Here is a 57,671-nt window from a genome sequence, read left to right on the forward strand (position 1 = left end):
AAGTTCAATTTTGATTTCAGAGGATTATATTCTGATATTTTGGAAGACTGGCTATCTGTAGAATCTAAAGAAATTGTTGGTGGAAACTTTGAAAAGATAAAACCTTTTATAAAATGAAGAAAAATTTACTTTTCTTAATGGTTGATCAAATGCATGGTCAAGTTCTAGATAAAGGGAACCCATGTATTACACCAAATCTCGATAGGTTATCCAAAAGCGGAGTTAAGTTTAATAGAGCTCATACAGCAAATCCTGTATGTTCACCAGCTCGAGCTAGTATTATGACAGGTCTCTTGCCTCATAATCATGGAGTTACTACTGTTACTCATACTGTAGATGAAGATCAATCTAACTTAAGAACTGATAAAGAACATTGGGCTCAGAGGCTTCAAGAAGATGGGTATAAAACAGCTTATTTTGGTAAATGGCATGTTGAAAGATCAAGAAAGTTAGAAGATTTTGGCTGGGATGATTACTCTTTTATTGATGGATTATCTGATGAATATATAAATGCAAATAAAATACATAAAGAAAGCATCATAGAAGAACTACCGCACTTATATATAGATAATCCACCAGGATACGATAATACACCATTTTATGGGATTTCAGATATTGATACAGATAAAAGAGTTTTAGGACTAGTTTCCAATGGAGCAAAAGAATACTTAAACCAAGCAGATACCGATAAACCATGGGCTTGCTTTGTTTCTGTTATAGAACCACATGATCCGTTTATTTCTACTAAAAAATACTATGATATGTACGAAAATATTGAGTTAAGGCTTCCTAAGTCATTCAATGACGAATTATTGGATAAACCTAATATCTATAGAAGAGGACAAAAAGTTTTTGAAAATATGACAAAGCAGGATCATATAGAATGCATAAGAAATTACTATGCTATGGTAACTGAGATTGATCATGAATATGGAAAAATTATTGATTTACTTGAAGAAAAGGGTGAGCTAGAAAATACTATTATTATTTTTACTTCAGATCACGGAGAAGCGCTAGCATCACATGGAATTTATGCTAAAAACTTAGCCGCATTTGAAGAAATATATCGAATACCAATGATTATTTCTGGTCCAGGAATAAAGGAAAATAAGGAATCAGATGACTTGGTCTCAAGCATGGATTTATGTCCAACAATATTAGATTTATTTGATCAAAAAGAAATTTCTAATATTGATTCTAACTCTTTTAAGGATATTCTTTGTACTGAAGAAGTGAACACAATCCAAAAAAGCTTTGCAGAATATGATGGCACAAGACTTCAGCTAAAGCAAAGAGTGCTTTGGTATAAAAATCTAAAATATATATTTAATGGTTTTGATTATGATGAACTTTATGATTTAGATTCAGACCCTAATGAAATGAAAAATTTAATTGATTCAGATCATCATAAAAATGAAAGACAAATGATGATTAAGTTATATTGGGAAGAATTAAAGAAGAATGGTGACCATAGTATATATAATTTAGATAACAACCCCATTATGAAAATAATAGAAATAGGTCCAAATGCTTAAGAAAGTTTTGATTACAGGAGCCAATGGTTATGTAGCTTCAAGAATTATTTCTCATTTAGAAAAAAATTTTGAGCTAACATTGGTTGATATTGATTTCAATAAAAAATTTAATTCAAAAACAATTAAATTTGATTTACTAAATGCTTCAATTGAAGAATTAAATAAAATAACAAAAAATCAAGATGCTATTATTCACCTAGCCTATGTAAGAAGAGATAAATTAAGAGACCCAGAAGACTTAAACGAAGAAATGGATTCTTTTGATACAGAGTATAAGAATGTATTAATGGCAAACAAAATATATAGATCCGCATTTATAAATAAAGTTTCAAGAGTAATAGTTGCTTCATCTAATCATGCTGCAGATTGGTATGAGCATCATGAAATTCATTCAAATATTAGAGACATAGTATCAAATAATTTGATCCCATATTCTGATAATTTCTATGGGTGGGCTAAGGCTTCTTACGAATTATTATCTATCCCTTATGCTTCAGGAAAATTTGGAAGAAAATTAGAATTTGTTCATGTCAGAATAGGATTTCCTAGAGAAATAACCCCTGAGTTGTCAAATAATAAGTTTATTCCAGGTGAAAATGGAATTGGGATACCAAATATTAAAAGACATTTAGGTGCGTATGTTAGTCAAAGAGACTTATCGCAACTTTTTGAAAAATCATTAACTCAAAAAGAAATTATTGGTGATATTGATAATGTGCCTTTTTTGGTTGTCTATGGAGTTAGTAATAATACAAGAAGATTTTGGTCTCTAGAATCCGCAAGAAAAGGTATTGGGTACAACCCTGAAGATGATTCAGAGTATAAATTCTCAGAAGTTATAGACGTATTTAGAAATGATCCAAAATGGGAAGGCAGACTAGGATAAATTAGTCTTCTGTTACTTCAGTGGTACTGCCGCTAACAGTAATAGTAATATGAGACATCGTTGTATTTTCTTTTGCTCCATGCCAATGATTTTCTCCGGCATTAATTAAGACCATGTCTCCCTTGATAACATTTAGTTCAACTTCTTCATTACATACCATTCCCTCTCCTTCAGTAATTATCAAAATCTGATCACCTGAATGAATATGAAATTTAGTTCTTGTTGACTCAGGAAAATTTACTATAGCAAAATTAAAATTATCACTATCTTCATGTTCTAAAATTGACTGAGAATAAACTGTATCTGTAAATAAAGATTCGTTTCTAGGTAATTTTGGAATATCATCAAATGTTACCTTTTTCATATATATCTCCCTATTTTTTTGATTATAAGCTTAAGATAATATTTAATTGCAATTAAAACAATTTTATATTCAAAATAAATCAATCAATACTATGAAAAGAAAAATCAAATCTAATTACGGATCTTGGGAGTCTGAAATAAGTCCTCAAAAAATAGTAGAAGGAGGATTAATATTTAGCGAAATTAGAACTAATGACTCAAATATTTATTTTTTAGAAGGAAGACCCTCTGAATCAGGAAGGTACGTCATAGTCAGACAAAATCCTGATGGATCTACAGAGGATATGTTTTCAAAAAATTATAATTCTAGAAATGCTGTTCATGAGTACGGAGGAGGATCATTTGCAGTTGGTAAAGAAGATATTTATTTTTCTAATTGGGAAGATCAAAGAATTTATTCAATAAAAGGAAAAGATATTACTCCAATTACAGAAGAGTCTGATAATCCAAGAGCTTTAAGGTACGCCGACTTAACATTATCTAATGATGAAAAATGGTTATTTTGTGTAAGAGAAACTCATTTTGAAAATAAAGAAGCTAAAAATGAGCTTGTTGCTGTTTCAACAGAAGAACAACTAACAGTGGTTATATCTTCAGGAAGAGATTTTTATTCATCTCCAAGACAAAACCCCTTAAGTAATGAAATTTGTTGGTTGGAATGGGATCACCCAAATATGCCTTGGGACGGAAGTGAATTATTTGTAGGAGATTTTGAGTCAAAACCTAATATTGAAAAAAAACTAATTGATGGTTCAAAAAATATAAGCATCATACAACCTGATTGGAGTCAATCTGGAGAATTAATATATATTAGTGATGAATCTGGTTGGTGGAATTTATACAAATATATAGAGGGTAAAAAATCTAATATTCTTAATGAAGAATTGGATCATGGAGGTCCATCTTGGCAATTTGGTTATAGCACTTATTTTATTAAAGATGATTTCATATATCTCAGAGGAAAATCAAAAAAATCAAATAAAGGCTTAATTAGAAAAATCAATTTTTCAGGAGAAATAATTGACGAAATAAAAGTTAATCATACTGCAATAAGTTATATTTCTAATATAAATAACAATGTAATTTATATCGGATCTACACCTAATTCTAATAGCGAGTTAGTATCCTTAAGTCTAATTGAAAAAAATATAAAAACTCTTAAAGAATCTAATCCTGTAACATTTGACTCAGAAGATATTTCAATTGCTGAAGAAATATCATTCCCAACTACCTATAATGAAAAAGCATATGCATACTTTTATAAACCTCAAAATAAAAATTATGAAGGTTTAGAGGAAGAAAAACCTCCTTTGATTGTTATTAGCCATGGAGGTCCTACTAGCGCGACCAATGATGCCTTAAGTTTATCTATTCAATATTGGACTAATAGAGGTTTTGCAGTTGTAGATGTAAACTACAGAGGTTCTACAGGATATGGGAGGGCTTTCAGAGATTCTCTAAAAGGAAATTGGGGAATATATGACACAGATGATTGCATTGCTGCTGCAGACTTTCTTTCGGAAAATGGTTTAGTTGATTCATCAAGAGTTGCGATTAAGGGAGGTTCAGCTGGTGGTTATACAACAATAAATGCTCTAACATTCCATGATAGATTTGCTGTAGGAGCAACTTATTATGGAATAGCAGATTTATCTGTTTTTATTGATGATACACATAAATTTGAGTCTAGATACTTAGATACGCTTATAGGTAAGTATCCAGAAGAAAAGGAAAAATATTATGATAGATCAGCAATTAACTTTACAGATCAGCTTTCATGTCCAATGATAATTTTTCAAGGTACAGAAGATAAAATTGTTCCACCTTCACAAGCTGAGATTATGGCTAAGGGGCTGCAAGATAAGAAAATACCATTCTCATTAATTATGTATGAAGGAGAACAGCACGGATTTAGACAATCTAAAAATATTATTTCATCTCTAGAATCAGAATTATATTTTTACAGTAAAGTTTTAGGTTTCAAACCCTTCGATAAATTAAATTCTATAAAGATAGAAAATTCTGAAAATTTATAAATGATAATCCTTATTCCACCCAGTGAAGGAAAATCCGATAATAACTCAACTAATACTAAATTCAAGGAAACGAATTTTATTTTTGAAAATGAAGTAAAAACTATTCAAAAGAAACTTCAAAATCTAAGTAATGCAGAATTAGAAAAAACATATGGAGTTAATCTTGAAAAGGCAAAAAAACTTAACTCATTAAACTTGAATGCTATGGAAAATAATTGTTCATACTCAATAGAACGATACACTGGAGTTGTTTACAACCAAATTGACTGGAAAAATTTATCTGATGAGTCACAGTCATATTTTGAAAAAAATATACGAATATTTAGTGGCTTATTTGGAATAGTTGCACCCAAAACACTTATACCTGATTACAAACTAAAAATGAGTAGCTTATCCCTAACTAAATTTTGGCACCCTATTCTTACAAAATACTTAAGCAAGGAGGATATAATCATTGATTTACTACCTCAAATTCATAGTAAATCATACTCACATGAAAATATCTTTAGGATAGATTTCAAAATAATTAAAGATGGAAAATTAAATTCTGCTGGTCATATGGGTAAAGTAGTAAAGGGACAATTCATAAAATTTTTATGTCAAATACAAGCTAAAGGTTTAGATGAATTAGATAAATTTACATTTGATAATTATAAGTGGGATGGAAAGAATTTTATAAAAACTATCACTTAAATTTAGGCGCCCTTTTCTCCAAGAAAGCCTTTACTCCTTCTAAATTATCATAGGAACCTTGTAATTCTTTTTGAATTGATGATTCTAGCAGGTAAGTTTCATTAAATGATTTATGTTGAATTTCTCTCATTATTTTTTTTGAATGCATCAAGGATTGAGATGATTGTTTTATTATTTTTTTTGCCCAGTTATCTGTTTCTTTTTCAAGATTTTCATCCATAACAACTTTATTTGCAAGACCAATTTTTAAGCATTCATCTGCAGAAATTCTTTCATTTTCAATTGCTATTTGATAAGCCCTTTTATAGCCGAGAATATTATAAAGCAACCAATGGGAACCACCATCTGGTATTAAGCCAATATTACTAAATGGCTGAAGCAAATAAGACTTTTCAGACATTATAGTTAAATCGCAAGCCATTGAGTAAGCACTTGCAATTCCAGCTGCAGCTCCTCTGACTGAAGAAATTACTGGCTTTGGCATAGTGATTATGTTGTCAAATATCGGAAGATATCCCTTATTCAAAGCCTCTTCAGTATCTTTCCATTTTTTTCTATCACCCGAACTTAAGTCTGCTCCCGAAGAAAAAGCCCTTCCTTCACCACGAAGAATCATACATTTTATTGATTCATCTTTCTTAATTTGTTCTGTTACTGAAGTTAATTCCATAAGCATTGTATAGTTCATAGCATTTAGTTTTTCAGGTCTATTTAATGAAACTTTTGCTACTTGATTTTCTAAAGAATAGTTTATGGTTTCGAACTTTTGCATTACTCTAATCTTAATATTTTTTTATAATTATATAAAACATAATTGAAATAATGCTCTCAAAAAAATTAATTAGCTTAATAGAAAAGAATATTACAATTATCGATGATTCAAGAGAAATACCATCTGAAATTATTGATGAATTAGTAAATGAAAACTATTTTAGGCTTCTTTTACCTAAAACCTATGGAGGTTTAGAAATAAACTTTTTGGAGTACCTAGAAGTTGTTTCTGAATTTGCTTCTTATGATGCAAGTTTAGCTTGGTGCATTAATCAGAGTAATGTTTTAGCAACAAATGCAGCTTTTATGGATAAAGTTTTAGCTGAAAAGATTTTTAGTAATAAAAATACCATAATTTCAAATGGTCCACCTGAATTTTTTGAAGTAGAAGATAAATCTGATGGTATTTTAGTATCAGGTAAATGGTCTTTTAGTAGTGGAATAAAAAATTCAAATTGGGTTTTAGCCATTTATACAGATAAAAATAAAGAAAATAAAAATATCATGATGCCAGTTAATGAAGTTGTCATGGAAGATGTTTGGAATGTAAGTGGCTTGAGAGGTACAGGTAGTTTTAGCTTTTCAGTAAAAGATAAATTTATAAAGAATGAAAATATTTTTTATGATAGAAAAAATCTAATAGAAAAAGGGCCAATATATAAAATTCCTAGAGACTTAAAATTTGCATCAGGCTTTTCAACTATTGCATTATCATTAGCTAATTCTTCAATAAATTTCGCCCTAAGTTATTCAAAAGATAAAAATAGTGTATCTAAAGACAAACTTTCAGATGAGCAGGTTTTCATTAGAGAAATTGGAATAATAAAGGGTCTATATAAATCATCAAAATCATTCTTAGACTCTTCTGTAAAAACAATTTGGGAAAAAGCATGTAATGGAGTTCATCTGGATGATGAGTCACTAGCGGAATTAAGATTATCGTCAACTCATGCTATTAGAACTTCAGAAGAAATAGTAAAAAGAGCTTATACATTACTAGGATCTTCATCGATTTTTAAGTTCAATGACATTCAAAGATACTTTCAAGATATTTTAGCTATTAGTCAGCAGGTTCAAGGTAGAATGTCACATTATGAAACAGTTGGCAGTTATTATATAAATTCTAAACTAAAGAAAATGGTTTGATTTATGGCGATCCCGAGCAGATTCGAACTGCCGATCTCCTCCTTGACAGGGAGGCGTGTTAGGCCACTACACCACGGGACCACATCATAATAAGTCTTAATTTTAGCAGATGAATTACGAATTTAAGGTTGAAAAAGTTGAAAAAATAGTTGAAATCTTTTTGAACTAGGTTTATTTGATTAGCCTTAGATGTATTTGAATAATTAGTCTGATTGATTCATAATTAGTGTATGAAAAAAATACTAATCTTTACTTTAATACTTATAGTTTCATGTTCACAAGCTGAGTCTATTCTTGAAAAAGAAGATTCTGAATCTGATTCAGCAAACTCCTCAAATGAACCAATAGCTTCAACAAATGATAAATTGAAATAAATAAAAGAAAGATTAGCTAAATTAGAATCTACCATTGAAAATAATACTTTAGCTTTATCTACCATTGAAAATAATACTTTAGCTTTAGAGAACCTATCAAAAGCTATATCTTCTTCAGGTGCAATATCAGTCGAAAACAATTCTCCTTTAGCTCTAGAAATAGATAAGTCTGATGAAGAAGATTATGGTAAATCTCCTAATAATCCTGTTAAGTCAGGCAAACCAATGAAAATTAATCTTATGGAGGATTTGTTGCTTTCGTGGGGTGAGGAAAAAATATCACATAATATATATGCAAATCCTGACGCTACAATTGAATTTGAGGGTATCGATGAAATAACAATTGATTGGAAAAAATATTCTTCCACTTTGTTTTTTAATAATTATGGTTATTTTGGTGGTGGAAATTTAAAACTTCCGGATACATTTCCTTTACAACCCAATTTCCTTGCTCTAATGAATAATAATATTTTGGAGTTCACTCATACTATTGATTGTGATGCTGGAGGATGTGATTCAATCAAAAAAATGCTTCACGGACAAACTTTTGAATTTGAGTATATCTTTAAGTGAAATAATTTAGATTGCTAACTCTGACATCATGTATTTGAATAATTAGTCTGATTGATACATAATTTCTCTATGACTAATAATATAAGTCAATTTTTAAAAATTTAAGGAGTTTATAAATATGAGTACAAAAACCTTAGGGTGGATTTTCACTATTTTTCCTATTCTTGGAATTCTTTCATGGCTAACAGCAGGTGTACCAAGTAGTCCCCCTGGTGAATTTGAAGGAGGGTACGCAGCTTTTGCAGCGGAGATTGGAAGTGTTTCAGAGAGAATACATGTAAATTTAGGTGTTGCTGCAATTGTATACTCAGTACTTATGGGTGCTTTTTTAGGACTTAGAGGTAAAATCCTAGATAATGGAAAATCAAACTTTGCATTTTTAGCTGGAATTCTTATTGCCATAGGTTTTGCTGCAACAATAGCAGAAAATGGGGCCTATTCAGCTGCTGCAAGTCTATCAAACGAAGATTTAGTTCCTGAAGCTATTTCTATGCTAACTTTAGCTAATACTGCTGGCGGATATGGAACAGCAATATTAGCATTAGGTATTGGTCTTTTAGGTTATAGTCTCTATAAGAGTAAAACAATTCATCCAATTAGCTCATGTGCTTTTATACTAGTAGGAATATATGGAGTAATTGGTAGCATTTTATTTTATGACGAAGGATTAATAGCTGCTTATTATTTTGGACTTACACTAACAAGCATAGCTACTGGAATAGAACTAATTAGAACAGCTAAAGATTAAGCAAGTTATTCAAGGGCTGAAAAATAACAGCCCTTGAATTAATATCGACTTTTTATACTCAAAAATTTATTACTATATTCTCTAGAAGGTTATAGTTTGGAGGAGATTAAAATGGTGAAAATCTATACTTTTAGCTAAATCTGACATCATATATTTGAATAATTAGTCTGATTGATTTGATTTTCTTAACTCTGCGATGATAGTAAGAATATTAATTAATGTTGTTAATAACCAAAAGGGTATCAATATGAATGAACCCCAACCAATATGCTCATCACCACCATCCTGCAAAGACTCAATCATTTCTGATGAATTAGTTACAAAAATTAATATATAAGCTATTGTTGGAAGGGCGAGTAATGCTGCACCTCTTTTCCCTTTCAGAAAGTATGCAAGAGCAATTAACGCCCCTATGGGAAGCACAACAATTAGAAAACCTATTCCTTCAACTGCAAAAGCTATATAAATATGAAAGATAACAATTATTGCATTAGCAATTGCTGCATTACGTATGTCTGAAAGAAATCTTAGAATTGACATATTTTATTCCTTATAAAATGATTTTACTTTATTTTACATAAAACAAATCTAATTTGAATAGTTAGTCTGAATAATACATTATTTCCATATGAAAAAATTAAACAATAAATTAATATTCGCTATATAAAGTTTATATAAAGTAAAAAACTAGTAAGGAAGAAAAATGAGCTTAAAAAGAATAGGTAGCATAAAATACACCACAACACTTAGGGTATTGCCTGCACAAGACGGAAAACCAAGGTTAGAGGTAACTGGATTCGGTGGTTCAGGGGATCTTAATGGAAACAAAGTTATTGACTCTTCATCAACTTATAATGCATGGCTTAGAAGTGATGGAAATTGGCAAGGAGAATGTCCGAATTCTGGAATTATATTTGTTGAAGATGGTATGGTCACATTTTCAGCAACAGGAATAGGAAGCCCTACAGAAGATGGAGGAAACTCATGGAAAGGGGTTACATATTTTGAAACATCCGCACCGAGTTTAGCTCAACTTAATGGAAAATGCATTGTTTACAATTGGGATGTTGACGCACAGGGCGTTGCTGTATGGGAATTATTTGAATATTCATAATTTTTTTTATGAAATAAATTACAAATGTATCATTGTGGCAGGAATTTGAATAATTAGTCTGATTGATACATAATTTCCGTATGAAAAAATTTAACTATAAATTAATATTCGCTATATATAGTTTAATTCAAGTAAAAAACTAGAAAGGAAGAAAATGAAATTAGTAGGAACATTCGAAGTAACAAAAGGCTACGAACATTGGAAAAAAGCTTTTTTGGCTCATGAATCAAAAAGACAAGAATGGGGAATAAGTACTGTTTTTACAGGTATGGAAGCTGAGAACAATAATAAAGTTCATGTTTGCATTGAAGTTGAATCAATGGATAAGTTACAAGAGTTTATGCAGATTCCAGATAATGCAAAAGTTATCGAAGAAGCTGGAGTAAAACTAGAAACTCAAGTAATGATTCCCATAATTGAATAATTACTCTGATTGATTCATAATTTCTATATGAAATCTAATTGATATTCCCAGCATCTTTTTCAATTTGGTTCCAAAAATCATCATAATCCAGCTGTGAATATGGATGATAGGCTGGTTCACCGTTAGTAATAAATTCTTCTGCTGTAATAGTTATTTCTGTAGCATTATTAAGATAATATTCTAAAAAATCATATGTTAATTTATCTGCTACATCATGATTTACATATAAAACTCTTTGCCACATAAATGGTAACCCTGAATCAGGATTAGATGTATTTTTATAATTTACTTCTTTACAATCCATTGGGTTCCCATTCATATCCCAATTATGTGTAAGATCAATTGCCTTGACCATTGGATTTACTTTTGCACTATCTATAAATCCAAAACCTCCGAATAGTTGATTTACAGCAGATATTATTTCAGTATCATTTTGCTTTTCTACTATTCGTCTTAGATTTTTTGATTGCATATCTCCTGTATGCATATCTCTTACGAAATAATCAGAAATTATAGAATCTAATTTATGCCCAAAAAATTGAATTTGTGAAGATGATAATCTTTGCTCTATCTGATTCCAACTATAAAAATTCGATCCTTCAATCCATATCTGAGATAATTTTTTTCGAGTTAAGCATTCTAGATTGTTATTTCTATTTACTATAAATGCAATACCAAAATAACTTATAGGTATCTGAGTATAATTTATACCTTCTGCATCCAGTTGATTAAATTCTCTATCATGCCACTTAGATGAGGCCATTGCTATTTGAATTTCACCATCTAAGAACTTTTCAAATGCTTTATCTTGACCTGTTTGAGTTATCTCAATGTCGTTATCATTTAAGTTTTTATAAGTATAGTTTTTTAGGGCTTGATTTATATAAGGATAGACCGAATCAGATCCCTCGATTCTTAAGTTGTTTCTATTTAGAAAAGTATTATTTGGAAATGCTTCTTTAGCCTCTTTTATTTCTTTTTCTGATGAAATAATTAGTGGCATTTCCTCTGAGCTTTTTTCAATATTTGGAGTTTCATATTGGATTCTAAGATTATTCAAGCTCATTTGTAAGAGTAAATTTTCTTCCTTGAGGTTATCATTCTTTTCTATTAATTCATTAAGCTGATTTTTTGTTATTAGAAGCTCATCACTAAGGTTATTTAGATTTTCATTGAGATTAGATTCATTTTGAATATATGATTCAATCATTTTTTCATGTTGAGAAAAAGTTTCTGATAGATCAGATATATCATCTTTATTTGAATTTATGGATTCGTTGGAGCTAGTACTACTAATGTCAATTTCTGAGCTTTCTTCAGTTGAGCAGGCAAGTAAAAATATAAAAGTAAGAATTAGTAGATATTTTTTCATTTAGAATTTAGATTGATACATAAATAATATAATTAATTTATGAAACTTGAAAGATTACATTATCTTGATGCTCTAAGAGCATTTGCTATGTACTTAGGCATAGTTCTTCATGTTTGTATACCTATACTACCATGGTACGAAGATTATGAAATGAAGGAAATTTATAGCATTATTTTATTGTTAATCCATGGATTTAGAATGCCGCTATTCATGCTTCTTAGTGGATTCTTTGCACAAATGATAATAAATAGGTATGGATTAATCAAATTTATAGATAACAGATTAAGAAGAATAGGATTGCCATACTTAGTATTTGTTCCATTAATTACTATTCTATTTATATTTACATTTTTCTTAGGAAATATTTTTGTTAATTGGGATTCAGTAAATCTTACGAATGAGATAAAAGAATTAGAAGATAATGACGAGTTTAGTCATGGACATCTATGGTTTATGTATTTTTTAATAATTTTCACTTTTCTTTATTCCTTTCTAATTTATATATCTAAAAAGACTAATATAAGAATAAATATAAATTATTCATTATTGGCAATGATGCCAATGATTCTAATTTTTTTAATTTTTCAACCAGAAGAAATAATATCTAGGCCAGCAACTGATGTAAGTTTTTTTCCCCACTGGTCAATATTAGGATATTATTTTGGATTTTTTTTATTTGGAGCATTATTTTTTAAGCTTGAAAATAACGGATTAAGCTTAATAAGAAGCTTTTCAGAAAAACAGAAATTATTTTATTGGATACCTGTTGTTTCCTTTATAGTTTGCCTAATTATTTCAGAAAACAAAGTTTATTTGTTAGGAGAAATATTTAATTTTATTTATACTTGGAGTTCAATATTTGTTTTGGTTCTTATTGCCTATAAACTCATAAATCGTCATCATAATAAGATAAGATATTTATCTGACGCTTCGTACTATATATACATAATTCATATTCCTTTTGTAATTTTATTTCAAGGAATATTTTCTCGCTTAGAAATCTATCACTTTATAAAATTTTTACTGATTATATCTTTTGTGACAATTTTTTCTTTAATTAGTTATCATTATTTTGTTAGAAATACATTTATAGGAACTCTACTAAATGGTAAAAAATCAAATGAGCAAATAAGTGCTTATGAAAAAGAAATTTAATCTGAGAAGTATTTTAGTTAAGGGTTTAGTTCTATTTTTATTCGCTATAATATCAATCATGATAAGAAGATATACCTAAACAATTTTATTTAATGAGGAAAAAATGAATAATAACGGCGTGCATTTTATGATGCCAACTGTGTTTAATGACTCAGGCAAAATAGATCTAGAATCAATGATGAATATAACCAAATTTGCAAAAGATTCGGGATGCGCGGGAATTGTTCTATTAGGGGTTATGGGTGAGGCCCATAGGCTATCTGAAGAAGAAAGAAATTTCCTTATAAAAGAAATTTCTAACTCATCAAAAAAATTATCATTAATACTCACAATAGGAGTAAGTGCGGAAAGTGGGTATTTAGTATCAAAATATTCAGAAACTGCTTCAAACGCCGGGGCAGAGCAGGTAATGGTAGCTCCACCAATAATGAAGAAACCAAATGAAAAGGTTTTATATCGTTATTATGAAGAGGTAAATAATTCAATTGATGATAATACGAAAATTGTTATCCAGGATCTTCCCGATCAATCAGGAGTTTACATGTCACCTGAGTTCATGGTTAATTTAGATAAGAGTTTAGAAAAAGTTAATTCTATAAAACTTGAGGATCCACCTACTCCTTCTAAAATATCTAAAATTGTAAAAATTAAATCTAAAGACTTAAAAATTTTCGGAGGTCTCGGAGGCTTATTCTTCTTAGAAGAGCTTCTTAGAGGGGCTTCTGGAACTATGACAGGATTTGCTTTTACAGAAATTTTAGTTCAAATATATAACCTATATAATTCAAAAAAAATAGACGAAGCAAAAAAAATATTTTATGAGTGGTTGCCTTTGATTAGATATGAAAATACCGCAGGTATATCTCTATCAATAAGAAAAGAGATCTTAAAAAGAAGAAATATAACTAAATTTTCTAACTTAAGGTACCCAACTCCAGCTATGGATGAAGATGACAAAAAAGAGTTAGATTTTATACTAAATGACTACATCTAGTTCTAAGAATTATAATTACAACCAATACCTCTAAATCCTATTTCTACAGTTCCGTCAGACTTAACTAGAACAGGCGTAATTCTATCGCCACCAGAAAGTTTCTCAACCTCTTCCCAGTATTCGGGAGATTTAGATACATCAATTTCTTTGAAATCAAGCCCTTGATCTACAAGCTCTTCTCTTAATAAGTCACAGTATCCGCATGTAGGATGACTATACATAATTGATTTTTCTACTTTATCCATTTATCTATCTTGTTAGAATTCGTTATTATATCTATTGATTATTTATAATATAAAACTTATCATAAAATTATACAAAAAGTTTTATACCCGCTTTGCGAGCTGACCTAAATCGTGGAGAGGGTTTTTTATTTTAAAGATAACTGGAGAAATAAATGGTTATAGCTGATAGAAATTCATTGTCATTTGATGACAAAAAGTGGTTCAATAAAATAGAAAATGTAGTGGATGTCCCTAATCTTCTAGAGATACAAACAGAATCCTTCGAATGGCTTAAAGGAGCAGGAATTAAAGAACTGATCGAAGAAATTTCTCCAATTGAAGACTTTTCTGGAGGTCGTTTCGAAGTTAGGCTAATTGATCACGAAATTAGAGAGCCAGAATTTAACGAAGAACAATGCAGAGAAAAAGAAATAACCTTTCAAGCACCGTTGTATATAACTGTTCAACTGATAATAAAAGAAACTCAGGAAATAAAAGAGCAAGTTTTGTTTTTTGGCCACTTACCTCAAATGACTAAAACAGGAACTTTTATTATAAATGGAGCCGAAAGAGTCATTGTCTCTCAATTAGTAAGATCACCAGGTGCATATTTCACTACAGAAACAGATCCGGCGACAGGTAGAAGTCTTTGTTCGGCAAAACTTATACCCTACAGAGGAGCTTGGATTGAACTAGAAACATCAAATAAAGATATTATTTCAGTAAAAGTCGATAGGAAAAGAAAAGCAAATATTACTACTTTGCTAAGAGCAATTGGTTGGGATACTGATCAGAAAATCCTCAATGAATTTAAGAACGTTGACGTTGATAATAATCATAAATTTATAAAGTCCACTCTAGCAAGAGAGGGGAAAAATATAACCCAAGATGAAGCATTAATTGAATTTTATAAAAGACTCCGACCTGGAGAACCACCAAGCGTTGAAAATGCTAAAAATCTTATTGATGGAATGTTTTTCGACCCAAAGAAATATGATTTAGGGAAAGTAGGAAGACATAAATTAAGCTCTAAATTGCTAAATACTAAATTTGATATTTCTGCACCTGCAGATGAAAGAACTCTCACCAAAGAAGATATTGTAGAAATAATTAAAAGATTAATTCAAATCAATAATGGAGAAGCAAAGAAAGATGACATTGATCATCTTGGTAATAGAAGAGTGAGAGGTGTAGGAGAACTAATTCAAAATCAAATAAGAGTTGGTTTAGTTCGAATGGAACGTGTTGTGAAAGAAAGAATGTCAACTCAAATTGATCCAGCAACCACTACACCAGCAGCATTAATTAATATTAGACCAATTGTATCAGCACTTAGAGAATTTTTTGGAGCTTCTCAGCTTTCTCAGTTTATGGATCAAACAAACCCCCTTGCAGAGCTAACTCATAAAAGGAGATTGTCAGCTCTTGGACCAGGTGGCTTATCAAGAGATAGAGCTGGATTTGATGTTAGAGACGTACATCATTCTCACTATGGGAGAATCTGTCCTATAGAAACACCCGAAGGTCCAAATATCGGATTGCTAGGTTCATTATCAACCTTTGGAAGAATTAATCCTTTTGGATTTATAGAGACTCCTTACAGAAAAGTTCTAAATGAATGTGAAAGTAACTCAGATGATATTATTGGAAGAATTCCAGTTGAAGATGTTTTAGATGATAAAGGTAAAGTTTTATGTGAATCAGGCAAGGCTATAACAAAAAGTGCATATGAAGATATTTCAAAAATGTCTAAAACAAAGATAAAAGTTATACCCTTTCCTTCTTCTGATGGAAATGATGTTGATTATATGACTGCAGATGTAGAGGAAGATCATAATATTGGTCAAGCTACTACTCAAGTTGATTCAAAGGGTCAAATCATTTCAACTCAGGTGGAAGTTAGAGAAGGTGAAGGTTTTGCCCATGAACCTCCTGAAAATGTAGATTATATGGACGTATCACCTATGCAAATTGTTTCTGTTTCTACAGCACTTATTCCTTTTTTGGAACATGATGACGCAAACAGGGCGCTTATGGGATCTAATATGCAAAGACAAGCAGTGCCATGCATAAACCCTCAATCACCTTTAGTAGGTACAGGGATGGAAAGAAGAGTAGCTATAGACTCAGGCCAAGTAATTGAATCAAGAGCAGAAGGATTAGTTACTAGTGTAACCGCAGAAAATATAATTGTAACTGATGAAGATGGTAATGACTTCCACCATGAACTATATAAATATAGAAGATCTAATCAAGGAACATGCATAAATCAAATTCCTGTAGTTAGAAAAGGTCAGAAAGTAGAGCTCAATCAACCATTAGCTGATTCAACCTCGACTGATGGAGCAGAGCTTGCCCTTGGACAAAATCTAACAGTCGCTTTCATGAGCTGGGAAGGACTAAATTATGAAGACTCTATTGTACTAAACGAAGAATTAGTAAGAAATGATAGATTTACTTCTGTTCACATTGAAAAACATGAAATTGAAGCTAGAGATACCAAGTTAGGACCTGAGGAAATCACAAGAGATATACCTAATGTTGGTGAAGAAGCCCTAACTAATTTAGACCAAGATGGAATCATAAGAATTGGTGCAAGAGTTAATCAAGGCGACATTCTTGTCGGTAAGATTACACCAAAAGGTGAAACTGAACTAACAGCTGAAGAAAAGCTTTTAAGGGCTATTTTTGGAGAAAAGGCAAGAGATGTAAAAGATAGCTCACTAAGAGTACCTCATGGACAGCATGGTAAGGTTACTGATGTGAAAATCTTAACTAAGGAAAATGGAGATCAATTGCTTCCGGGAGTCCAAAAAATAGTAAGGGTTTGGATAGCGCATACAAGGAAAATAACTCAAGGTGACAAAATGGCAGGCAGGCATGGAAATAAAGGGGTTGTTTCAAGAGTTCTTCCGAGAGAAGATATGCCATATCTAGAAGATGGTACGCCGATTGATATCATTCTTAATCCTATTGGAGTACCAAGTAGAATGAATTTAGGGCAAATAATGGAAACACACTTAGGGTGGGCTGCTGAAATACTTGGCTTTAAGGCTAGAACCCCTGTTTTTGATGGAGCTACTGATGTAATAATCGAGGATCATCTTGCAAGAGCCTGGTTCATAACTGCATCGAATGCTGTTGATAAAACTAATCTTGATAATAAAGAGGTAGATTGGCAAGTGGTTGATGAATGGCTTGAAGAAAGAGGTTATCAAAGAGAAAAACTTTGGAGTGATGCAGCATCAAATCAAGGGTCAGCAAGAGATGCTTGTCTTTCAATATGGCTCAAGGAATATACAGATGAAAAAGCTGATGATCTAAAACCAACTGGACTAATGCAAAAAGCTCTAGAAATCTCAAGGGAAAAAGATTTGTCGGCACCAATATTTGGTAAACAAAAAGTTTATGATGGTAAAACCGGTATACCTTTCAAAAGTCAAATTACAGTTGGAAGAGTTTACATGATGAAGCTCATACACTTAGTTGAAGATAAAATCCATGCAAGATCTACTGGGCCATATTCATTAATTACTCAGCAACCTCTTGGTGGTAAGGCCCAGTTTGGAGGACAAAGATTTGGAGAGATGGAAGTATGGGCACTTGAAGCATATTCAGCTGCTTATACATTACAAGAGATGCTAACAATTAAATCTGATGATGTTGTTGGAAGAGTAAAGACATATGAAGCAATAGTCAAAGGTGAGCAAGTAATCCAACCTGGAGTACCAGAATCTTTCCATGTTTTACTAAAAGAGCTACAAGGTCTAGGCCTTTCAATTGAATTGTTAAATAAAAGTATGTCTGAAGAATTACCGCTAGGTTCAGCAGCTCCAACTGGTGAAATAGACTGGAATGATATGTTAGATATTTCTGATTTGGATGATGATTCAAACGAAGATATGAACCTTTCCTCTGATTCAGATGAAGAATCAGATATAACAGATAAAGAAAGCGAAATAGCAAATAGTAATGAAGAAGTAATTGATGATGCTGAAATTTCATTAGAGACTAAGTTTGAAGAAGAAATTGAAGATTCGGAAGACACGGAAGACACGGAAGACAAATAAAAAAAAACTAATTTATAATTTTAGATTTATAACAGGAGAAAAAAATGACAACTAAATCATCCTCAGATTTTAATTCAATAAGGATCTCACTTGCATCACCTGATCAAATTAAGGCCTGGTCTTATGGAGAAGTTACAAAGCCAGAAACCATTAATTATAGAACCCTAAGACCAGAAAAAGATGGTTTGTTTTGTGAAAAAATCTTTGGTCCAACGAAAGACTGGGAATGTTACTGTGGTAAATATAAAAAAATACGTTATAAAGGCGTGATTTGTGACAGATGTGGAGTTGAAGTAACAAGAGCAAAGGTTAGAAGAGAAAGAATGGGTCACATAAAACTAGCTGCACCTGTTGCTCATATTTGGTTTTCAAAAAGCACTCCTTCAAGACTAGGCTTGTTATTAGATGTTTCTCCCAAAAATCTAGAAAGAGTCCTTTATTTTGCACAATATATAGTTACAGAAATTAATGACAATGAAAAATTAGACGCAATAAATTTTTTCAAGCAAGATTCAGAACAGAAGATAGGTGAAATAAAGTCAAGGCTTGCAAATATATTAGAATCGAAAGAATATCTGGAGGAATTAGAAAGACTTGAAATTAAAGTAAAAAAATCTGATGCGAAAAAACCTGAAAAACTAGAAGAACTTATAAAAAATACTTATGAAGAAATTATTAATGATGAAGAAACAAAAACTGAAGAAACCATTCAAGACCTTGAGTCTCTTGAGGTAATGCAACTTCTTACTGAAGCTAAATATAGAGAGTATAGAGATAAATTTGGTCCAGTTTTTGTTGCTGAAATGGGAGCTGAAGCTATACTAAAAATTCTCAAAGAATTTGATCTTGATAAAGCTACAGCTGAATTAATCGAAGAAATAAGACAGACCTCTGGTCAGAGAAGAAAAAAAGCAATCAAAAGACTAAGAGTGATTGAAAGCTTCAAGCAAAGTGGTAACAAGCCAGAGTGGATGATACTAACAATATTGCCGGTTCTTCCTCCCGAGCTTCATCCTATGGTTCAGCTTGATGGAGGTAGATTCGCTACTTCAGATTTAAATGATCTTTACCGAAGAGTTATAAACAGAAATAATAGATTAAAGCATCTTTTAGACCTTCAAGCTCCTGAAATAATAATTAGAAATGAAAAAAGAATGCTACAAGAAGCTGTTGATGCCTTGGTAGATAATGGAAGAAGAGGCAGGCCAATTCTTGGTTCTCACAACCATAAACTAAAATCTCTTACAGATTTGTTAAGAGGTAAACAAGGAAGATTTAGGCAAAATCTACTTGGAAAAAGAGTAGATTATTCGGGAAGATCCGTAATTATATCTGGACCACAATTAAAATTAGACGAATGCGGTCTTCCAAAGAAAATGGCCCTAGAGTTATTTAAACCTTTTGTTATGAACTCCCTAGTTGTCAAAGGTTATGCTCATAATATTAAATCAGCTAAAAGACTCGCAGAAAAATCCCAGCCTGAAATTTGGGATATTTTAGAAGAAGTTATAAAAGATCATCCTGTTTTACTTAACAGAGCGCCAACACTTCATAGGTTAGGAATTCAAGCCTTTCAACCAGTTTTAGTTGAAGGATCTGCAATACAATTACATCCTTTAGTTTGCACAGCTTTTAATGCTGATTTTGATGGCGACCAAATGGCGGTACATGTTCCTCTTTCAAGAGAATCTGTTCTGGAAGCAAAAAAAATAATGCTATCAACAAATAATATGCTTGCCCCTAGGTCTGGAGAGCCAATCGTAGCTCCAAACTTAGATATGGTCTTGGGTATATACTATCTAACGGGAGTTGATAATCAATCAGATGATAATAAAAAAATGAGTTTCAACTCCAAAGAGTCTGCAATTTTTGCATATGAAACTGAAACTCTTGGACTCAGAGATACAATTGTTGTAAAAATTAATGATGAGTTTATTGAAACAACGATTGGTAGGATACTTTGGAATAATATCATTCCTGAAGAATTAGGTTTTAGAAACATTCAGTTCACCAAATCAACTATAGAGGATTTAGTATCTGAGTGCTATGGAATCTTGGGAAAAGATGTTACTACATTAGTTCTTGATGATATTAAGGACATTGGTTTTAAGTTCGCAACGCAATCAGGCACAACTATAGCTATAAAAGATATTGTTACACCTCCTCAAAAGCAATCTTTACTTTCTTCTGCAGATCAGAAGATTCGAAGGTTAGATGAACAATACATGGAGGGTATGATAACTGAGACTGAGAGATATCAAAGTTCAATTAGTGTTTGGGAAGATGTATCGAAAAAAATGGAAACTGCAGTTTCTGACTCACTCCCCAATTATGCAGGAATCTATTCCATGGCAGATTCTGGTGCTAAAGGTAACTTAGCCCAAATAAAACAAATGGCAGGTATGAGAGGCCTTATGTCAGATCCCAAAGGTAGAATTATTGAACTTCCAATCAGGTCTTCATTTGCTGAAGGACTTAGTGTTATGGAATATTTTATTTCTACACATGGAGCAAGAAAAGGTTTGGCAGATACTGCGCTTAGAACTGCTGATTCAGGTTACCTTACAAGAAGACTTGCTGATGTTGCTCAAGATCTCATTATTAACAAAGAAGAAGACGAAGGAGCTGTTGGTATAAAAATAACAAAAGATACAGACGGAATGGGAAGTACTTTATCTGACAGAATAGTTAGTAGGTTCCCATCAATACCTGTAACTCATCCAGAAACCGGAGAGGTTATCTGTGACACAGATACAATAATTAGTCCCCAAATAGCTAAAGATATTGAAACAGCCGGAATCGAAGAAGTTTGGTGCTACTCTCCATTATCATCTAATGCTAAAAAAGGAATTTCTCAAAAAAGCTATGGAGCATCATTAGCAACTGGAAAAACGGCAATGATGGGCGAAGCAGTTGGTATTATTGCCGCTCAATCTATTGGGGAGCCGGGTACACAGCTAACAATGAGAACATTCCATACTGGTGGTATTGCTGGATCTGACATTACTTCTGGTCTTCCAAGAGTAATAGAACTATTTGAAGCCAGAATACCTAAAGGTGTTTCAATCCTGTCAGAAATATCTGGAATAGTAAAACTTGGAAATGTTGGAGATTTGAGGGTAGTTAGAGTTGCAAATACAGAAAAAAATTCTATAACTACTCAAATACCAGATACTCACAGGGCTATAGTTAAGTCAGGGCAAAGAATAGGTGTAGGAGAATCTATAACTTCCATAAAAAAATCTTTGGTATCAAAACTAAAGAATGATGAAAATTTCGAGCAGCTATCACAAGATATTGTTGCTCCCTATGAAGGGCTTGTAACAGTAACTAAAGGTGAAATAACTATTACTTGGGAAGATGAGAATGAAAGAGAATATGCAATACCTGCAGCATCAGAGCTATTGGTATCTGATGGACAAAAAATTATAGCGGGTGACCCAATAACCTCTGGTCCCAAAAATCCTCATGAAATATTAAGAATCCAAGGAGTGGAAGAAGTACAAGCTTATCTTGTCTCTGAAGTTCAAACAGTTTATAGATCTCAGGGAGTTCATATTCATGATAAACATATTGAAGTTATTCTTAGGCAGATGCTAAGAAAAATTAGAATTGAAAACGCTGGTGATACTGGTTTACTTCCTGGAGAATTAATAGATAAGTTTGACTTTGATGAGTTAAATGCAAAAATGTTAGAAGAAAATAAGGAGCCTGCTGAAGCGATACCTGTATTACTTGGAGTAACCAGAGCTTCTCTAGTTACAGATTCATTTTTAGCTGCAGCTAGTTTCCAAGAAACTGCGAGGGTACTAACTGAAGCTGCTGTAAATGGTTCAGTTGATCAACTGTCTGGATTAAAAGAAAATGTTATTATTGGAAGGCTAATACCTGCTAGAATGGATCAATCTCCCGAAGGTTTAGAGCTTTTAGGAATTGACAAAGATAATTCAATGCTGGAAGGTGATAGCCTTACTGGAATGACTGAAGCTCCAGCTACATTTGAAGAGGCATTAGCTGCTATAGCTAACGATGATTCTGAGGAATCTATAGAAAATTTAGTTTCAGAAACAACAGATAATGTTTCATCGGATAATAAAAATCAGACAGATTTATCTGAAGAACTAGATCTTGGTGAAATTGACCTTGGTGAAGTTGACCTTGATGAAGTTGACCTTGATGAAGATATAGATGAAAACCTAGATAAGAAATAGCCTATTGGGCGGTTAGCTCAGCTGGCTAGAGCGCGTCGTTGACATCGACGAGGTCACAGGTTCAAGTCCTGTATCGCCCACCAGTATCCAGTAAAATATTTATTTATAAATTTATGATTAAAGATTATGACATCTAACACATTAGAAATTTTTCAATCAGATAATATTACTATCTTAAATAAATTAGAATCAAATTCTATAGATCTTATATACATAGATCCCCCATTCAATACCGGCAAAGTACAATCAAGAACTAGGATAAAAACAAAAAGATCCTTAAATGGAGATAGGATTGGATTTAAAGGCTATTCATACAAAACTGAAATTCTAGGTGAACAAAATTATAAAGATATTTTTGATGACTATATAGGTTTTTTAGAAAAAAGAATTTTAGAATCGAAGCGTATATTAAAAAGAGAAGGTAGTTTTTTTTTACATTTAGACTATAGAGAAATTCATTATGCAAAAATTCTATGCGATAAAATTTTTGGAAGAGAATCGTTTGTAAATGAAATTATCTGGTCTTACGATTATGGAGCAAGAAGTAAAAAAAAATGGTCAACAAAGCATGATAATATTCTTTGGTATGCAATGAATCCTAAAAAATATACATTTAATTATGATTCTATTGACAGAATACCATATATGGCACCAGGTTTAGTGGGACCAGAAAAAGCAGCAAAAGGTAAGCCACCTACTGATTCTTGGTGGCAAACAATAGTTAGTCCAAATAGTAGAGAAAAAACAGGCTACCCTACACAAAAACCCATTGCAATTATGAATAGAATAATAAAAGTCCACTCTAATGAAAATGATAAGATTTTGGATTTTTTTGCTGGATCAGGCTCTACAGGTGAGGCGGCTATAGAAAATAATAGAAATGCGATTCTTATTGATAATAACCCTCAAGCAATTTCAACTATGAAAAATAGATTTAAGAATCATAAAAATGTAATATTTTATGAAAATTTATGATTTATTTATTCTTTTATTTGAAAATATTTTTTAATTCATCCATAATTTTTATATGAAAGACATTTCTTCCCCTTGTATCAAACATTGCACTTATGATTATAGTAATAGTTTTTGTACTGGGTGCCTAAGATCTAAAGAAGAAATTTCTAAATGGATCTATCTTAGTGAAGAATCAAGATTAGAAATAATGAAATTAATCCCAACAAGAAGAAATAGGCTTGATAATTTATGATTTGGATAAAAAAAATCAAGAATTTCTTTAGAGATAAATCGAGAGATAATTTATGTAAACATTTAAGAACTATAGGCGTAGATGTATCTTTTGCTGAAAGAGGTATCCCAGAAGAAAAACTTTTTAATCCATGGCATAGAAGAAGTTTAGGTGTAATTAATATTAATTCAGATTATCTAATAAGTTACATAAATATTATAAAAAGAGACAGAGGTAAAAATACTCCTCCAAGATGGTGGTATTATTTTGCAATTCCATCAAAAACATCTAAAGATAAAAAAAATTATATTGAAGTGAAATCCAAAAAAAATAAATCCTTTTTTGGTATTGGTAAAGAAAAAAGTTTTGAGTGGCTATCAAATAATAATGGAGAATATCTAGCAAAAAAGTTTACTAATGATTCGGAGATTAATTCTCTTGTAAGTTTAGGAAATATAAGAGTACAAAGTTTGCATGAAAAATTTTCTGGCTACAGCATTGAGCTTGAATTTATTGGAAAAGCCATAAAAAATAGTACACTAGATATTAATCATTGGAATGCATTAAATAAAATAGCAAGACTATTTATTGAAAATAGAATTGATTAGATAATAAATAAATAACAAAAATAAAATTAAATAATGGAGTCTATATTGAATTCAAAGACAGGAAATATTATTAATTCTGTATCACTTATTCTTATGGGGATATGGGGATTTATTGAAGTTTCCTCACCTACTGCATTTATACCCTCTATATTTGGAATCCTCATATTTATTTGCTACCTTCTATCCAGAAAAAATCATAAACTAAACATAATTTTTTCTCATATAGCTATAATCTTGACTGTATTGATTTTAGTTGCGCTTGCTGGAACAAGACTTACTACATCAATTGAAGAAGGAGGTTGGGGTTTATTAAGATTAATTGTGATGCTTGGAACATGCTCATTTTCAATTGTTGTATTTATATATAGTTTTATTCAAGCAAGAAAAAACAAATAGTAGTGATGTATAAAGCTTATATTCTCGCTATTTTATATGGATTTTTAGTAGGTGGCTTTTTTGGATTATGGCTAGGACTTGGAGTTTTTATAGGTGTAATTATTGGTATACTAACTGCTGCATTAACGATTTACTCAGAAAAAATTAGAAAGAAAAATAAAGAATAATAAATATTCAGATATAATTTAAGAGAATACATTATCTTATTTATATTTTCTAATAAAATATAAAATAAACAAAATCAGAATATTAATTATGATAAAAAAAGAAGTTTCCAACTCAGTATTAAGTATATTTCTTTCTTATATTGGAGCTATTATAATTGGAGCTATTATGGGAATAGCTCTATGTAAATTAGTTTGAGAAATAATTTTTATTTAGGTACTTGAGATCTAGAATAATACTATATTTTATAATGTCAGTTTTTGTATTTGCTTTTTTCATTGAGCGAATCATTTTCTAATAAGTTGTTAAGTTAACTAAAAATTCATAAATTCATAACTTTGGTCTCTAAGAACTTTTTGATACTTTTTGATAAAGTTCTTAGAGACCTCATTTTATTTTGGGGTTTTGTTTACCCTAAAGATAAATATAGATATCCAGCGTAAATGGAATAATAATTAGTTATAAATAGAGGCAAAAAATGAAAAATAAAAAAATAGTTGGAGCAATGGTAGCAGTTGCAACTCCTTTTAATGATGATTTTTCTGTAGATTATAGTTCTTTTGAAAAGAATATAAAATTTATGATAAGAAGAGGTTTGAGTGAAGGTAATGCTACTTTATTGATTGGTGGAGCCGGAGGTGAGCACCCTGCTTTGAATGTAGATGAAAGGATAAAACTAATGGAAGTAGCAGTTAATTCTGCTGAAAATAAAATTCCTGTTCTTACATCAATTCAGCATACTGATTGGAGAGAAATAAATAAAATGGCTAGGTCTGCTGAAGAATTAGGTATTTTTGGATGCCAGCTTGGTCCTACTTATTACTATATGCCCACTAGAAATGATGTGCTAGACCTATTTAACAGCGTTTCCGACCACTCTAGAGTCAACCTAATGATTTATCATACTTGGTGGGATGGATTTGTTATGGATTTTGAATTATTAGATAAGTTAATAGAAATACCTAATGTTAATTCAATCAAATGGAGTCATGGTGCTATTGATAAATTTAGAGAAGGACTAACTAGATACTCGAAAGATGTATCTATGATTGATAATTCTGGTAATCATGTTTTAAGTCATATCTATGGAGCATCAGGCTTCATTACTCACCTAAGTAGTTTTTGGCCCGAATACCCAAATTCAATTTGGGAAGCCCTAGAATCAAATAATTATGAAAAAGCTAGAGATTTACTGCTGGGATTTAAGTTTGAATGGATTAATTGGGTAAGAAAGGTAGTCCAGCAAACTGGTGGTGAAGGGCCTTTTATTAAGGTTGCAATGGAACTAGTTGGACTTAAAGCTGGGCCACCAAGACCTCCATCTAGAATACCATCACAAGAACTAATAAATGAGTTAGATAAAATATTATCAAAATATAAGGTTCCAAGAGAAAATTAATATAGTTAATGGATAATATGACAACAGAAAATATTGAAGAATATAGGCATAAACTTAGACATTCAGCTGCTCATTTATTAGCAGAAGCTGTATTAAAAAGACACCCAGAAGCTAAATTGGCCATAGGACCTCCAATAAATGATGGTTTCTTTTATGACTTTGATATAGATAAAACTTTTTCTCCTCAAGATTTAGCAACCATAGAAAGAGATATGAAAAGATCTATAAAAAGGAATACTAAATTTGAGAGAAGAGAAATATCTAAAAATGAAGCGTTAGATATATATAAAAATAATCCCTATAAATTAGAGATCATTAATTCTATGCCTGAGGATGAAGTTATAACTGAATACAGTCATTCTGACGGGAAATTTATAGATTTATGCGAAGGGGGACACGCAGATAAAACTGGAGATATCAAGGCTATAAAACTTTTATCTACTGCTGGTGCATACTGGAGAGGTGATGAGAAAAACAAAATGCTTCAGAGAATTTATGGAACAGCCTGGGAATCAGAGGAGCTACAAAAAGATTATCTAGATAAAAGACAAAAAGCCTTAGAAAGTGATCATAGAAAATTAGGAGTTTCTCTTGATTTATTTTTTCTTGATCCGATAAGTCCCGCAAATCCATTTTTTTTGCCTAATGGAGCATTTGTTTACAATAAATTGATAGAATTTGTAAGAAATCTCTATGAGAAATATGATTATAAAGAAGTTATAACCCCTCAATTATTTTCAACAGATCTTTGGAAACAATCTGGTCATTATGATTTCTATTTAGATAATATGTATATGATGGAGATTGATGATAATGAAGTAGGGATAAAGCCTATGAATTGTCCTGCTCATGCTGTGATTTATAGATCTACATTAAGATCCTATAGAGATCTACCTCTCAGGTTGGCAGATTTTGGTAGATTACACCGATACGAAAGATCAGGAGTAACACATGGATTAACAAGAGTAAGGTCATTTTCACAAGATGATGCTCATATATTTTGTTCTAGGGAAGATGCAGGAAATGAAATCAAAAAATTTCTTGAGATGCTAAGAGAATCATACACAGCTTTTGGATTTGAAGAACCCCGCCTTACTCTTTCACTAAGGCCAGAAAAGAGAGCTGGGGATGATGAAATTTGGGATTTGGCTGAACAGCAATTAAGAGAAGTACTTAGTGAATTTGATGAAAATTTCGAAGAGATTGAGGGAGAAGGAGCCTTTTATGGGCCGAAAATAGATATTTTTATTCCAGACGTTATGGGAAGAGAATGGCAACTAGGAACAGCTCAAATGGATTTCTCATTACCAGAAAGATTTAATTTAGAATTTATAAATAGTAAAGGTGAAAAAGAAAGGCCCGTTGTAATACATAGGGCTATGCTTGGATCAATAGAAAGATTTATTGGTATATTACTTGAACATACCAGTGGAGATCTTCCATTTTGGCTAGCGCCTAATCAAGTAAATATAATCCCTATATCCGAAAAGCATTTAAGTTATGCAAATAAGTTATGTAACGAATTATTAGAAAGAAAATTTAGAGTTTTGGTTGATGATTCTAACGAAAGATTAGGTCAAAAGATAAGAAATAGTGAACTTAAAAAAATTCCTGTGATGATTATAGTTGGAGATAAGGAAATAGAAACAAAATCAGGATCAGTCAGAACAAGGAAATATGGAGATTTAGGAAGTTTAGATAAAAATAAGCTTATAGAAAAGCTCTTAACTTTTTAAAAATTCACTTGTGATAAGTATTTAACTTTGATAACTTCAAAATAAATTATAAAATTATTTTAATTTCAAAATTAAAGGATTATTATGGCTGACAGTGACATATCTCTAAATAGAGGTCTTCAAGGGATATATCTCGATAGAACTAATACGACTTTCATTGATGGAAAAGAAGGTGTCTTGGAGTACAGCGGCTATAATATTCATGACTTAGCTGAAAATTCTACATTTGAAGAAACTTCTTATCTTCTAATGTATGGTAATCTTCCAAACACAACTCAATTGGAAGAATTTGACAAATCTTTAAAATCATACAGGAAATTGCCTCAAAAAACTTACGATATTATTGATATTGTAAAAGATTCTCACCCCATGGATGTATTAAGAACTGCAATATCTTCTTTATCTTCATTTGATGAAGATAGGGATGATTTTTCTGAAGAAGCAACAATCAGAAAAGGAATAAAATTAACCTCTCAGGTACCTATTATAGTCATGGCTCATAATAGAATGAGAAAAGGCTTAGATCCTATTGAATCTTCGGATAATTTATCACATGCCGCCAATTTTCTTTATATGCTTCAAGGTGAAGAGCCAAGTGAGGATACTGCAAGATTGATGGATATAGATTTTGTTGTTCATGCAGACCATGGATGTAATGCATCTGCATTTACCACTAGAGTTGTCACAGGAACAAAAGCAGATTTTTATGGTTCTATCACTGCTGGAATTGCGGCTCTATCTGGGCCTTCCCATGGAGGAGCAGCTGAGGGTGTTATGGAATTAGTAAAAGATGTTGGAACCGCTGATAATGCAGAAAATCATGTTAAAAATCTCTTAGCTAGCAGAGAAAGAGTAATGGGGTTTGGCCATAGAGTTTATAAAGCAGCAGATCCCAGAGCAAAACATTTGAAAGAGGGAGTAAAGAATCTTAGTGAAGAAAAAGGCGAAACTGAATGGTACGATATATTATTAGCTGTTCAAGAAGCAATGACTCCGTATGCTAGAAGAGGAATTCATGCAAATGTAGATTTTTTTGCGGGTGCAGTTTATTATCTTTTGGGTATTCCTAAGGATCTTTTTATACCAATATTTGCAGTTGGTAGAATTCCTGGATGGACAATACAAATTCTGGAACAAATGCGCCATAACATACTTATTCGGCCTTTACTTCAATATACTGGTGAAAGATCAAAAGAGTACATACACATTGATAAAAGGGATTAGTTAGTTATAACTGATAATTTTGTTATAGAAAAAGTCATTAATCATGGCCGAATTTCTTCTAAAGATTTTATAGATTTATGCCTTTACGGAGAAGAAGGTTACTATACTTATCAAAGAAAAAGTAGGAATGTTTACTTTAAAGACTATGCTACCTCTCCTTTGACGCATCCTCTTTTTGGATATTTACTATCTAACCTGATTTCAAATCTAATTGATACTTTCGATAATAAAGAAATAATTAAGATTTCAGAATTTGGTGCAGGTAACGGAACTTTAGCATATGACATAAAAAAATCTCTTGCGTCATTTGGATATAAGAATTTTTCATATGAAGCTTTTGATCGCTCAATCACAGATTCTGTGGAAAAAGTTGATAGATTCGACCCCAAAAAAATAAAAAAAGCTAATCGAATAATAATTTCTAATGAGCTATTTGATGCATTGCCTCATCATATTTTTGAAATAAAAAACAAAAAAATCTTTGAAAAATATGTTGAGTTCAAGAATAATAAACTCATAGAAATATTAGATGAACCTTCTAGTAATTGCAGTTGCATTATTAATAGAATAAATAGATTAAGCAAACCAATAGATAATTGTGTGGGAGAAGTATTTTGTTCAAAAAATTCTATATTTCAATCATTTAAGTCCTTGTGTGAACGAGCTTATATAATATCCATAGATTATGGTTTGAATGAAAAAGATTTGTTTTATAACGGGAAAAAAAAATCTAATGTGAGTGTTATTCACAATCATAGTTTTTATGATAATTATTTTTATAAGCCAGGATACTCAGATATAACCTTTCAGGTAGATATTAATGAGTTACTAAATAACTTCGAAAATATTAATTTTAAAATTAATTATCTTGGGAATCAAAGGGAGTTTTTATTTAACTTAGGTATCGGAGAAATATTAGGGAAACTAAGTTCTTTATCAACTGCTAATGAAGAAATAAACTACAACAGATATGCAATAAATCAATTAATCAAACCAAATGGAATGGGTAATTATTTTGTTACTATTCATTCTAATTTTAATTCTAATTTTAATTTCTTAGATATAAAATATAACAATAAGTTTCTTGAAAAAATCCCATTGATTGAAGAATATCCACAAAGATTTGAATTGCCAGGTGTATATAAAAAAAATACTATTATAAAAGAAGACTGGATATAAATGCTAAAAACAATTTTTCATGACAAGCACGAATTAAGTAATGCAAAAATGGTCGATTTTGAAGGCTGGAATATGCCCATTAGTTATCCATCAGGAATAATTAAAGAAGCAGGCTTCGTTAGAAAAAACTCAGGTTTTTTTGATGTATCTCATATGGGAAGGATAGAAATTTTAGGAGAAGATCGAAATGACTTTATTGAAAAAATATTTCCTATTGATTTAGATTCTCTAGAATTAGGTTCAGCTAAATATACATTATTAATTAATGAAAATAATGAAATTCTAGATGATCTAATTATTTATAATCTTATTGACCGATTTCTAATAGTTATAAATGCTTCAAATACAAATAAAGATTTAGAATGGATCTACTCTAAAATTAAAGGAGATGTCAGAATAAATAACATTACATTAGAATCTGGAATGTTAGCTATTCAGGGTCCCGAGGTAATAAAAAAAATAAGTTCAATTAGTAATTCAATAAAAAACTTAGGTAGATATAAATTTAAGAATATTTCTATTAATGAAAAGAATATATTTGTGGCTAGAACTGGTTACACGGGAGAAGATGGCTTTGAAATAATATTTGATAATTCATCTTCTGACTTTGTATGGGATCTTATGAACAAATTAGATATCCCTCCATGCGGACTTGGTGCAAGAGATTTATTGAGAATAGAAGCAGGATTACATTTATATGGACATGAAATCCAAGAAGATTATAACCCCATTGATATAGGCCTAGAAAGATTACTTGAAACTAAAAATAAAAGCTATGTTAGCTACGAATATATAAATAGTACAGAAATAAAAAATGGAGAAAAGTCCATTGCAGGTTTTTTTGTATTAGATAGAGGCATACCAAGAGAAGGTAATGAAATATTTTATGAAGAAAATATAATTGGAAATATTACCTCTGGAACATATTCACCTACATTAAATAGTTCAATTGCAATAGGAATGATAAATCAGGACTTCAATATTATTAGCAATAAGGTTAGAATTAAAGTAAGAGATAAATTTTTAGAAGCAGAGATTACAAAACTTCCTTTTTACAGGAGAAAGAAAAAATGAGTGAAATTCCTAAATCATTGAAATATTCCAAAGACCATGAATGGATAATTTTAGAAGGTAATATAGCAACAATTGGAATAACTCAACATGCTGCAGAATCCTTAGGTGATATTGTTTATGTTGATATAAATAGTATTGATAAAGAGCTAAAACAATTCGATAAGTTTGGAGAAATTGAATCTGTAAAAGCAGTCTCTGATTTATATGTCCCCATTTCTGGCAAAGTAATTGAAACAAATGCTGAATTAGAATCCAACCCTGAATTTGTTAATGATGATTGCTACGATAAAGGTTGGATTATAAAAGTCCAAATAGAGGATTCAAATGAGTTAAAGAATCTTTTGGATTCAACAGAATACGAAAAAATAATATAATGACTAGCTCACCCTATATACCCTCAACAGATAAAGATAGAGATGAAATGATTAATGCTATTGGTGTTAAGAATTTTGATGAACTTTTATCGGATATTCCAAAAAATTTCCTATTCCCAAAATTAAGACTAAAAAGCAAACTGTCAGAACCAGAGCTAGTCGAATATTTCACAAAAATAGCAAATAATAATGTTGCTTCCAAAATAAAATCGAGCTTTCTAGGAGGAGGATCCTACAATCACTATATTCCTTCTACAGTTAAATCTATGATTCAAAGAGGAGAATTCCTAACAGCTTATACTCCATATCAACCTGAAGCTTCACAAGGTACCTTACAAGTTGGTTTTGAATTTCAAACTATGGTTGCACAACTATTTGATATGGATGTATGTAACGCCGGAATGTATGATGGCCCAACTGCATTAGCAGAAGCCGCTCTAATGGCTTGCAGAATTAAGAGAAATAATAAAATAGCTGTACATGAAAGCGTTTCAAATAAGCATTTAGAAGTATTGAATTCTTATTCTAAATGGCAAAATATTGAAATAATCAACCTAGAGGAAAAAAATATTTCAAAACAAGAAAATTTAGCATGCCTTCTTGTTCAATCTCCTAGTAAATATGGAGAAATAATCGATGTTCAAAGTCTATCTAATTTGATTCATGAAAAAGAAGGGCTATTGATACAGCACACTTACCCTACTTCTTTAGGACTAATAAAACCACCTGGTGAACTTGATGTAGACATTGCAACTGCAGAAGGTCAATCTCTTGGGGTTTCTTTGTCTTGTGGAGGACCTTACATAGGTCTCTTGACATGTAAGAAAGAATTTATAAGGCAATTGCCTGGAAGAATAATAGGACAAACTTTAGATAAAAATGGAAAAATTTCTTATGCTCTTACTCTTCAAACAAGAGAACAACATATAAGAAGAGAAAATGCAACATCAAACATTTGTACAAGCACTCAACTTATTGGATTAATGGTTGCTGTGTACCTTTCTACTATGGGGCCAGATGGAATAAAACATATTGCAGAAACTTGTTATCATAGAGCCCACTATATGGCGAATAAAATTGATCAAATTGAAGGATTTAAAGTGACTTCAACAAACTTTTTTAATGAATTTGTTATTGAATCAAAATTTTCTATAAAAAAAATAAATGCTTTGCTACTAAAAAATGGTATTGAAGGAGGCATAGATATTTCAAATAGAAATAAAAATCTGATGATGGTTGCCGTTACAGAATTAAACACTCCTTCTCATATTGACGAAGTAATTAATGAATTAGGAGCTTTCATTGAAAAATAAAAATTTACCGTTATTGATGAATCAATCAAAAAAAGGTAGGAAGGCAATATCTCTGCCAGATATAGGAGTTGAAAAATCCTCATTACCAAAGACTAACTTTTTGAGAAAAAACATTACTCTTCCTGAAGTAGGACAATTAGATCTTATAAGATACTTTACTAATTTATCCTCGATGAATTTTTCAATAGATACAAATTTTTATCCCTTGGGATCCTGCACGATGAAGTATAATCCTAAGATCAATGAACAGCTATCTTCCATCCAAGGTTTTTCAAATGCACATCCTAATCAAATAGATGAAAACATCCAAGGCTGTCTAGAAATAATGTATGATCTTCAAAACGAGCTTGGAGAAATAACTGGACTTCCTGGTGTATCTTTGGCCCCATTAGCAGGAGCTCAAGGAGAATATGCAGGCTTACTCATAGCAAGAGAATTTCACAAGCATAATGGAGATCATGAGAAAAACATAGCACTAATTCCAGATTCTGCGCATGGTACTAATCCTGCATCAGCGTCCATGGCTGGGTTAGAGGCTGTTACCATCAAAACAACTCTTGAAGGAGATATAGACTTATCTGATCTAAAAACTAAAGTTAATGATAAAACTGCTGTTTTAATGCTTACTCTTCCTTCAACACTAGGACTCTTTGAACCAAATATAATTGAAATAACAGAAATCATTCATGATAATGGAGGTTTAGTTTATGCTGATGGAGCAAACCTTAATGCCCTATTAGGTATAACCAAATTTGGAGAATTAGGGATCGATATATGTCACTCAAATCTACATAAAACATTTTCTACGCCTCATGGAGGTGGTGGCCCAGGAGCTGGACCAGTAATGGTTACAAAAAAACTTGAATCGTTTTTACCTTATCCTCATGTGAAAAATAATAATAATAACTTTGAAACATATTCACCAAAAAACTCTATTGGAAGATTGAACGGTTTCTTAGGGTCATTTGGAATTATTTTGAGAGCTTATTCTTATATAAGAAGCTTAGGATCAGAAGGTTTAAAAGAAATTTCTGAAAATGCAATAATTAATGCAAATTATATTCAAGAAAAGCTCAAAGGGCACTATGAATTGACTTCATCAAGGTCTTGTATGCACGAAACAGTATTGTCGGCTATTAAACAAAAAGAAAATGGTGTCAAGGCATTAGATATTGCTAAGAAATTGTTAGATGAAGGCTTTCATGCACCAACTATGTATTTCCCACTAATAGTTGAAGAGGCTCTTATGATAGAACCTACAGAAAGTGAATCTAAAGAAACTATTGATCAATTTATAAATTGTATGATTGAGATTAGTGAACTTTCTAAAATTCATCCTGAAGAAATAATTAATGCTCCTATAAATTTACCAGTTGAAAGGTTAGATGAAGCTCTAGCAGCAAGAAATCCTATATTATCTTGGAAGCAATAGAGTGGAAAAATATTGGATAAAAATAAAAAAACTAAATTTTTATTCTATTAAGGTTAGAGCAAATACAGAATGGAAGTTTATGGAGTTTATCAGTGATGATGGAATCTCTGGAATTTCAGAAATAACTGATACTCAACTTAATTCACCTGTTTCAAAATTAGTCGCAGATTTTTCAAACAGACTAAGAGATGAGAAATTAACAAGTGAAGAAGATTTACTAAGATATCTCATAAAAGAAAATAAAAGCTCTAGTACAGACATCATAACAGCTACAGCTTTAAGTGGAATAAGATCTGCTTTTTTAGACATGTTTTCAAAAAGGATGGATCTAAGGCTATTAGAGTATTTGTCTATAAATAGCGAATTAAATAATAATTTTTCTGAAGAAGTAAAACTGTACGCAAATATAAATAGATCTCTTTTACCAAATGACACAGGACCTGTTGATAGATCCCCTGAAAGCTTCTCAAAAAGGGCAGTTGAAATTCAAGATAAAGGATTTGATACCATTAAGTGTGCTCCTTTCGATGAATGTATCTATCCGTTTAATAATGAAGGATTGCCAAATGAATCAATTATTGGATTAGATAGAATTTCAGAAATATCAAATTCTATTTCCAAAGATACTAAATTATTTGTTGATTGCCATTCCAGATTTGATTTGGAATCAAGCTATCATATTCATGATGAGCTAAAAGATAGGAATGTTAGTTGGTTTGAAGAGCCAATGGATCCTGAAAAGTTTCCTGAAGAAACAAAAAAAATCAGAAATTATTCAAAAATTGATTTGGCAGGAGCTGAAATGGCTTACGGTTCTGATTTAATGAGCAAGCTAATTAATGAAGAGGTTTTGGATATAGTAATGCCTGATGTTAAGTTTTGCGGAGGGCCAATTGAGGTTATAAAGTTGTTTTCATCTATACCCAATCCTAGGCAAGCTATATCGATGCATTGTCCATCTGGTCCAATTTCGCTTCTCACATCTGCACATATAACTTCAGTTATAAATTCAAATATACCGCTGGAACATGCTGTAGAAGAAGTTGTTTGGAGAAAAGATCTAATTTACCCTAATGAAAAAATAATAAATGGTCATATTCAAATTCCTAAAGAAAAAGGAATAGGTGCAATACTGAATTTAGAAATGATAATTAAGAATGGTAAAGTTTGGGAAGAATAAAAATATTTATATATTAAGCTTTTTCTTTCTTATTCTAGACGAAATAAACAGGTAAATAATTCCACCAAAAAAAATAAATTGTATTATCAAAAACGCATATGAAAAATCACTATTACCAATAGTTCTATTTCTCTCAAAAATTTCTATTTGCTCAGAGATAATTGTTTTTTTCTGTCCATCATTTATTTCAAAATCTAATAACCAAAAACCTTTTTTTTCTAATCTTAAGATTGACTGATAATTACCTTCCATAATTGAAGTAGATAAAGCTGGAGAAAATTGTTTCTTCTCGTCAAATAGCGGTGTTGCAAAAACATCAATTTTTAAGTCTTTAACTGGATTTTTTGTTCCTTTTTCTAAAACTTCTATAGAAAAAATCTGTTGACCAACAACTGGCCTAATAGGAGATAGAAATATATTAACTGTATAATCATCTATGTTTTGTGTAAGAAAGTCTCCATACTGTGAATATCCTTCTCCTTGAGCTAAGATTTTTGATGGCAAAAGAGAATATAGGGAGACCAAAGAAATAAATATAGCTAAAAACAAATTAAGTTCTATCTTCATAATTAAATGATACATTATGAAGATAAAATATTGTAAAAGTTATCTCCTAATTCTTCCAGAAATATCTCCATTTGAAACGGCTTGAATTTCTTCAATAGTAGCAAGATTATAATCACCGTGAAAAGTATGAGCTAAAGCGGAAGCAGCAACAGCAAAATTCAATGTTTCTTGATTAGATAAATCATTCATAATACCATATATTAATCCTGCAGAAAAAGCATCTCCAGCTCCAACTCTGTCAACTATTTGTATTTCATATTTTTTAGATCTGACAATATTACCTTTTGAGTAAAAAATACCTGCCCAGTCATTATGATCTGCAGAAAAACTTTCTCTTAATGAAAGACCTACATGCTTGAAATCATATTTTCTAGCCATACTCTCTATCATCTCCTCATAAGAAGTTTGATTTTCATCTTTTGTTTTTTCTCCTAACATTATTTCTGGGTCTTTTTTACCTCCAATTAATATATCTACTTTATCCATAAGAGGAATCATTGTCTTTTGAGCTTCTTCAGGGGTCCATAAGTTAGAGCGATAATTTAGATCACAAGATATCATTATTTTTCTCTTAGTAGCTTCATTTATTGCAACTTCAGTTAATTTTTTAGCACTATTTGATAAAGAAGGAGTAATTCCAGAAAAATGAAACAGCTTACAATCATTAAATATTTCTTCCCAATTAAAAAAGTCTGGCTTTATACTGGAGAAAGAAGAATCTTTTCTGTCATAGACTATATTTGAAGCTCTCATTGAAGCTCCATTTTCTAAATAATATACAGCTAATCTTTCGCCAGATTTTATTATATAGTCGGTATTAACTCCAAATTGCCTTACATGATTTATACATGCATGACCGATAGGATTATCAGGTACAGAAGTAATAAAAAAAGTATTTTCATTAAAATGAGCAAGAGAAACAGCTACATTACATTCAGATCCAGCATAAGTGATTTCAAAGTTTTTCGATTGCGAAAATCTTTCCTTGTTGATCGTAGTTAGCCTGAGTAAAATTTCTCCAAATGTAACTATTTTATTCATTTCTTTAAAAAAACCCTTTTTATTTCTGTATTTATTCAAATATACAATTATGATTTGAAAAATAAAATACATATTCTTTCATAAAAAAAATTTGTCAATAAATTTAGAAAAACGAATAAGCCCAGATAAGAAGGGAATAACTTTAGCATTTATATTGTCAATACTTTGGTCAGGTAACCCTATATCTATAAAAGTTGGACTAGAAGATGCACCTCCCTTAAGGCTTGGATGGATGAGATTTGTACTTGGAGGAATAGTAGCAATATTATGGTCTTTATATAACAAGGAGACTGTAAAGTTCAAAAAAAGTGATGTTATCCCATTGATTGGAACAGGATTATTATTTTCAGTACAGTTAGGATTTATGAATATTGGTCAAAATTATACCTCAGGGGGTCATGGTGTAATTATGATTACAACCTTTCCATTGTGGGCATCGATTTTTTCTCATTTATTTATTCCAAACGATAAATTAACTAGATTTAAGATTTTTGGAATGATTATTGCTTATATAGGGGTAATAATTCTTTTTTGGGAGTCAATTTCAAACTCAAGTAATAATTATCTAATTGGAGATCTTCTAATGTTAACTTCGGCAATGTTACTTGGGGCAAGACAAATTTATATTTCACAAATATCACAAGGCTTAAATCAGGCAGAAATTAAGATTTTATATACCCAAGCCTTCGTTGGAACCTTTACTTTTTTTATTTTTTCTCAACTATTTGAAAATTCAAATTTCTCGATTTCATATAACCTTGTAATTGCCCTACTCTATCAAGGAGTTATTATTGCAGGTTTCGGATTTATAGGACAAACATGGCTTATGAAAAAATATTTGCCTTCAAGAATATTGATTATTAATATTTCTCAACCTGTTTTCGGTGTTATATTAGCTTGGGTCGTTTTAGGTGAAATTCCTGGATTTGAACTTGTTTTTGCAACTATCTTTGTTTTATCAGGTTCTTATTTAGCTTTTAAAAATAGACAGTAATGTAGAAATATTATGATCAGATTATCTAAAATATAAATATGAAAGAGATTTCTAAAAAAATTAAGCTTGCATCTAATCCAAGATTTTCAGGCCCTAAAGTACAAAATAAAATCTTATGCATTCCAGAACATTGTGGTTATTTTTATGCTTGTTTTATAAGCACCAAACGTCCAAACAAAGTTGAAGAGAGAAAATGCTTACGATTTCAATCAGAAAAAAGAAAACCAAAATTAAAATTATCTATTTATTCGCAAAAAATATTAAGTAGTTATTAAAGATTTTTCCCTATGATTTTTTTTGATATCAAGTCTTCTATATATGAATCCTCATAGCCAATTGAACTAAGAACTTCTTTTGTATTTTCACCTAATAAAGGAGCACTAGATAATTTTGCATTACCTGTGGATACATTAAATATCGGACCACTCGATCTAACTTTTCCTCCTGTTTTATGATCAAGCTCAATAACATATTTATTTTTTATAGCTTGCTTATTATCAAGTAACTCTTCTGTGAATTGCATGGGCTCACAAGGTATATCATGGGACCTTAAAAACTTAATCCATTCATCTGTATTTTTTTTAAGAAATTTTGACTCCATTTTAGATTCAAATTCTTTTCCAATTTTTAGCAGCTCTTCTTCTGAAAACTTTTTTGAAAGATCGAATCTAACGTCTTCTAGATCAAATAAACTACTTATTCTTTTTCTAGCATGCATAGCCAAACACCCAAGAGCTAAAGCACCATTTTTAGTTTTATAAGCTCTATAATATTGGGCTATTTGAGGCGCTCCAGCTTGGGAAATATAGTCTTCTTGTATATCTTCAAAAGGTGTTTCATTTTTTATCATGTTATCTTTTTTATTTTCTAGCCATTTCTGTGCAGGGCTTAAATCGTTTTCTATTTCAGCAACTTGCATGGCTTGCATCGATAATGCTTGAGCTAGCAAGCTTGTTTGTAATAAGACTCCTTGACCAGTTAATCTAGCTTGATGAACACCAGAAACAACTCCTAGTGCCATTGCATAACCTGTAGAATAATCAATGTATGAAGATGATTTTACTGCACTTGGTGCTCCATGATAAATTTTGTTTTCCGTCGACATAATTCCTGTGTATGCTTGCATAATTAGATCAAAACCTGGTTCTGCTGCCTTATCACCTAAAGAGCCGTATGCTGTTGATTCTACATACACTAATTTTGGATTTATTTTAGATAGAGATCTATAATCATACTTTAACTTTTCTGAGGTATCTTTTCTGTTATTAGATATAACAGCATCCGCTTCGGAAACTAAACGGTGGCAAACTTCCTGCCCTTCTTCTGACTTTAAATCTATGCATACACTCTTTTTCCCTCTATTCAGTGCAATAAATAGCCTGCTTTCTCCAGGTGGTACAGAAGGGGAAGCATGTCTCCAAGGCTCTCCCATAGGTGGTTCAATCTTAATTACATTTGCCCCTAAATCAGAAAGAAGTTGACCTGCTGTGGGCCCAGCAACAAAATTTCCAAACTCTAAAACAGTTATATCTGATAGCGGACCATTAGATTTCATTTTCATATTTCCTATAAATAATTTTATAGAATTATACTAAAAATTTATAATGATTCCATTTTTTTTGATACTGTTTCTAGATCTTTATCGCCTCGACCAGAGAGTAAAAAAAGAATTGTCTGTTCTTTAGGTATTTCTTTTGACCAATTTGTCAAAAATCCTAGAGCGTGAGCTGGCTCTAAAGCAGGAATTATTCCTTCCTCTACTGACAATAACTTAAAGCCTTTCAAAGCTTCAGTATCAGTAGCAGAGTAATATTGTGCTCTTTCAATATCTTTAAGGTTTGAATGCTCAGGGCCAACACCTGGATAATCAAGACCTGCTGAAATTGAGTGCGCCTCCTGAATTTGTCCAAATTTATCTTGCAATACATAGCTTAGGGATCCATGTAATATTCCAGGAGTTCCTTTAGTTAAGGTTGCAGCATGTTTTTGGGTGTCTATACCTTCTCCACTCGCCTCTATCCCTATGAGTGATACATCTAAATCATCTATAAAAGCGGAGAAAATTCCAATTGCATTAGAACCTCCCCCAACACAAGCTAAAACATAATTAGGAAGGCTTCCTGTTTTTTCTATAATTTGTTTTCTAGATTCAATGCCTATAATAGACTGAAATTCTCTAACAATATATGGGTATGGATGAGGCCCTACTGCACTTCCAATAATATAATATGTACTTTCCACATTAGTGACCCAATCTCTAATCGCTTCATTTACAGCATCTTTTAATGTTTTAGAACCAGAGGTAACAGGTACAACTTTTGCTCCAAGCATTTCCATTCTATAAATATTAGGAGCTTGTCTTTTAATATCTTCTTCACCCATATATACAATACATTCAAGGTTTAGCATCGAACAGGCTGTGGCTGTGGCAACTCCGTGTTGACCAGCACCTGTTTCTGCAATTATTCTTTTTTTCCCGATTCTTTTTGCAAGCAAGGCTTGGCCAATTGCATTATTAATTTTATGAGCACCTGTATGAGCTAAATCTTCTCTTTTAATCCAAATTTTTTGGTTTAGCTTTTCTGATAAGTTTTTTGCGTAATATAATGGAGTAGGCCTACCAATAAAGTCATTTTGTAAGTCGGTTAGTTCCTCCCAAAAAGAATTGTCTTTAGAATATTTTTCATAAGCTTCTTCAATTTCTTTGAGTGAAGACATTAGTGTTTCTGGCACAAACTTACCACCAAATTTACCAAATCTTCCATTGATGGACGGTTTATTTATATTTTTTGAAGTCATAATTTTAATTCTTTATACTTTCAGGATATCAAACTAATAAATTAATTTTTATAGATTTATTTTTGATAAATCGAAATTTCCAAAATAAGGTAGTGCATCTATTGGATTCTTTCCATCAAATTGAATTTTATTAATAATTATTTTTGTAGTTTTAGTATCTACTAGAATACTACTCTTCAATTTACTAATTTTTCCACTAAACTCAGATAAATAATCAGTTACTTTCATATCCAAAATCTTAAATCTTTTATTGTTATGAAAAGAATATACTTGAGGCCAACTATAGAAAGCTCTAAATTTAGCCTCTATTTTTTCAGCGCTATCTTGCCAATCTATATGGCCCTCATGTTTTTTTATAATTTTGGTATATGATGCTTGTTTATCTTCTTGTTTTTTTATGTTTTGGTTCTTTACCAAATTTTCTATAGCCGAATTAATGCCTTTTGATGATTCGTAAAGAAGAATATTTAATAAATCTTCATATTTTTCATTTTTATTCAATTTTATAGGTTGGCTTCTATATAATATATCGCCTGTATCAATGCCTTTATCCATTTTTATGATTGAATATCCTGATTCCTTATCAAGATTTAGTATAGAGCTTTGAATAGGTGATGGTCCTCTATATTTAGGTAACAAAGATGGATGAATATTTATGGATCCAAATTTAGGAATATTAATGATTTTTTCAGGTAATATAGAGCCATATGCACATACAAGAAAAATATCAGGATTAAGTTTTCTTAATTCACTTGAAAAACTTTCATCAATTTTGGTTGGATCAAAATAAGGAATATTTTTCTGATTTGAAAATCTTTTCAATTCAGATTCTTTGAATTTTCTTCTTTTTGTTTTTTTTGGAACTTTTTTTGACACTATTCCTATAATTCTGTGATTTGTAATAACAGAATCTAAAATAGGCTTAATTGATGGAGGCGTTCCAAAAAAAACAATGTTCATAAATCATTAATAATTATATTTAACTCTTATTATTATAATGGCGCTAATGTCTCAATAATTAATATCTCAAATTGAGAATTACTATTTTTATTCAAATTCTTTTGTTTTTGCTAAAAACTCATCAATTATATGAATTTAAAAGGCTTTTATTTAAAATAATTAATGAATATTATTTCTTTTATGCGGACTTTAATCTTCATTTCTTGATTTAGGTTTTATATAAATTTTTTTTCAAAAAATACTTCGTCGCAGATGGTCGCTACTTACAAAAATTTATTTGTATTTAATTTGTTCTTAAGGGGTTTATGCTGGATAATATATTGGCGAATAAAGTATGGTCTGCCTCATTAGGATACCTTGAGATGGTAGTCCCTGAAACTACGTATAAAACTTGGTTAGAAAATACAGAGGGAGTTTCTATCTCTGGAGACTTATTAGTGGTTTCTACTCAAAGTATATTTGCTATTGAAATGCTATCTCAGAGATTAAATAAAACTATTAAGGATGCAATTTATCAAACAAGTAATAAAAATTATCAAATCCAATACACCTTGAGTGGAGATGAGAAAAATAACAGATCTAAGACAACTCAAGGTGCAATTGAGGGAAGTTGGATAAACCCTAGATTTGATTTTAAGTCTTTCATAACCGGAAGCTCCAACTATTTAGCTTATGCTGCTGCTAAAAAAATATGTGAATTACCAGGAGAGATCTACAATCCTTTATACTTATATAGTGAATGGGGTCTTGGTAAAACTCACTTGATACAATCTATTGCTAAAACCTTAAAGACAAAAGGACTCAAGGTGTTATCAGTTTCAGGAGAAACTTTTGTTAATGAATTCGTAAAATCAATTAAAAACAAATCTCCACAAAAAATGAATAAGTATAGAGAGGCAGATGTTTTCATTCTTGATGATATAGACTTCTTTGTAGGGAAAAAACAAACCATTGAATTATTTATTCACATAATAAATCAACTATCAATATCAGGGAAACAAATAGTTGTCACCTCATATAACCATCCAAGCAAACTAGATGTATCAAAGAGACTAACCTCCATATTGAAATCAGGCCTTATAGTAAAAATACAAACACCTGACAAAGAAACCTCTAAAAAATACATTACTAAATCTTTCAAAAAGAACGGTGTGAATATTTCTGAAGAATTAATTGATTTTATAGGTAGTAAAAAATATGATTCTTTCTCTGAAATTGAAGGAATTATTAAGTCACTTGTAGCGCATTCTGATTTATTAAATACAGAAATTACCGAAAGTATGGTTAGAAGCATTCTTCATGACTATAAGCTTGAAAATATTAAAGATATTAATATTTCTAAAGAGAAAATATTTGGTCTTATAAAATATATGTTTGGGATAACTGAGAGAGAAATAATTGGAAGAAAAACTGATAAAAAAACAAGCTTTGCAAGGCAAGTGGCAGCATATTTATTGATTGAAAAGTCAAATTTTTCTATGGCTCAGGCAGGAAAAGTCTTAGGTAATCGTAATCACTCGACCATTATATATTCTGTAAACAAAATTAAGAAAATTATGTTGAAAGATGTTGAACTTAAGCAAGAAATAGAGAAATCTTTAATTCAAAATTAATTTCTAAAAGTTTTTCCAACTCTTTCAACAAATTTATAAACAGTTTTGAACAAATAATTTTATACTTAATATAAATGGGTTCATAAACAATTTGAACACACTTAATTAATACAATTAAATTTAAATATATGTATATAGATAAAGTAATAATAAATATTAAATCTGGTGATGGAGGAAAAGGTTCCATAAGTTTTAATCAAGATTCAAAAAACTCTAGAGGTGGACCTGATGGTGGAAACGGAGGAAAAGGTGGAAGTATTTGGATTATGTGTGATAAAAACATGTCTTCCTTAAATTCCTTTAGACATTCTAAATTTTTCAATGCTGAAAACGGAGGAAATGGTTCAGATCAAAAAAAAACTGGTTTGAACGGTAAAGATCTATTTATAAAAGTACCAGATGGGACCCTTATTCGTGATGTAAAAAAAGAAAAAAATCTTATAGCAGTAATTACTACTGAATCTGAGCCCATAGAGCTATTCAAAGGAGGAAAAGGTGGAAGAGGAAATGTTGCTTTTGTAACCTCTAAAAATAAAGAACCACTTCTTGCAGAAGCAGGAGAAAAAGGTTCAAACTATCAACTTGAATTAGATTTGAGGTTTTTTTCAAATGTGTGCCTTATAGGTCGACCAAATTCAGGAAAATCAAACATTATTCGAAATATATCAAATGCAAAGGTAGAGGTAGCTGAATATCCTTTTACTACAAAACAACCAGTATTGGCTTCAATTAGTAGAGGTTTTAAAAATATTAAAATAGCAGAAATACCTGGCCTTGTTTCTCATAATGAAAAAAATTTAGCATCAGGAAATAACTATCTTAAGCATTTGCTAAGAACCAATACCATAGTCATGGTTATTGATATAAATAATGATATTTTGAAGGAAATAAAATTTTTATTGGATATAGTCAATAATTTTAACCCAATATTGTCTAAAAAAAATATAGGGTTGATAATATCAAAGTATGATTCAAAGTCCAAACTAAATATCTCTCAATTATTATCAGAAATAATCAATAATTTTAATTTCTTCAAGAATAAGATTTTTTTATTATCTAAGAGTTTTGATAAACAAACCGAAGAATTTTTAGCTTTTGCATATAATTCAATTAACAGTTCTGAAAATAAATTTGATATCGATTTGCCAATTATTAGTCTTAAAAAAAATAATGATAAAAGGGTTGTTTATGATGGAGATTCTTTTATTATAAAAGACAAACAATTTGTTCAACTAGCAGAAGGATCTAACCTTAACAATTGGAAAACGCTTATCCAATTTCAATATAAATTAAAATCATCGAAGATCTCCAAAGAACTCGAAAATATTGGTATAAAAAGAGGTGATACCTTAAAAATAGGAGAATATTCATTCAACTGGGAAGAGTAATATGCTAAAAAGTATATTTTTTGGAGGAACATTTGACCCTGTTCACAATGGACATATAGAAGTAATAAAATACATAAAAAATAATTTTAAGTTTAAAAAAATATTTATAGCTCCAGCTGGTAACCAATATATGAAAATTGTTCCCCCAATAGCCACTCCAATTCAAAGATATGAGATGTGTAAACTAGCATTTGCTGATAACGATATTGAATTAGTTGATTATGAAATCAATAAATTATCTCCAAGTTATACTATTGATACTCTAAATTATATAAATAAAAATTATCCAGATTCTAATATCTCTAGTATAGTATTAGGTTCTGATGCATTCGAAGAAATAAATTTATGGAAGAAGGGTTCTTATCTATTAAGTAAATATAAATTCATCGTTTTCTCTAGAAATGACTTATACCAAACCTCTAAAGAAAATGTAAATATAGTAAAAAAATTATCTAATTTGAACTCTTCTGATATTAGAAAAAAAATAAAAGAAAATAAATCTGTTTTATCTTTTACACCGATTGAAATACAAGAATATATAAAGGAAAATAATTTATATAGATGATGGATAATAATATAAAAAAAAGATTACTGAAACGAGCAATTGAATTAAAAGCTATTGAATATGGTGAATTTACTTTGGCAAGTGGAATGAAGTCTAATTTTTATTTCGACGGAAGATTACTTTCCTTAGATCCAGAAAGTTCTAGCATTATTTCTGATTGGGTTCTTGGAAAGCTTATGGAGCTACAAGTAAACTATATTGGAGGTCCAGCAGTGGCTGCTGTCCCAATTATCGGATCTACAGTATATAACGCTTTTATTAAAGGTTATTCTCTTTCAGGTTTTTTTATAAGATCAGAAAGAAAAGATCATGGTCTTCAAAAAAAAATTGAAGGGAATCTTCCAAATAATTCATCAGTTGTTATCATTGATGACACCATGTCAACTGGAGGCTCTTTAATAGATTCAATGAATGCAGTAAAAGAAAATAATTGTGAAATCTTACAGGTTTTGACCGTTCTAGATAGGAAGCTTGGTGGTTCAGAAAAACTTCTAAGTTTAGGCTATAATTATTCTACTATTTTAGAGGTTAATTCATCAGGAGAAATAATTTGAAGACAGAAAGAGAAATTTTTATAAAATCTATTCAATCTCTTGCAGAAAGTGTATATGATTTTCATGATAGGTGGAATTTAATAAATTATAATAAGCCTTCTCATGAAGCAATGAAAGAAAGAAAAGAATTACTTGCCGAAGAAGTAAGTGAACTAAATCAAGAAATTGATAAAACTGATGAATTAAAATCAATAAAATTGCTTTGTAGAGAAGCCGCAGATGTTCTTTATGTTTCAGTGGGACATTTACTTGCTCTCGGAAAAGATGGTCTTGAAGCTATAGACCAGGTTTCACAAAAAAATAATAAGAAAACAAGCAAAACTCATTTTTTTGATAAAAAGGTAAAAAAGGTAAAAAAGCTAAATATCTAAGTTTTTTACCTCTAAGGCATTGGATTTTATAAAATCTCTTCTAGGTTCAACATCGTCACCCATTAATGTTCTAAAGATATCGTCTGCAGATATTGCATCATCTGCAGAAACTCTTAGCATTACCCTATTTTCTGGGTCCATAGTTGTATCCCACAGTTGATCTGGGTTCATTTCTCCTAACCCCTTATATCTTTGAATATTGAAACCAGATTTATCTGCGTTATTTTCAAGTGAAGATATAACTTGACTCCATTCTAGATTTTCTTCAATTACCTCGTCATTTTTCTTTATAGAAAAATGGCCTTTCAAAAATTTTTTTATTTCTGGGTATATTTTTTGAGCTTTTATAATTGATGGATGATTATTTGCTGTAATAGATTCATTGATTTTCTTTATTTCATTATCATCATCAATTATTTCTGAATCAAACAAGTCTGGTTGTATATTTTCTGCTTCATCTTTAGATTCATTTTTATAGGTATCTAAATTTTTTGATGCTAAACTTAAAAATTCTTCATCACTTAGGTTTAGTATCCTAGCTATTTCATTTGATTCACTGAAAGATTTTATATCTGAAATAAATTTACCTATAGAAGCGCCTTTAATTTCTTTATTACCTTCAGAATGTACTATGGAAAAGTTATTATAAATTTTTTCAGATATCCACTTATTTAAATCATTATCTGAATAAATCCACTTACTACTTCTACCTCTTGAAACCTTATATAAAGGAGGCTGCGCAATGTAGAGATTACCTGCTCCAATTAATTCAGGCATATTTCTATAAAAGAATGTAAGCAAAAGAGTCCTTATATGAGCTCCATCAACATCAGCATCTGTCATGATAATAATCCTATGATATCTTAGTTTTTCATGATTAAAATCCTCTCCTAATCCTGTTCCTATAGCTGTAATTAAAGCCACAATTTCTTCGTGAAGTAGCATTTTTTCAGGCCTAGCTTTTTCGACATTTAATATTTTTCCTCTTAGAGGGAGAATAGCTTGGAAATTTCTATCTCTTCCTTGCTTTGCTGACCCTCCAGCAGAATCTCCTTCAACGATATATAATTCAGACTTACTGGGATCTTTTTCAGAACAATCAGCAAGTTTTCCGGGAAGAGAGCCCCCATCAAGAGCGTTTTTTCTAATTATTAGATCTCTAGCTTTCTTTGCAGCTTCTCTTGCTCTTGCAGAAGTTAATGACTTATTAAGGATTTTTTTTGCATCCTCTGGATTGTCTTCTACAAATTCACTTAGTCTTCTTCCTATTATTTGTTCGACAGCCCCTTTGACTTCAGGATTACCAAGCCTTCCTTTAGTTTGACCTTCGAACTGAGGATCTTTTACTTTTACTGAAACTACACACATCAGGCCTTCTCTTACATCTTCACCGGATAATGATTGGATATCTTCTTTAAAAAAACCTTGTTTTTTACCATAATCATTGATGACTCTGGTTAAGGCTGATCTAAAACCTGTTACGTGAGTCCCACCATCCGCAGTTCTTATACAATTTGCAAAAGAAAGGGTGTTATCTATAAAAGATTCATTATATTGAATAGCTGTTTCAACTACTACATCTTCAATTACTTCATTGGCGTACATTATATTTTCATGAATTGAATTTCTTTTTTTATTTAAATTTCTTACAAAACTTTGTACCCCTCCTTCAAACTTAAAAGCAACCTGATTATGGGGCCATAAGTCTTCGTGATAATTTGAAATAAATTGAATATTTAGGCCTTGATTTAAGTATGCCATTTCTCTGAATCTAGTAGTAATTGCTTCATATGAGTAATCTATATCAGGAAAAATTTCTTGATCTGGCAACCATGTTACGGATGTTCCTGTACCTTTTAAATCTTCATCTGTTTGAGCCCTATTCTCAAGAGGTCCATCAGGCTTCCCTTTAGTGTAAGACTGGCTCCAAACTTTTTCATCTCTCCTCACTTCAACCTTTAGCCATGAAGAAAGTGCATTTACTACAGATGCACCTACTCCGTGCAATCCTCCTGAAACTTGATATCCTTTACCTCCAAATTTTCCTCCTGCATGAAGCGTAGTCATAACTGTTTCAACAGCCGAGATTCCTGTTTTTTTATGTTTATCTACAGGAATTCCTCTTCCATCATCTATCACAGTAACTGATTTATCTTTATTTAAAATAACAATGATTTTTGACGCAAATCCAGCCATTGCTTCATCTACTCCATTATCAACAATTTCATGAATAAGATGTTGAACTCCCTCTAAACCTGTAGTTCCAATATACATTCCGGGCCTTTTTCTTACTGCCTCAAGTCCCTCCATAACGGTTATATCTTCAGCGCTGTAATCTTTAGAACCCTTATGATTATTATTTACATTTTTTTTAGCCATTCTTAAAATCTTTTCTCGCGCGCGCGCGTTTATTTTAGATAGTAATCCAAGATACTATGCCTAAATACTATATTATAGAAAAGAAAATATATAGTGAGATGACTTAAATTTCAAATTTAGATGAAATTTTGAACTAAAAATTTTTTTTATAAAAAAACAGTTTATAAACTTGACTTAATTATTTCCCAAGATGAAGATATTTCCCAAGAGATTAAAAATTATTAGGAATATTCATAAAATGGAAATAACCAAGGAAATTCAAAAGCTAATGCTTGAAAGAATGTGGACAATTAGATCTTTTGAAGAAAAAGTAATTGAAGTTCATGAAGCAGGAGAGTTTGTTGGCCCAGCACATCCTTATATTGGTGAAGAAGCAGTTGCTGTAGGCGTATGTTTGGCATTGAAAGATACTGATTATATTGCTGGCAATCATAGATCTCATGGTCATCCACTTGCTAAGGGCGGGAGCATAAAAAAAGCTATGGCTGAAATTTATGGAAGAGTAGATGGCTACTGTAAAGGAAAAGGCGGCTCAATGCATCTGGCAGACTTTTCTGTAGGTATACTAGGAGAGTCAGGAATAGTTGGTTCTTCTGTTCCTGTTGCTACTGGAGCTGGCTTAGCTTCTAAAATGGGGAAAAAAGATTTTGTTTCGGTTGTTTTTTTTGGAGACGGCGCTTCTAATCAGGGGGCTTGTCACGAATCAATGAATCTCGCTTCTATCTGGAAGCTTCCAGTCATATTTGTTTGTGAAAATAATCAATATGCCATAACCAATTCATATGAAAATTCAGTAGCTGTGGATAATGTTTCGGATAGGGCAGTTGCTTATAATATGCCAGGAATTTTAGTCGATGGGCAAAATGTTGAAGCCATGTATGAGGCAACATCAGAAGCTGTTAAGAGAGCAAGAAACGGAGAAGGGCCTACTCTCATAGAAGGTTTGACATATCGTTTCGAAGAGCATTCTCTTGGCTTGGGAAAGATCAGAAGAGGAGAGTATAGAGACAAGTCAGAAATAGATAAATGGAGAGAAAGAGACCCTATAGATATTCTTACAAAAAAATTAATAGACAGAGGAATTCTTACTAACGAAGATTGTAAAAAGATTGAAAATAATTCTAGGTTAGAGATAGAAGAGGCAGTTAACTTTGCAAGAAAAAGTGAATTTCCTGGACCAGATGATTTATTCGAAGGAATGTGGGCAAATCCTATACCAAAACCTTAATTAAACGGAGTAATTTAATGGCAGAAAAATTATTTGCTGATGCTATAAATGAAGCTATAGCTGAAGAAATGAGAAGAGACCCTAATGTATTTATTATGGGAGAAGATATAAGATTATCTATTTATGGAGCTACCAAAAATTTATATAAAGAATTTGGAGAGGAAAGGGTTTTAGATACGCCTTTGTCTGAAAATGGTTTTTTTGGAGCAGCAATAGGTGCTTCATTAGTTGGCATGAGGCCTATCGTAGAAACAGTAACTAGCTTTATGTGGGTGGCAATGGATCAATTAATATCACAAGCTGCAAAAATGAGATATATGTTTGGAGGCCAAGCAACATTACCGGTTGTTTATAGAGCATCAATGGCTTATGGTGCAGGTTCGGCTGCTCATCATTCTGATAGAAACTATCCAATGTTTATGAATATGCCAGGAGTAAAGATCGTTGTTCCAGCGACATCTGCTGATGCTAAAGGGCTACTAAAGACTGCTATCAGAGACGATGATCCTGTAATAATTTTTGAAGATACAAACTTAATGGGAACTAGAGGAGATGTAACAGAAGAAGAAATACCATTTGGTAAAGCTGAGATATTAAAAAAAGGTAATGATTGTACAATAGTAGGAATAGCTGGTTCGGTAAAGCTTGCATTAGAAGCAGCTAATAAACTGGAAAAAGAAGGAATATCTTGTGAAGTAATAAATCCAAGAACCTTAGTTCCTTTGGATAAACAATTAATTTTATCTTCAGTTGAAAAAACAGGTCGGCTGGTAATTGCTGATCCTGCACATAAAGTATGCTCAGCTGCTTCTGAAATTTCTTCAATTATTGCTGAAGAAGGGTTTTGGTTTTTACAGTCTCCAATTATAAAAGTAGCTTCTGAACAAGTTCACATACCTTATGCCCAGACTCTAGAGGCATTAGTTTATCCTAATATTGAAAAAATTTCAAAAGCCGTTAAAGAAACAATGGAAATAGAATAAATGATAAAAGCTCTAACATTTGATTTGTTTGGCACTATTTTAGATTTAGAAAAAAGTACTTATCCGTCTATAAAAAATATTTTAGATAATAATAAATCTTCAGTAACCCCTCAAGAATTTTGGGCCTTCTTACGTCACAGACAAAGAATAGAACAATATCAAGATAATATTCTTGATCTTGGTCACAGCGGTTATCTTATAACTGTCAAAAATGCATTTAAGTATACTTCTAGAAAATTTAATATGGAGCCGTCATTAAGTGAGTTAGAATTATGGGATGATAATTGGCAGAATTTAATTCCATTTGATGATATTTCTGAAAATCTAAAGTTATTGAAAAAAAATTTTTCCTTAATTGCTTTATCTAATGGTAATAAGTCATTCTTAGACCATTTGGCAAAAAATAGAATTCAGTTTGATTTTGATAATATTATATCTGTTGAAGATGTCGGAGCCTTTAAGCCTTTTTCAGGAGTGTATAGAAAAGCTTCTTTAATTTCAGGATATAATTTATCAGAGATATTAATGGTATCTGCTAATTCATTTGATGTTATGGGAGCAAAAAGCTGTGGAATGATAGGAGCTTATATTGACAGATATAATTTGCCTTATGAAGAATGCCATAAAATGTTAAAACCAGATGTTATAGTAAGAGATTTCAATCAACTTTTTGAAAAACTTGACAATCAAGGAGTTATAAATGCCTAAAGAAATAAAACTTCCTCAGTGGGGGATGAATATGAATGATGGAACTGTAGTGAAGTGGTTAAAATCAATAGGAGAAGATGTCTCAAAAGGTGATGATCTTGTAGAAATAGAATCAACAAAAGTAAATGCAGCAGTAGAAGCTACTGAGGCTGGTAAACTGGGCAGAATAGATATAAAAGAAGGAGATTTAGTTCCTGTTGGAACTGTTTTGGGAATGATTTTATTAGAAGGTGAGTCTGAAAGTGATATACCAGATAAATTAATAGATAATAAAGAGGAAAATAATGAAATAAAACCAAAAGAAAATATTATTTTAAACAAAAAAGTAATAGCTTCACCTAGAGCAAGGAGCTTGGCTAAAAAGCTAGAAATAGATATCTCAGATCTACTAGGTACTGGTCCATCTGGAAGAATAACTGAAGAAGATGTGCGTTTATTTTCAGAAAATTTAAATATTTCAGACAAAACAATTTATTCCATCAAAGAGTCCATTCCTAGCACTGGAATTAGGCAAATTATTGCAAAAAGAATGTTTGAAAGTGCTCAAAATCCTCAAGTAACCTTAAATACAGTTGCCTGTGTAGATAGTTTGTTTGAATTACAAAAAACCTTGATATCAAACTGGAGAAGAGAAAAAATAAGACCCCAGGTGAATGACATATTATTAAAAATAGTTTCAGACACATTAATAACTAACCCAAAACTAAACGCTCACTATAACAATCAATCTTTGGACTTGATAGAAAATATAAATTTGGGTGTGGCTATGGCAGTTAAAGATGGTCTTGTAGTCCCAGTTATAGTAGATTCACAAAAAAAAGATTTTCTTGAAATAAGTAAAGAAATCAGAACTTTTTCTAAAAAGATCAAAAGTAATCAACTTTTACCAGATGATATTACTGGTTCAACTTTTACTATTTCTAACTTATCTTCCTATAATGTTGAGTACTTTAATCCAATAATTAATCCACCTGAAGTTGCTATTTTAGGAGTAGGTAAAATTTCTAATAAAATAGACTTAGATGAAAATAAAGAGGTAGTTGTAAAAAAAATTATTCATTTATCCTTAACTTTTGATCACAGGGCATTAGATGGCGTTCCTGCTTCTAATTTTTTAGATAGCTTGGTTAAAAATATAGAAAGCATTTAATTTGTATAAAGTAGGTATAATTGCTAATCCGTCTGCTGGAAAAGATATAAGAAGACTTGTGGCATCTGGAAGAGTTATTTCGAATCAGGAAAAAGCAAATATTATTACTAGATTTATAAGAGGTCTTATATTCAAGGGAATTAAGAATTTCTATTTCATGCCTGATAAGTCAGGTCTATATAGACCATCTATTGAAGAATTTAAGAATGATATAAATTCATTTATTTTAGATACAAAATATTATGATGGCCCTGATCAAACACTTTTTTCTGCAGAGCTAATTAGTAAATTAGGTTGCGATTGTGTTTTAGTTTTAGGTGGTGATGGTACTAATAGATTAGTAGCAAAAAAAATTGGTAAAATCCCTATTATTCCATTATCAACTGGTACAAATAATGCATTTCCTATTGATATTGATCCAACTATTGCTGGACTTGCATCAGCATATTATATTTTGAATAAAAATAATAAAAAATTGTTACAACAAAAACCTTTATTAAAAGTAGTTATAGATAAAGAAATAGAAGAAATTGCTTTAGTAGATTTGGCTATTAGTAAGCAAAACTTTGTTGGATCAAAAGCTATATGGGATCCAGAAGTGATTTCTGAATTATTCCTCACCCAATCTAACCTAACCTCAATCGGATTATCTTCTATTGGTCAAAAAATTTCAAAGATACCAAAGAATTATGGTCTCAAAATCCAATTTGGAAAAAGAGGGAAAGAAATTTATGCCCCAATTGCTCCAGGCTTGATATCTAATATCACAGTTAAGAACTATGAACTTTTTTCTTATGGTAAAAAATATATTATTAAGAATTTAATTGGAACAATTGCCTTAGATGGTGAAAGAGAACTAGAAATATATAAAAAAAATTTGATAGAAATTTCACTTCATAAATCAGGTCCCTTCGTAGTAGATGTTATAGAATCAGTAAAACAAGAAAACTTGTCTTATATAAATTAGGAGGAAGCTTATGCCTTATAAGGTCAATCACATCCACATAAAATCTAAAGATCCTAAAATTACAGCTGAATGGTTTGTAAAAGCATTTAATGTAAAAATAATTTCAGAAGTGGTAAGGCCAGTGGGAGATCAATTCATAGTAACTCAAACTGAAGGAGGTCTAGCAATTAATATTTCTAGTGAAAGAGATAATGAAGTCTTAGGGCCTGCTGATGATGATGCTCATTATGGACTCGAACATTTTGGGTTTGATACTGAAGACATTGATGCTGACATTGAAAGACTAGTATCATTAGGGGCTATTCATAAAGAGGGCCCAATGGAGCAACCTGATGGAAGAAAAATAGGCTTTATAGCGGCTCCAGGTGGAATAAGAATAGAACTTATTCAACAAGTCCCATGATATCTTAGCCCTTGCGAGTCCAGGGAATTTCTCTATTTTCATTAATTGATTGTAATCCTGCAGTTATGTATCCATAACAAAATGCAAAGGCCACTCCGGATTTATTTGATCCAGAAATTTCAGGAACATGATCAGGCATTAACATATATTTGTAACCAACTTCTTTATAAGTCTTTAGTGCCTCGATCATATCCACTGAACCCTCATCTGGAAATACTTCCATAAAATCAAGTTTTTTACCTAAGATATTTCTAAAGTGAACATTAAATATTTTTTTTCGTTTGCCGAAATATCGAATTACATCAAATATTTCTTTTCCTGGATCTTCAAGCATTTCACAAATTGTACCTTGGCAAAAGTTTAGTCCGTGATAATCACTTTCATGCATATTTATAAATTTTTTTAAGCCCTCAACTGTTCCTAAGACTCGAGTTACTCCCTTGTAACCATTTGGTGTATAAGGATCATGTGGATGGCAGGCTAGTCTGACTCTTAATTCTTCTGCCACAGGAACTATTCTTTCTAAAAAGTAATCTATTCTCTCCCAATTAGTTTCCTCGTCTAAAATTCCAACTATTCCAGGCTTTTCATCCTGATTAATTTTTTCCCATCTAAAAGTAGAGTTTATGGAGCCACCTCTTCCTTTTTCATTTTCGGATCTAGGTATCCCAATTATATTCATATTGTACTTAACTGCAGGTATTCCCACTTTTGAACATAGTTCTATAATTTTTTGTATAGATTCTATTTCTATATCTCTTTCTGGAGATTTTCCAAGCATTATATTAGGGCTTTGTGATTCTTCTAATGGACGGGAAGACAATGGTATTTGAACCATGTCTAATTTTAGTCCATTTTTTTCTATAACTTCAATATGCTTCTCTAAAATATCTAAGGTCCAATCATGTGGATTTATNGATTTAAAATTACCTTTTTCATCTTCAATAAAAGGGTCTGCACATATGTTTTTAACTCCTAATTGAGACCATACTTCTAAGTCTGAATTATTTCTTGGTGCAACTTGAGTTCCGATATACATTTANTACCTCATTGATATTTTATTTAATATTAAGTTTTTCCAATCATTATATTTTTTATTTATTCTATTGTAATTTTCTTTCTCTGGGAAAAAATCTTTATATGAATTATAAGATAATTTCTTCTTTGATATATTTTCTAGTGAGAGTTTTGCAACACCAAGTGAAGTCATTTCATTATTATTAGCAACCCTAACTACAATATTTAATAAATTCGATAAAAGTTGATTAAAGAAAATACTTCTTGATAAACCTCCGTCGATTTTAATGCTCTTAATTTTATAATTTATTGTTTTTTCTATAGAATCTACAATAGATTTTGTTGAGAAAGCTACAGACTCGAAACCCGCTCTTAATATATCGTTTTTATTATATGATGAATTAATATTTTCTATACTAGCTCTAATTTCACCATCCCAAAATGGTGCTCCTAAGCCATTCAATGCAGGAACTATAAGAATTTCGTTAAAATTACTGTTATTTAGATATTCTTCAATTTGTTTGTTTTCTTGAAAAATATCAATACTTTTTAGCCATTCAATTAAGGATCCTGCTGATAATATTGTCCCTTCAAGCGCGTGATTACTTTTTTTACCTATTTTATTAGAAATTGTTGATAGAAAATTTTGGTTGAAATTATATCTTTTCTCAGCCGTATCAATAAGCAAAAAACCTCCGGTACCAAATGTACATTTTATCTCAGTCTCTTCATTATTTTTGTGACCATATAATGATGATTGCTGGTCACCAAGAATACTATTTATAGGGATTTTTTTTCCTAATATATTCTCATTTAAAACACCAAAATTATGATTTGATTTAACTACTTTAGGCAAGATAGACATTGGTATATCCAACTCTTCTAATATTTTGATGTCCCATGTCTCTGTTTTGGTATTAAACAAACCAGTTCTTGAAGCATTTGTTATTTCTGTTATATGGGGATTGCCATCTACAATATTTGCTAAAATCCAAGAATCTATTGTGCCAACACAAATATCTTTTTTTTCAAATAGAGATTTTATGTTTCTTAGCGCCCAAACTATTTTAGAAAATGAAAAATAGGGGTCTACTTTTAATCCTGTAGATTTATTTATCATAGCTTCTAATTTAGTTCCAATGATGCTATTGCAAAAATCTATTCCTCTTAGGCATTGCCAGCTAATCGCAGGACTTAATGGTTCAAGAGTTTTTTTGTTCCAAAATACAATGGTTTCTCTTTGATTTGTTAGCCCAATCGATAGTATACATTCCTTATGAATATTATTTTTATTTACAGCTTCTAATAAGGTTTCTCCTACAGATCTTAATACCTCCTTTGGGTCCTGCTCGACCCAACCATTATTAGGATAAAATTCTTTAATTTCCCTTTGACTGGTACAAACAAGAGTTAGATTTTCGTCATAAACTACTGTTCTAGTTGATGTACTTCCTTGGTCTATAGATAATATATAGTTTAATTTCTTTTTCATGAAATTATCTTATCATCAAAAAAACATCTATAATCTTACAATGACAACAGAAGAATTGATTATTTCAATAGTAAGAATTTTTGCCTCTTTAGTGGTATTTAAATACAATTTTTTGGGGGCTATTTTAGTAATTCTTATTGATTTTTCTGATCTTTTTATGATGAATTTAATTAATCTTGGAGGGGTAAGAAATTATCAAATGCTTGATAAGCTTCTTGATCTTTTCTATATTATCTATTTTCTAATTATTACACTTAGGTGGGAAAGGTTGCTTAGAAATATAAGTATTACTTTGTTTATTTTTAGAATTCTAGGCTTCTTTCTTTTTGAGTTTTTTCAAAATCGATTAATTTTATTTATTTTTCCAAATATATTTGAATTTTGGTTTTTGGGAATTGCATTACTTTTATTACTAAAAATTGAAATAAGTAAAAAAAAAATAATTATAATTTTTTTGGTGACAACTTTCTTAAAACTAATACAAGAATATATCTTACATGTATGGAAGGTTTTAGATAATTATAAAGCAACAGAAGT

At 31.0% G+C, this 57,671-nt stretch carries 55 protein-coding genes and 2 tRNA genes (1 of these 57 running past the window's edge); 42 read left to right on the top strand and 15 right to left on the bottom strand.

The genetic code is table 11. The features are described from left to right. Positions 1-113: 113 nt before the first annotated feature. Together MK083_00005 and MK083_00010 are read left to right on the top strand one after the other, a co-directional pair. Entirely contained in the window at positions 114-1,535 is a 1,422-nt protein-coding gene (locus MK083_00005; protein MCH2672842.1) for a sulfatase-like hydrolase/transferase, read from the top strand. After that, positions 1,528-2,421 (top strand): NAD(P)-dependent oxidoreductase, encoded by an 894-nt coding sequence (locus tag MK083_00010; protein MCH2672843.1) that lies wholly within the window; start codon positions 1,528-1,530, stop codon positions 2,419-2,421. The genes MK083_00005 and MK083_00010 overlap by 8 nt, the downstream gene beginning before the upstream one ends. Before the next feature lies 1 nt (position 2,422). Here MK083_00010 and MK083_00015 read toward each other — a convergent pair whose 3' ends face one another. Further along, positions 2,423-2,785, bottom strand: coding sequence for a cupin domain-containing protein (locus tag MK083_00015; protein MCH2672844.1), 363 nt, complete (start codon positions 2,783-2,785; stop codon positions 2,423-2,425). Between the two features lie 91 nt (positions 2,786-2,876). Between MK083_00015 and MK083_00020 the strand changes: the two genes are divergently transcribed. Both MK083_00020 and MK083_00025 read left to right on the top strand, forming a co-directional pair. Next, on the top strand, positions 2,877-4,820 hold the full coding sequence (locus MK083_00020) for a S9 family peptidase (GenBank protein ID MCH2672845.1): 1,944 nt from the start codon (positions 2,877-2,879) through the stop codon (positions 4,818-4,820). Further along, complete coding sequence (locus tag MK083_00025; GenBank protein MCH2672846.1) at positions 4,821-5,513, top strand: YaaA family protein; 693 nt, start codon at positions 4,821-4,823, stop codon at positions 5,511-5,513. It begins immediately after the preceding gene. Here the strand turns inward: MK083_00025 and MK083_00030 are convergent. Further along, positions 5,506-6,285, bottom strand: coding sequence for an enoyl-CoA hydratase/isomerase family protein (locus MK083_00030; GenBank protein ID MCH2672847.1), 780 nt, complete (start codon positions 6,283-6,285; stop codon positions 5,506-5,508). The genes MK083_00025 and MK083_00030 overlap by 8 nt on opposite strands. Positions 6,286-6,335: 50 nt before the next feature. On the opposite strand from MK083_00030, the gene MK083_00035 reads away from it, so the two are divergent. Then, complete coding sequence (locus tag MK083_00035; protein ID MCH2672848.1) at positions 6,336-7,430, top strand: acyl-CoA dehydrogenase family protein; 1,095 nt, start codon at positions 6,336-6,338, stop codon at positions 7,428-7,430. A 4-nt stretch (positions 7,431-7,434) separates the two neighbouring features. Here MK083_00035 and MK083_00040 read toward each other — a convergent pair. Together MK083_00040 and MK083_00045 are read right to left on the bottom strand one after the other, a co-directional pair. After that, positions 7,435-7,511 (bottom strand) — tRNA-Asp (locus MK083_00040). A gap of 142 nt (positions 7,512-7,653) precedes the next feature. Continuing rightward, the gene (locus MK083_00045; GenBank protein ID MCH2672849.1) at positions 7,654-7,944 is read right to left on the bottom strand and encodes a hypothetical protein; all 291 of its coding nucleotides are present in this window, start codon (positions 7,942-7,944) and stop codon (positions 7,654-7,656) included. A 112-nt stretch (positions 7,945-8,056) separates the two neighbouring features. Here MK083_00045 and MK083_00050 point away from each other — a divergent pair, with 112 nt between their 5' ends. Both MK083_00050 and MK083_00055 read left to right on the top strand, forming a co-directional pair. Next, positions 8,057-8,377: a hypothetical protein gene (locus MK083_00050; protein MCH2672850.1), complete on the top strand. Its 321-nt coding sequence runs from the start codon at positions 8,057-8,059 to the stop codon at positions 8,375-8,377. Between the two features lie 118 nt (positions 8,378-8,495). Continuing rightward, positions 8,496-9,125: a hypothetical protein gene (locus MK083_00055; GenBank protein MCH2672851.1), complete on the top strand. Its 630-nt coding sequence runs from the start codon at positions 8,496-8,498 to the stop codon at positions 9,123-9,125. A 162-nt stretch (positions 9,126-9,287) separates the two neighbouring features. On the opposite strand, the gene MK083_00060 is transcribed toward MK083_00055, so the two are convergent. Beyond that, positions 9,288-9,665, bottom strand: coding sequence for a hypothetical protein (locus MK083_00060; GenBank protein MCH2672852.1), 378 nt, complete (start codon positions 9,663-9,665; stop codon positions 9,288-9,290). A gap of 214 nt (positions 9,666-9,879) precedes the next feature. On the opposite strand from MK083_00060, the gene MK083_00065 reads away from it, so the two are divergent. Together MK083_00065 and MK083_00070 are read left to right on the top strand one after the other, a co-directional pair. Beyond that, entirely contained in the window at positions 9,880-10,239 is a 360-nt protein-coding gene (locus tag MK083_00065; GenBank protein MCH2672853.1) for a hypothetical protein, read from the top strand. 154 nt (positions 10,240-10,393) lie between these two features. Further along, complete coding sequence (locus tag MK083_00070) at positions 10,394-10,663, top strand: hypothetical protein (protein ID MCH2672854.1); 270 nt, start codon at positions 10,394-10,396, stop codon at positions 10,661-10,663. A 34-nt stretch (positions 10,664-10,697) separates the two neighbouring features. Here MK083_00070 and MK083_00075 read toward each other — a convergent pair whose 3' ends face one another. Further along, positions 10,698-12,035, bottom strand: coding sequence for a substrate-binding domain-containing protein (locus MK083_00075; GenBank protein ID MCH2672855.1), 1,338 nt, complete (start codon positions 12,033-12,035; stop codon positions 10,698-10,700). A gap of 39 nt (positions 12,036-12,074) precedes the next feature. Here MK083_00075 and MK083_00080 point away from each other — a divergent pair, with 39 nt between their 5' ends. Beyond that, positions 12,075-13,190 (top strand): acyltransferase family protein, encoded by a 1,116-nt coding sequence (locus MK083_00080; GenBank protein MCH2672856.1) that lies wholly within the window; start codon positions 12,075-12,077, stop codon positions 13,188-13,190. 103 nt (positions 13,191-13,293) lie between these two features. Then, entirely contained in the window at positions 13,294-14,184 is an 891-nt protein-coding gene (locus MK083_00085; GenBank protein ID MCH2672857.1) for a dihydrodipicolinate synthase family protein, read from the top strand. A 2-nt stretch (positions 14,185-14,186) separates the two neighbouring features. Here the strand turns inward: MK083_00085 and MK083_00090 are convergent, their stop codons facing one another. Continuing rightward, positions 14,187-14,429, bottom strand: coding sequence for a glutaredoxin family protein (locus tag MK083_00090; protein MCH2672858.1), 243 nt, complete (start codon positions 14,427-14,429; stop codon positions 14,187-14,189). Between the two features lie 152 nt (positions 14,430-14,581). Here MK083_00090 and MK083_00095 point away from each other — a divergent pair, with 152 nt between their 5' ends. From MK083_00095 to MK083_00175, 17 genes are all read left to right on the top strand, one after another. Then, positions 14,582-18,478 (top strand): DNA-directed RNA polymerase subunit beta, encoded by a 3,897-nt coding sequence (locus MK083_00095; protein MCH2672859.1) that lies wholly within the window; start codon positions 14,582-14,584, stop codon positions 18,476-18,478. 44 nt (positions 18,479-18,522) lie between these two features. Then, positions 18,523-22,689 carry a DNA-directed RNA polymerase subunit beta' gene (gene rpoC / locus MK083_00100; GenBank protein MCH2672860.1) on the top strand — a complete coding sequence of 1,389 codons (4,167 nt, stop codon included), beginning with the start codon at positions 18,523-18,525 and terminating at the stop codon, positions 22,687-22,689. Between the two features lie 6 nt (positions 22,690-22,695). Beyond that, positions 22,696-22,772 (top strand) — tRNA-Val (locus tag MK083_00105). A 43-nt stretch (positions 22,773-22,815) separates the two neighbouring features. Then, on the top strand, positions 22,816-23,664 hold the full coding sequence (locus MK083_00110) for a site-specific DNA-methyltransferase (protein MCH2672861.1): 849 nt from the start codon (positions 22,816-22,818) through the stop codon (positions 23,662-23,664). A 52-nt stretch (positions 23,665-23,716) separates the two neighbouring features. After that, positions 23,717-23,896 carry a DUF1289 domain-containing protein gene (locus tag MK083_00115; protein ID MCH2672862.1) on the top strand — a complete coding sequence of 60 codons (180 nt, stop codon included), beginning with the start codon at positions 23,717-23,719 and terminating at the stop codon, positions 23,894-23,896. Further along, a complete protein-coding gene (locus MK083_00120) occupies positions 23,893-24,483 on the top strand; it encodes a hypothetical protein (protein ID MCH2672863.1) in 591 nt (196 codons plus the stop codon). The genes MK083_00115 and MK083_00120 overlap by 4 nt, the downstream gene beginning before the upstream one ends. A gap of 45 nt (positions 24,484-24,528) precedes the next feature. Beyond that, positions 24,529-24,879 (top strand): hypothetical protein, encoded by a 351-nt coding sequence (locus tag MK083_00125; protein ID MCH2672864.1) that lies wholly within the window; start codon positions 24,529-24,531, stop codon positions 24,877-24,879. Between the two features lie 5 nt (positions 24,880-24,884). Beyond that, complete coding sequence (locus MK083_00130) at positions 24,885-25,046, top strand: hypothetical protein (GenBank protein MCH2672865.1); 162 nt, start codon at positions 24,885-24,887, stop codon at positions 25,044-25,046. A 476-nt stretch (positions 25,047-25,522) separates the two neighbouring features. Further along, on the top strand, positions 25,523-26,443 hold the full coding sequence (locus tag MK083_00135) for a dihydrodipicolinate synthase family protein (protein ID MCH2672866.1): 921 nt from the start codon (positions 25,523-25,525) through the stop codon (positions 26,441-26,443). Between the two features lie 8 nt (positions 26,444-26,451). After that, complete coding sequence (gene thrS, locus MK083_00140) at positions 26,452-28,179, top strand: threonine--tRNA ligase (protein MCH2672867.1); 1,728 nt, start codon at positions 26,452-26,454, stop codon at positions 28,177-28,179. Positions 28,180-28,263: 84 nt separating this feature from the next. Beyond that, positions 28,264-29,403, top strand: a complete 1,140-nt coding sequence (locus MK083_00145; protein MCH2672868.1) for a citrate (Si)-synthase — start codon at positions 28,264-28,266, stop codon at positions 29,401-29,403. Between the two features lie 159 nt (positions 29,404-29,562). Then, entirely contained in the window at positions 29,563-30,582 is a 1,020-nt protein-coding gene (locus MK083_00150) for an SAM-dependent methyltransferase (protein ID MCH2672869.1), read from the top strand. Continuing rightward, the gene (gcvT, locus tag MK083_00155) at positions 30,583-31,656 is read left to right on the top strand and encodes a glycine cleavage system aminomethyltransferase GcvT (protein ID MCH2672870.1); all 1,074 of its coding nucleotides are present in this window, start codon (positions 30,583-30,585) and stop codon (positions 31,654-31,656) included. Beyond that, entirely contained in the window at positions 31,653-32,030 is a 378-nt protein-coding gene (gene gcvH, locus MK083_00160; GenBank protein MCH2672871.1) for a glycine cleavage system protein GcvH, read from the top strand. The genes gcvT and gcvH overlap by 4 nt, the downstream gene beginning before the upstream one ends. Beyond that, a complete protein-coding gene (gcvPA, locus tag MK083_00165; protein ID MCH2672872.1) occupies positions 32,030-33,343 on the top strand; it encodes an aminomethyl-transferring glycine dehydrogenase subunit GcvPA in 1,314 nt (437 codons plus the stop codon). The genes gcvH and gcvPA overlap by 1 nt, the downstream gene beginning before the upstream one ends. After that, positions 33,333-34,775 (top strand): aminomethyl-transferring glycine dehydrogenase subunit GcvPB, encoded by a 1,443-nt coding sequence (gcvPB, locus tag MK083_00170; GenBank protein MCH2672873.1) that lies wholly within the window; start codon positions 33,333-33,335, stop codon positions 34,773-34,775. Before gcvPA ends, gcvPB begins: the two co-directional genes overlap by 11 nt. Position 34,776: 1 nt before the next feature. Further along, the gene (locus tag MK083_00175; protein ID MCH2672874.1) at positions 34,777-35,955 is read left to right on the top strand and encodes a hypothetical protein; all 1,179 of its coding nucleotides are present in this window, start codon (positions 34,777-34,779) and stop codon (positions 35,953-35,955) included. 6 nt (positions 35,956-35,961) lie between these two features. Here MK083_00175 and MK083_00180 read toward each other — a convergent pair whose 3' ends face one another. After that, positions 35,962-36,522, bottom strand: coding sequence for a hypothetical protein (locus tag MK083_00180; protein MCH2672875.1), 561 nt, complete (start codon positions 36,520-36,522; stop codon positions 35,962-35,964). A gap of 39 nt (positions 36,523-36,561) precedes the next feature. Beyond that, positions 36,562-37,563 carry a sugar kinase gene (locus tag MK083_00185; protein MCH2672876.1) on the bottom strand — a complete coding sequence of 334 codons (1,002 nt, stop codon included), beginning with the start codon at positions 37,561-37,563 and terminating at the stop codon, positions 36,562-36,564. A 91-nt stretch (positions 37,564-37,654) separates the two neighbouring features. On the opposite strand from MK083_00185, the gene MK083_00190 reads away from it, so the two are divergent. Together MK083_00190 and MK083_00195 are read left to right on the top strand one after the other, a co-directional pair. Continuing rightward, positions 37,655-38,557, top strand: coding sequence for a DMT family transporter (locus tag MK083_00190; GenBank protein ID MCH2672877.1), 903 nt, complete (start codon positions 37,655-37,657; stop codon positions 38,555-38,557). A gap of 38 nt (positions 38,558-38,595) precedes the next feature. Next, positions 38,596-38,832, top strand: a complete 237-nt coding sequence (locus MK083_00195) for a hypothetical protein (GenBank protein MCH2672878.1) — start codon at positions 38,596-38,598, stop codon at positions 38,830-38,832. Here MK083_00195 and MK083_00200 read toward each other — a convergent pair. The 3 genes from MK083_00200 to fmt are packed head-to-tail and all read right to left on the bottom strand — an operon-like array spanning position 38,829 to position 42,316. After that, entirely contained in the window at positions 38,829-40,118 is a 1,290-nt protein-coding gene (locus tag MK083_00200) for a CoA transferase (protein ID MCH2672879.1), read from the bottom strand. The two genes, MK083_00195 and MK083_00200, sit on opposite strands and share 4 nt — an antisense overlap. Before the next feature lie 38 nt (positions 40,119-40,156). Beyond that, a complete protein-coding gene (gene trpB, locus MK083_00205) occupies positions 40,157-41,356 on the bottom strand; it encodes a tryptophan synthase subunit beta (GenBank protein ID MCH2672880.1) in 1,200 nt (399 codons plus the stop codon). A 48-nt stretch (positions 41,357-41,404) separates the two neighbouring features. Then, positions 41,405-42,316 carry a methionyl-tRNA formyltransferase gene (gene fmt, locus MK083_00210; GenBank protein MCH2672881.1) on the bottom strand — a complete coding sequence of 304 codons (912 nt, stop codon included), beginning with the start codon at positions 42,314-42,316 and terminating at the stop codon, positions 41,405-41,407. 320 nt (positions 42,317-42,636) lie between these two features. On the opposite strand from fmt, the gene MK083_00215 reads away from it, so the two are divergent. The 5 genes from MK083_00215 (at position 42,637) to MK083_00235 (ending at position 46,807) form a co-directional block, all read left to right on the top strand. Beyond that, positions 42,637-43,929 (top strand): chromosomal replication initiator protein DnaA, encoded by a 1,293-nt coding sequence (locus MK083_00215; protein MCH2672882.1) that lies wholly within the window; start codon positions 42,637-42,639, stop codon positions 43,927-43,929. A 128-nt stretch (positions 43,930-44,057) separates the two neighbouring features. Next, a complete protein-coding gene (gene cgtA, locus MK083_00220; GenBank protein MCH2672883.1) occupies positions 44,058-45,317 on the top strand; it encodes an Obg family GTPase CgtA in 1,260 nt (419 codons plus the stop codon). Position 45,318: 1 nt separating this feature from the next. Further along, entirely contained in the window at positions 45,319-45,882 is a 564-nt protein-coding gene (gene nadD / locus MK083_00225; protein MCH2672884.1) for a nicotinate (nicotinamide) nucleotide adenylyltransferase, read from the top strand. Next, positions 45,879-46,436, top strand: a complete 558-nt coding sequence (gene pyrE, locus MK083_00230; protein ID MCH2672885.1) for an orotate phosphoribosyltransferase — start codon at positions 45,879-45,881, stop codon at positions 46,434-46,436. Before nadD ends, pyrE begins: the two co-directional genes overlap by 4 nt. Further along, positions 46,433-46,807 (top strand): hypothetical protein, encoded by a 375-nt coding sequence (locus tag MK083_00235; GenBank protein MCH2672886.1) that lies wholly within the window; start codon positions 46,433-46,435, stop codon positions 46,805-46,807. The genes pyrE and MK083_00235 overlap by 4 nt, the downstream gene beginning before the upstream one ends. Here the strand turns inward: MK083_00235 and gyrB are convergent. Beyond that, a complete protein-coding gene (gene gyrB / locus MK083_00240; GenBank protein ID MCH2672887.1) occupies positions 46,796-49,117 on the bottom strand; it encodes a DNA topoisomerase (ATP-hydrolyzing) subunit B in 2,322 nt (773 codons plus the stop codon). The genes MK083_00235 and gyrB overlap by 12 nt on opposite strands. A 307-nt stretch (positions 49,118-49,424) precedes the next feature. Between gyrB and MK083_00245 the strand changes: the two genes are divergently transcribed. The 6 genes from MK083_00245 to MK083_00270 are packed head-to-tail and all read left to right on the top strand — an operon-like array spanning position 49,425 to position 54,625. Continuing rightward, complete coding sequence (locus MK083_00245; protein MCH2672888.1) at positions 49,425-50,414, top strand: thiamine pyrophosphate-dependent dehydrogenase E1 component subunit alpha; 990 nt, start codon at positions 49,425-49,427, stop codon at positions 50,412-50,414. Positions 50,415-50,431: 17 nt separating this feature from the next. Continuing rightward, complete coding sequence (locus tag MK083_00250; protein ID MCH2672889.1) at positions 50,432-51,397, top strand: alpha-ketoacid dehydrogenase subunit beta; 966 nt, start codon at positions 50,432-50,434, stop codon at positions 51,395-51,397. Beyond that, positions 51,398-52,105, top strand: coding sequence for an HAD-IA family hydrolase (locus tag MK083_00255; GenBank protein MCH2672890.1), 708 nt, complete (start codon positions 51,398-51,400; stop codon positions 52,103-52,105). After that, on the top strand, positions 52,098-53,255 hold the full coding sequence (locus tag MK083_00260) for a 2-oxo acid dehydrogenase subunit E2 (protein MCH2672891.1): 1,158 nt from the start codon (positions 52,098-52,100) through the stop codon (positions 53,253-53,255). The genes MK083_00255 and MK083_00260 overlap by 8 nt, the downstream gene beginning before the upstream one ends. Before the next feature lies 1 nt (position 53,256). Further along, a complete protein-coding gene (locus MK083_00265) occupies positions 53,257-54,222 on the top strand; it encodes an NAD(+)/NADH kinase (protein MCH2672892.1) in 966 nt (321 codons plus the stop codon). Between the two features lie 10 nt (positions 54,223-54,232). Beyond that, positions 54,233-54,625, top strand: a complete 393-nt coding sequence (locus MK083_00270; GenBank protein MCH2672893.1) for a VOC family protein — start codon at positions 54,233-54,235, stop codon at positions 54,623-54,625. 4 nt (positions 54,626-54,629) lie between these two features. On the opposite strand, the gene MK083_00275 is transcribed toward MK083_00270, so the two are convergent. Next, positions 54,630-55,664: a mannonate dehydratase gene (locus MK083_00275; protein ID MCH2672894.1), complete on the bottom strand. Its 1,035-nt coding sequence runs from the start codon at positions 55,662-55,664 to the stop codon at positions 54,630-54,632. Next, on the bottom strand, positions 55,665-57,134 hold the full coding sequence (locus MK083_00280) for a glycerol kinase (GenBank protein ID MCH2672895.1): 1,470 nt from the start codon (positions 57,132-57,134) through the stop codon (positions 55,665-55,667). A gap of 40 nt (positions 57,135-57,174) precedes the next feature. Here MK083_00280 and MK083_00285 point away from each other — a divergent pair, with 40 nt between their 5' ends. Continuing rightward, positions 57,175-57,671 carry the 5' portion of a hypothetical protein gene (locus MK083_00285; protein MCH2672896.1) on the top strand. The gene runs 31 nt beyond the window's last position, so the window shows 497 of its 528 coding nt (coding positions 1-497); its start codon is at positions 57,175-57,177; its stop codon lies beyond the right edge, outside the window.

The organism is Dehalococcoidia bacterium (assembly GCA_022451965.1).
Classification (GTDB): domain Bacteria; phylum Chloroflexota; class Dehalococcoidia; order Lucifugimonadales; family Lucifugimonadaceae; genus TMED-70.

Bases quoted from the DNA above. Each gene is read 5' to 3' on its own strand.
- MK083_00260 (MCH2672891.1), top strand. From the start codon at position 52,098: ATGCCTAAAGAAATAAAACTTCCTCAGTGGGGGATGAATATGAATGAT.
- MK083_00020 (MCH2672845.1), top strand. From the start codon at position 2,877: ATGAAAAGAAAAATCAAATCTAATTACGGATCTTGGGAGTCTGAAATA.
- gcvT (MCH2672870.1), top strand. From the start codon at position 30,583: ATGCTAAAAACAATTTTTCATGACAAGCACGAATTAAGTAATGCAAAA.
- nadD (MCH2672884.1), top strand. From the start codon at position 45,319: ATGCTAAAAAGTATATTTTTTGGAGGAACATTTGACCCTGTTCACAAT.
- MK083_00250 (MCH2672889.1), top strand. From the start codon at position 50,432: ATGGCAGAAAAATTATTTGCTGATGCTATAAATGAAGCTATAGCTGAA.
- gcvPA (MCH2672872.1), top strand. From the start codon at position 32,030: ATGACTAGCTCACCCTATATACCCTCAACAGATAAAGATAGAGATGAA.
- MK083_00080 (MCH2672856.1), top strand. From the start codon at position 12,075: ATGAAACTTGAAAGATTACATTATCTTGATGCTCTAAGAGCATTTGCT.
- MK083_00025 (MCH2672846.1), top strand. From the start codon at position 4,821: ATGATAATCCTTATTCCACCCAGTGAAGGAAAATCCGATAATAACTCA.
- MK083_00120 (MCH2672863.1), top strand. From the start codon at position 23,893: ATGATTTGGATAAAAAAAATCAAGAATTTCTTTAGAGATAAATCGAGA.
- rpoC (MCH2672860.1), top strand. From the start codon at position 18,523: ATGACAACTAAATCATCCTCAGATTTTAATTCAATAAGGATCTCACTT.
- trpB (MCH2672880.1), bottom strand. From the start codon at position 41,356: ATGACTTCAAAAAATATAAATAAACCGTCCATCAATGGAAGATTTGGT.
- MK083_00135 (MCH2672866.1), top strand. From the start codon at position 25,523: ATGAAAAATAAAAAAATAGTTGGAGCAATGGTAGCAGTTGCAACTCCT.
- MK083_00085 (MCH2672857.1), top strand. From the start codon at position 13,294: ATGAATAATAACGGCGTGCATTTTATGATGCCAACTGTGTTTAATGAC.
- MK083_00195 (MCH2672878.1), top strand. From the start codon at position 38,596: ATGAAAGAGATTTCTAAAAAAATTAAGCTTGCATCTAATCCAAGATTT.
- MK083_00005 (MCH2672842.1), top strand. From the start codon at position 114: ATGAAGAAAAATTTACTTTTCTTAATGGTTGATCAAATGCATGGTCAA.
- MK083_00255 (MCH2672890.1), top strand. From the start codon at position 51,398: ATGATAAAAGCTCTAACATTTGATTTGTTTGGCACTATTTTAGATTTA.
- gyrB (MCH2672887.1), bottom strand. From the start codon at position 49,117: ATGGAGGGACTTGAGGCAGTAAGAAAAAGGCCCGGAATGTATATTGGA.
- MK083_00115 (MCH2672862.1), top strand. From the start codon at position 23,717: ATGAAAGACATTTCTTCCCCTTGTATCAAACATTGCACTTATGATTAT.
- gcvH (MCH2672871.1), top strand. From the start codon at position 31,653: ATGAGTGAAATTCCTAAATCATTGAAATATTCCAAAGACCATGAATGG.
- thrS (MCH2672867.1), top strand. From the start codon at position 26,452: ATGGATAATATGACAACAGAAAATATTGAAGAATATAGGCATAAACTT.
- MK083_00130 (MCH2672865.1), top strand. From the start codon at position 24,885: ATGTATAAAGCTTATATTCTCGCTATTTTATATGGATTTTTAGTAGGT.
- MK083_00010 (MCH2672843.1), top strand. From the start codon at position 1,528: ATGCTTAAGAAAGTTTTGATTACAGGAGCCAATGGTTATGTAGCTTCA.
- MK083_00270 (MCH2672893.1), top strand. From the start codon at position 54,233: ATGCCTTATAAGGTCAATCACATCCACATAAAATCTAAAGATCCTAAA.
- MK083_00200 (MCH2672879.1), bottom strand. From the start codon at position 40,118: ATGAAAATGAAATCTAATGGTCCGCTATCAGATATAACTGTTTTAGAG.
- MK083_00145 (MCH2672868.1), top strand. From the start codon at position 28,264: ATGGCTGACAGTGACATATCTCTAAATAGAGGTCTTCAAGGGATATAT.
- MK083_00060 (MCH2672852.1), bottom strand. From the start codon at position 9,665: ATGTCAATTCTAAGATTTCTTTCAGACATACGTAATGCAGCAATTGCT.
- MK083_00055 (MCH2672851.1), top strand. From the start codon at position 8,496: ATGAGTACAAAAACCTTAGGGTGGATTTTCACTATTTTTCCTATTCTT.
- MK083_00180 (MCH2672875.1), bottom strand. From the start codon at position 36,522: ATGAAGATAGAACTTAATTTGTTTTTAGCTATATTTATTTCTTTGGTC.
- MK083_00075 (MCH2672855.1), bottom strand. From the start codon at position 12,035: ATGAAAAAATATCTACTAATTCTTACTTTTATATTTTTACTTGCCTGC.
- MK083_00070 (MCH2672854.1), top strand. From the start codon at position 10,394: ATGAAATTAGTAGGAACATTCGAAGTAACAAAAGGCTACGAACATTGG.
- MK083_00090 (MCH2672858.1), bottom strand. From the start codon at position 14,429: ATGGATAAAGTAGAAAAATCAATTATGTATAGTCATCCTACATGCGGA.
- cgtA (MCH2672883.1), top strand. From the start codon at position 44,058: ATGTATATAGATAAAGTAATAATAAATATTAAATCTGGTGATGGAGGA.
- MK083_00095 (MCH2672859.1), top strand. From the start codon at position 14,582: ATGGTTATAGCTGATAGAAATTCATTGTCATTTGATGACAAAAAGTGG.
- MK083_00185 (MCH2672876.1), bottom strand. From the start codon at position 37,563: ATGAATAAAATAGTTACATTTGGAGAAATTTTACTCAGGCTAACTACG.
- MK083_00110 (MCH2672861.1), top strand. From the start codon at position 22,816: ATGACATCTAACACATTAGAAATTTTTCAATCAGATAATATTACTATC.
- MK083_00030 (MCH2672847.1), bottom strand. From the start codon at position 6,285: ATGCAAAAGTTCGAAACCATAAACTATTCTTTAGAAAATCAAGTAGCA.
- MK083_00245 (MCH2672888.1), top strand. From the start codon at position 49,425: ATGGAAATAACCAAGGAAATTCAAAAGCTAATGCTTGAAAGAATGTGG.
- fmt (MCH2672881.1), bottom strand. From the start codon at position 42,316: ATGAACATTGTTTTTTTTGGAACGCCTCCATCAATTAAGCCTATTTTA.
- pyrE (MCH2672885.1), top strand. From the start codon at position 45,879: ATGATGGATAATAATATAAAAAAAAGATTACTGAAACGAGCAATTGAA.
- MK083_00015 (MCH2672844.1), bottom strand. From the start codon at position 2,785: ATGAAAAAGGTAACATTTGATGATATTCCAAAATTACCTAGAAACGAA.
- MK083_00035 (MCH2672848.1), top strand. From the start codon at position 6,336: ATGCTCTCAAAAAAATTAATTAGCTTAATAGAAAAGAATATTACAATT.